The sequence below is a fragment of the Parafrankia irregularis genome (assembly GCF_001536285.1).
Lineage (GTDB): Bacteria > Actinomycetota > Actinomycetes > Frankiales > Frankiaceae > Parafrankia > Parafrankia irregularis.
The window spans coordinates 57,672-111,517 of the sequence record NZ_FAOZ01000005.1 but is presented as its reverse complement, the minus strand read 5'-3'; the positions used below and the strand labels follow the sequence as shown (position 1 = coordinate 111,517).

Annotated in this window: 44 protein-coding genes and 1 CRISPR repeat array (1 of these 45 only partly in view); of the genes, 15 read left to right on the top strand and 29 right to left on the bottom strand. The window is 71.0% G+C overall.

Annotation, left to right across the window (positions count from 1 at the left end):
* Positions 1–215: 215 nt before the first annotated feature.
* From cas2 to cas6, 8 genes are read right to left on the bottom strand one after another with little or no spacing between them, the layout of a single operon-like run.
* Positions 216–479 carry a CRISPR-associated endonuclease Cas2 gene (gene cas2 / locus AWX74_RS09685; protein WP_091273968.1) on the bottom strand — a complete coding sequence of 88 codons (264 nt, stop codon included), beginning with the start codon at positions 477–479 and terminating at the stop codon, positions 216–218.
* Between the two features lie 3 nt (positions 480–482).
* A complete protein-coding gene (gene cas1b / locus AWX74_RS09680; RefSeq protein WP_091273963.1) occupies positions 483–1,463 on the bottom strand; it encodes a type I-B CRISPR-associated endonuclease Cas1b in 981 nt (326 codons plus the stop codon).
* On the bottom strand, positions 1,460–2,017 hold the full coding sequence (locus AWX74_RS09675; protein WP_242666155.1) for a CRISPR-associated protein Cas4: 558 nt from the start codon (positions 2,015–2,017) through the stop codon (positions 1,460–1,462). Before AWX74_RS09675 ends, cas1b begins: the two co-directional genes overlap by 4 nt.
* Positions 2,014–4,584, bottom strand: a complete 2,571-nt coding sequence (locus AWX74_RS09670) for a CRISPR-associated helicase/endonuclease Cas3 (protein ID WP_091273961.1) — start codon at positions 4,582–4,584, stop codon at positions 2,014–2,016. The genes AWX74_RS09675 and AWX74_RS09670 overlap by 4 nt, the downstream gene beginning before the upstream one ends.
* Positions 4,584–5,330: a CRISPR-associated protein Cas5 gene (gene cas5 / locus AWX74_RS09665; RefSeq protein ID WP_091273957.1), complete on the bottom strand. Its 747-nt coding sequence runs from the start codon at positions 5,328–5,330 to the stop codon at positions 4,584–4,586. Before cas5 ends, AWX74_RS09670 begins: the two co-directional genes overlap by 1 nt.
* Positions 5,327–6,385 carry a type I-B CRISPR-associated protein Cas7/Cst2/DevR gene (cas7i, locus tag AWX74_RS09660; RefSeq protein WP_091273955.1) on the bottom strand — a complete coding sequence of 353 codons (1,059 nt, stop codon included), beginning with the start codon at positions 6,383–6,385 and terminating at the stop codon, positions 5,327–5,329. Before cas7i ends, cas5 begins: the two co-directional genes overlap by 4 nt.
* Positions 6,385–7,884: a hypothetical protein gene (locus AWX74_RS09655; RefSeq protein ID WP_242666154.1), complete on the bottom strand. Its 1,500-nt coding sequence runs from the start codon at positions 7,882–7,884 to the stop codon at positions 6,385–6,387. Before AWX74_RS09655 ends, cas7i begins: the two co-directional genes overlap by 1 nt.
* Positions 7,881–8,540, bottom strand: coding sequence for a CRISPR-associated endoribonuclease Cas6 (cas6, locus tag AWX74_RS09650; protein WP_242666153.1), 660 nt, complete (start codon positions 8,538–8,540; stop codon positions 7,881–7,883). Before cas6 ends, AWX74_RS09655 begins: the two co-directional genes overlap by 4 nt.
* Before the next feature lie 658 nt (positions 8,541–9,198).
* On the opposite strand from cas6, the gene AWX74_RS09645 reads away from it, so the two are divergent.
* A complete protein-coding gene (locus AWX74_RS09645; protein WP_091273951.1) occupies positions 9,199–10,422 on the top strand; it encodes an IS110 family RNA-guided transposase in 1,224 nt (407 codons plus the stop codon).
* A gap of 113 nt (positions 10,423–10,535) precedes the next feature.
* A CRISPR array of direct repeats spans positions 10,536–11,746; the repeat unit is 30 nt; unit sequence GTCGCTGATCATCCCTGGAGGGATCGCAAC.
* Between the two features lie 80 nt (positions 11,747–11,826).
* Here AWX74_RS09645 and AWX74_RS09640 read toward each other — a convergent pair.
* The 4 genes from AWX74_RS09640 to AWX74_RS09625 all read right to left on the bottom strand — a co-directional run bounded on the left by AWX74_RS09640 (position 11,827) and on the right by AWX74_RS09625 (position 15,799).
* On the bottom strand, positions 11,827–12,270 hold the full coding sequence (locus AWX74_RS09640; protein ID WP_091273944.1) for a Clp protease N-terminal domain-containing protein: 444 nt from the start codon (positions 12,268–12,270) through the stop codon (positions 11,827–11,829).
* 170 nt (positions 12,271–12,440) lie between these two features.
* Complete coding sequence (locus AWX74_RS09635; protein WP_091273941.1) at positions 12,441–12,836, bottom strand: NUDIX domain-containing protein; 396 nt, start codon at positions 12,834–12,836, stop codon at positions 12,441–12,443.
* A 48-nt stretch (positions 12,837–12,884) separates the two neighbouring features.
* Positions 12,885–13,514 (bottom strand): pyridoxamine 5'-phosphate oxidase family protein, encoded by a 630-nt coding sequence (locus AWX74_RS09630; protein WP_091273939.1) that lies wholly within the window; start codon positions 13,512–13,514, stop codon positions 12,885–12,887.
* A gap of 116 nt (positions 13,515–13,630) precedes the next feature.
* Entirely contained in the window at positions 13,631–15,799 is a 2,169-nt protein-coding gene (locus tag AWX74_RS09625; RefSeq protein WP_091273937.1) for a PKD domain-containing protein, read from the bottom strand.
* A gap of 180 nt (positions 15,800–15,979) precedes the next feature.
* On the opposite strand from AWX74_RS09625, the gene AWX74_RS09620 reads away from it, so the two are divergent.
* Positions 15,980–16,642 (top strand): TetR/AcrR family transcriptional regulator, encoded by a 663-nt coding sequence (locus AWX74_RS09620; protein WP_054565407.1) that lies wholly within the window; start codon positions 15,980–15,982, stop codon positions 16,640–16,642.
* Between the two features lie 92 nt (positions 16,643–16,734).
* Here AWX74_RS09620 and ddaH read toward each other — a convergent pair whose 3' ends face one another.
* Positions 16,735–17,550 carry a dimethylargininase gene (gene ddaH, locus AWX74_RS09615; protein WP_091273935.1) on the bottom strand — a complete coding sequence of 272 codons (816 nt, stop codon included), beginning with the start codon at positions 17,548–17,550 and terminating at the stop codon, positions 16,735–16,737.
* Between the two features lie 691 nt (positions 17,551–18,241).
* Entirely contained in the window at positions 18,242–18,691 is a 450-nt protein-coding gene (locus AWX74_RS09610) for a YdeI/OmpD-associated family protein (protein WP_091273932.1), read from the bottom strand.
* A 232-nt stretch (positions 18,692–18,923) separates the two neighbouring features.
* Between AWX74_RS09610 and AWX74_RS09605 the strand changes: the two genes are divergently transcribed.
* The gene (locus AWX74_RS09605) at positions 18,924–20,282 is read left to right on the top strand and encodes an MFS transporter (RefSeq protein ID WP_114476375.1); all 1,359 of its coding nucleotides are present in this window, start codon (positions 18,924–18,926) and stop codon (positions 20,280–20,282) included.
* 98 nt (positions 20,283–20,380) lie between these two features.
* On the top strand, positions 20,381–21,568 hold the full coding sequence (locus AWX74_RS09600; RefSeq protein ID WP_091273928.1) for a M14 family metallopeptidase: 1,188 nt from the start codon (positions 20,381–20,383) through the stop codon (positions 21,566–21,568).
* A gap of 10 nt (positions 21,569–21,578) precedes the next feature.
* Here AWX74_RS09600 and AWX74_RS09595 read toward each other — a convergent pair whose 3' ends face one another.
* Entirely contained in the window at positions 21,579–25,157 is a 3,579-nt protein-coding gene (locus tag AWX74_RS09595) for a DEAD/DEAH box helicase (protein ID WP_091273926.1), read from the bottom strand.
* 129 nt (positions 25,158–25,286) lie between these two features.
* Entirely contained in the window at positions 25,287–25,706 is a 420-nt protein-coding gene (locus AWX74_RS09590) for a DUF4279 domain-containing protein (RefSeq protein ID WP_165615548.1), read from the bottom strand.
* 331 nt (positions 25,707–26,037) lie between these two features.
* On the opposite strand from AWX74_RS09590, the gene AWX74_RS09585 reads away from it, so the two are divergent.
* Entirely contained in the window at positions 26,038–26,931 is an 894-nt protein-coding gene (locus AWX74_RS09585; RefSeq protein ID WP_091273921.1) for an SAM-dependent methyltransferase, read from the top strand.
* A 70-nt stretch (positions 26,932–27,001) separates the two neighbouring features.
* Here AWX74_RS09585 and AWX74_RS09580 read toward each other — a convergent pair whose 3' ends face one another.
* From AWX74_RS09580 to AWX74_RS09535, 10 genes are all read right to left on the bottom strand, one after another.
* Positions 27,002–28,213, bottom strand: coding sequence for an amino acid kinase family protein (locus AWX74_RS09580; protein ID WP_091273919.1), 1,212 nt, complete (start codon positions 28,211–28,213; stop codon positions 27,002–27,004).
* Positions 28,204–29,256, bottom strand: a complete 1,053-nt coding sequence (locus AWX74_RS09575; RefSeq protein WP_091273917.1) for an aspartate-semialdehyde dehydrogenase — start codon at positions 29,254–29,256, stop codon at positions 28,204–28,206. The genes AWX74_RS09580 and AWX74_RS09575 overlap by 10 nt, the downstream gene beginning before the upstream one ends.
* Before the next feature lie 15 nt (positions 29,257–29,271).
* A complete protein-coding gene (locus tag AWX74_RS09570) occupies positions 29,272–30,063 on the bottom strand; it encodes an SDR family NAD(P)-dependent oxidoreductase (RefSeq protein WP_091273915.1) in 792 nt (263 codons plus the stop codon).
* A gap of 12 nt (positions 30,064–30,075) precedes the next feature.
* Entirely contained in the window at positions 30,076–30,912 is an 837-nt protein-coding gene (locus AWX74_RS09565) for a hypothetical protein (RefSeq protein WP_131799438.1), read from the bottom strand.
* A gap of 48 nt (positions 30,913–30,960) precedes the next feature.
* Positions 30,961–31,848 carry a hypothetical protein gene (locus AWX74_RS09560; RefSeq protein ID WP_193209831.1) on the bottom strand — a complete coding sequence of 296 codons (888 nt, stop codon included), beginning with the start codon at positions 31,846–31,848 and terminating at the stop codon, positions 30,961–30,963.
* Positions 31,849–31,898: 50 nt separating this feature from the next.
* Positions 31,899–32,975 (bottom strand): M29 family metallopeptidase, encoded by a 1,077-nt coding sequence (locus tag AWX74_RS09555; protein ID WP_091273911.1) that lies wholly within the window; start codon positions 32,973–32,975, stop codon positions 31,899–31,901.
* Between the two features lie 270 nt (positions 32,976–33,245).
* Positions 33,246–34,334 (bottom strand): hypothetical protein, encoded by a 1,089-nt coding sequence (locus tag AWX74_RS09550; protein ID WP_091273909.1) that lies wholly within the window; start codon positions 34,332–34,334, stop codon positions 33,246–33,248.
* A 506-nt stretch (positions 34,335–34,840) separates the two neighbouring features.
* Positions 34,841–35,746, bottom strand: coding sequence for an ABC transporter ATP-binding protein (locus AWX74_RS09545; RefSeq protein WP_242666151.1), 906 nt, complete (start codon positions 35,744–35,746; stop codon positions 34,841–34,843).
* Positions 35,737–36,882: a FecCD family ABC transporter permease gene (locus tag AWX74_RS09540; RefSeq protein WP_226931280.1), complete on the bottom strand. Its 1,146-nt coding sequence runs from the start codon at positions 36,880–36,882 to the stop codon at positions 35,737–35,739. The genes AWX74_RS09545 and AWX74_RS09540 overlap by 10 nt, the downstream gene beginning before the upstream one ends.
* Positions 36,879–37,886, bottom strand: coding sequence for an LLM class flavin-dependent oxidoreductase (locus tag AWX74_RS09535; protein WP_165615547.1), 1,008 nt, complete (start codon positions 37,884–37,886; stop codon positions 36,879–36,881). The genes AWX74_RS09540 and AWX74_RS09535 overlap by 4 nt, the downstream gene beginning before the upstream one ends.
* Positions 37,887–38,535: 649 nt before the next feature.
* Between AWX74_RS09535 and AWX74_RS09530 the strand changes: the two genes are divergently transcribed.
* Positions 38,536–39,147 (top strand): molybdopterin-binding protein, encoded by a 612-nt coding sequence (locus AWX74_RS09530; protein ID WP_226931281.1) that lies wholly within the window; start codon positions 38,536–38,538, stop codon positions 39,145–39,147.
* A 404-nt stretch (positions 39,148–39,551) separates the two neighbouring features.
* Positions 39,552–39,974: a TOBE domain-containing protein gene (locus AWX74_RS09525; RefSeq protein ID WP_091273902.1), complete on the top strand. Its 423-nt coding sequence runs from the start codon at positions 39,552–39,554 to the stop codon at positions 39,972–39,974.
* A gap of 35 nt (positions 39,975–40,009) precedes the next feature.
* Here the strand turns inward: AWX74_RS09525 and AWX74_RS09520 are convergent, their stop codons facing one another.
* The 3 genes from AWX74_RS09520 to AWX74_RS09510 form a co-directional block, all read right to left on the bottom strand.
* Positions 40,010–40,462, bottom strand: coding sequence for a pyridoxamine 5'-phosphate oxidase family protein (locus AWX74_RS09520; protein WP_091273900.1), 453 nt, complete (start codon positions 40,460–40,462; stop codon positions 40,010–40,012).
* 207 nt (positions 40,463–40,669) lie between these two features.
* On the bottom strand, positions 40,670–41,041 hold the full coding sequence (crcB, locus tag AWX74_RS09515; RefSeq protein ID WP_091273898.1) for a fluoride efflux transporter CrcB: 372 nt from the start codon (positions 41,039–41,041) through the stop codon (positions 40,670–40,672).
* Positions 41,038–41,628, bottom strand: coding sequence for a fluoride efflux transporter FluC (locus AWX74_RS09510; protein WP_242666150.1), 591 nt, complete (start codon positions 41,626–41,628; stop codon positions 41,038–41,040). The genes crcB and AWX74_RS09510 overlap by 4 nt, the downstream gene beginning before the upstream one ends.
* 433 nt (positions 41,629–42,061) lie before the next feature.
* Between AWX74_RS09510 and AWX74_RS40685 the strand changes: the two genes are divergently transcribed.
* From AWX74_RS40685 to AWX74_RS09475, 8 genes are all read left to right on the top strand, one after another.
* The gene (locus AWX74_RS40685; RefSeq protein WP_193209832.1) at positions 42,062–42,232 is read left to right on the top strand and encodes a hypothetical protein; all 171 of its coding nucleotides are present in this window, start codon (positions 42,062–42,064) and stop codon (positions 42,230–42,232) included.
* A 76-nt stretch (positions 42,233–42,308) separates the two neighbouring features.
* The gene (locus tag AWX74_RS09505; protein ID WP_091273894.1) at positions 42,309–43,301 is read left to right on the top strand and encodes a (2Fe-2S)-binding protein; all 993 of its coding nucleotides are present in this window, start codon (positions 42,309–42,311) and stop codon (positions 43,299–43,301) included.
* A gap of 246 nt (positions 43,302–43,547) precedes the next feature.
* Positions 43,548–45,305, top strand: a complete 1,758-nt coding sequence (locus AWX74_RS09500) for a P-loop NTPase family protein (protein WP_091273892.1) — start codon at positions 43,548–43,550, stop codon at positions 45,303–45,305.
* 248 nt (positions 45,306–45,553) lie between these two features.
* A complete protein-coding gene (locus tag AWX74_RS09495) occupies positions 45,554–48,268 on the top strand; it encodes an O-antigen ligase family protein (RefSeq protein WP_242666149.1) in 2,715 nt (904 codons plus the stop codon).
* Positions 48,268–49,551: a glycosyltransferase gene (locus AWX74_RS09490; RefSeq protein WP_091273887.1), complete on the top strand. Its 1,284-nt coding sequence runs from the start codon at positions 48,268–48,270 to the stop codon at positions 49,549–49,551. The genes AWX74_RS09495 and AWX74_RS09490 overlap by 1 nt, the downstream gene beginning before the upstream one ends.
* Before the next feature lie 471 nt (positions 49,552–50,022).
* Positions 50,023–50,589, top strand: coding sequence for a hypothetical protein (locus tag AWX74_RS09485; protein WP_091273885.1), 567 nt, complete (start codon positions 50,023–50,025; stop codon positions 50,587–50,589).
* Between the two features lie 309 nt (positions 50,590–50,898).
* Positions 50,899–53,430, top strand: coding sequence for a LamG-like jellyroll fold domain-containing protein (locus AWX74_RS09480; RefSeq protein ID WP_091273883.1), 2,532 nt, complete (start codon positions 50,899–50,901; stop codon positions 53,428–53,430).
* A gap of 182 nt (positions 53,431–53,612) precedes the next feature.
* A protein-coding gene (locus AWX74_RS09475; protein WP_091273881.1) for a glycosyltransferase crosses the window boundary here: on the top strand, positions 53,613–53,846 show its start. The gene runs 1,101 nt beyond the window's last position; only the first 234 of its 1,335 coding nucleotides appear in the window; its start codon is at positions 53,613–53,615; its stop codon lies beyond the right edge, outside the window.

Here is a 53,846-nt window from a genome sequence, read left to right as displayed (position 1 = left end):
CGCGGTCGTTGCGATCCCTCCAGGGATGATCAGCGACGCGACCCAGTCCAGCGGCGGGCGGGTCGCACGTCCTTGTTGCGATCCCTCCAGGGATGATCAGCGACCCCAAGATGAACATGCAGGTCGGGATGCCTGTTGGCGGTGGTTGTGGGGGCGAAAGTGCGGCGGTCCGGCGGTAGTGTAACAGCGCAGGTCAGGGCCATGATCGGGAGTGGCTACAGGATGGAGTCCTGGTTGCCCATCTCCTGGCCGAGCCATTCGGTGTCGACGAGCTGCGGCGAGCGTGTGCGGTAGATGCGGATGCTGTCGTAGCCCATGTCGAGCTCGGTTCGCAGTGTTGTGGTGAGGGCTCGGTACTGGGCGGCGGAAAGCTCGCCTTCGAAGACGCTCCGTTGCACCCAGTGCAGATACTTCCGGCAGGTCCGCAGGACGAGTGGGTTCCGCTCGGCCGCGGTGTCGTAGACGAGGACGACGAACATGGTCTACCACCACGGCCGGAACGGCTTGTAGGGCTTGTCCTCGAGGCAGAGGCGAACGATTTTCAGTGCTTCCAGGTGAATCAGCTCCTCGTAGGAGACCTTCCGGCGCAGCGTGCGGTGGTACACGGTCGCCGCGAACTCCTCCCGAATCATCGCAGCCACCTTCTTTCGGCCGTCCTTGCTGAGGGAGGCGCTGCCGACATCGGCTTCGAAATCGGACTGCCGCAGCGTCTTCTGAGCGGCTGCCCGGCGCAGGAGCCGCTCGGCGAATATCGGTTTGAAGGGTTCGGCAAGGTCGAGGGCGAGGGTGTTGCGGCGCCGGTCCGTGTCGGCGTGGAGGAAGCCGAGCGCGGGGTGCAGCGGGGTGGTGCGCAGGGCGGTCAGCACCCGCGCGTAGATGATGCTGTTGATGTAGCTGATGAAGGCGTTGCCCGTGTTCGCGGGTGGGCGGCGTGAACGGCCGTCGAGTCGCAGCCAGGCGGGCAGGGTGACGTCGAGTGCGGCCCATGCGGTGCGGCGGAAGTTGCCTTCCGCACCCATGATCTTCTCGCTGCTGTCGGCTTCGGGTAGCTGGCCGGCGAGGGTGTCGAGCGCGGGGCCCAGCAGATCGGTGTCCAGAGCCCATCGGACGTTCGCCGCGGTGGCCTCGACCAGGGCACGGGCGACCGTGAGGCGGTGCTCCGGCTCGGCGGTGAGCGCGACCTGCCGGCGCAGGACGTGTGCGGACGAGGTGTCCTCGGCGCCGGCGACCATCCCGGCGTAGTTGCCGTAGTGGTCAAGAACGTGCAGGGTCACGCCATGCCGGCTGAGCAGGCTGACGGCTGCGGTGTTGATGTCGACGTTGTCGAAGGCGACGAGATCTCGGATGTCGGTGATGGGAATGCGTACCGGCGTGGCGTCGGCGCGTTCTATGGAGACGCTGTTGTCCTCGCGGCGGATCCGACAAGGTTCGGTGAGCCAGTAGGTACGGCCGGCGGCTGTCATGTCTGTTCCCAGCAGTAGTCGAGATAGGAGCAGCCGCGGCACCGCGGGCGTTCGAGCCGCGGCGGAGCGTCCTGTGCCTGGATCACCTCGGTGGCCTGACTTTCGGTCACGAGTGCCAGGGCGCGTGCCTGGTCATCCCAGGAGATGTCTACGGTGCGCCGGGTCAGCGGGTAGTGAATCGTTCCGCCGCGAACACTGACCCCGCGGCGTTCGAGCAGCAGGCAGTAATGACGAACCTGGGCCTCGTGGGCCGGTGACGGAGCCCGTGAGGATTTCGTCTCGTGGACGACGGCGCCGGTGGTGACCCAGTCGATTTTCGCCTCGCCGAGATCGATGTCGCGGCGGCGGGTGTATGTCGTCTCGTCGACGATCTCGCCGAAGGCGACGAGGTCGCTGTGCGCCTCGGGGCGGTAGCCACGCATGTAGAGCCAGAGCTGGCGGGGGCAGTGCAGGAGGTATTTGATGTGGACGCCTCCGACCCCGTCGTCGCGGTCGCGGTCCGCTGCCGTTCCAGCGCCTGCTTCTTTTCCTGGTTCTGTTTCTGGTCGAATCACAGGATGGTGTCGACTCCTCGGTCTTCGCGCTGTCGGCGTCCAGCTCCGGAATGGTCTGGGTCGGTGTCGCCGAGGTCGAGGCCGCTCACCGGGTCGTAGGGCGCGTCCACGATGGTGACCCGCAGCGAGCGGTCAAGGGCTGCGAGGCCGTCCCGACGCAGGCGTGCGAGCTGCCCGTATCGCAACGGGATGAGTAGTTCCTCGGCGAGCAGCAGGTCACCGTGTTCGGTGTCGGCGAGGGCCCGGTACTCGTCCACGTCGTCGCGGTGCAGGACCTGGACCGTGTCGAAGCTTTCGTCGAGACGTCCGGCGAATTCGGTGCGGTCGTCGAACGGCTGCTCGAAGGTCAGGAAGGACTCGGTGAACTCGTCGCGGGCCGCGCGTGCGGTGGCCGCCCACCGTTCGCCCCACGGCGTGGCGTACACGTGCTGCAGCCAGCTGTCGATGGTCTGCTCCGAGATCGCCGCCGTTGCGGTCCCGGCGGCAACCTCAGCATCGGCGGCGACCTCAGCCTCAGCATCGGTGGTAGCCGCGGTGGCGGTGGCTCGCATCGCGGCCCAGGCGGCGTCCAGGGCCTCGGGCTCGTAGGGCAGCGGTGATTCGCAGCGATGGACCCGGAACTCCACCGGGCCGTCGGGATGACGTCCGCGGCGGTTGACCCGGCCGGCCCGTTGCGCGACCGCCTCGACGGGCGCGAGCTCACTGGCGCCGCGGTCGAAGTCCAGGCACAACGAGACCTCCAGAACCTGGGTGGACACGACGAGGCCACCACGGCGGCGAGCAGGCTCACCGGCCGACCGCTCGGGATGACGTGCTGCGATGCGCCGCTCGATCCGGGCCCGGTCGCGGCCCCTGAAACGGGAGTGCAGCAGGACGGCGGCGTCCGGGTCGTCGGGCCAGGCCTCGTGGGCGGCGGAGAGAAGTGCTTCGAACAGCCGCCGGGCGACGCGCACCCTGTTGGCCACCAGCAACACGCTGTGGCCCTCGGACATCCACCGGGCGACCGTCAGCAGGCTGTCGGCCGCAGTGATCGGTTCCTCGGTGAGGGCCAGCCGGTGGCGATCCGGCGCGGTGCCTGCCGGCGCACGCACCACGTGGACCAGCCCGCCCGGCTTGCCCATCCCGCCCGGCTCGCCACCGAGGCTGTCCGTGACCAGGTCGATCATGGGCTGCGCGAGGGTGGCTGACAGCACCGCGATCCGACTGCCGAGCCTGGTCCACAGGCTGATCGCCGCGCAGATCCGTCCGAAGAGCTCCGGCGCGTAGGCATGCAGCTCGTCGAGCACGAACAGGGCGTTGGCCTGCTCGATCAGCACGGACGAATATCGAGGCCCGGCGATCGCCGCCTGCAGCAGCTGGTGTGGGGTGGCGACGCGGACCCGCTGGGCGGACAGCCGCATCGCCTGCGCCCGGGCGCGTGCCTTGCGGACGCTGCCGGCGCCCGGTGGGCAGTCGTCCTCGGCGGCGCGGGCCAGCAGAGTGCTGGCCGCGGTCGAGTGCAGCACCCCGATATCCGGGCTGGCCTGGGCGGGGGACGGGTCGAGATCCCGGGCGAACCGGTCGACCACGGCGTCGATCGAGGCCCGGTACGGCAGTACCCACACCAGTCTGGGTTCGCCGGGCATTCCCGCGAGCTGTGCCGAGGCCCAGGCCAGGCCGCCCTCGGTCTTGCCGCTCCCGGTCGGCGCAACCATGATCAGGTGCCCGTCGGTCGCGGCGGCGGACATCTGATGCGGGTACGGGCGGGCGAGCCGGCCCAGGAAGCCCCGCGGCAGTGGCATATGCCGCTGCAGCTCCACATGGGCGGACCCGGAATGGTCCGCCAGTGTCACCGCGCCCTGCAGCAGTACGGCGAGCAGCCCCCGCTCCGCCGGGACGGTTCCGATCCACGCGTCCCGGGTGGCGAGGAAGAGCTCCCGGGCGTGCTCCCACAGCCGGCGATCGTCCGGGGCCGCCGGCCCGCCACCGCCCAGCTCGGCCGCGAACCAGGCGAGGAGAGCACGATGTCGGACGGCAGTCACCTGCCCCCGTTCGCCTGGTGGTGCGGAGGGGTCGTAGCCGAAACGCCGGTCCCAGGCGCCGTCAGGCGGGTAGCTGGCTGCGAGGCCGGCGCCGCGCCCGCCGCTGATGGTCAGGGCACGGTGATGGAAGGCGACGCCGGTCGCGGTCATCAACCTGTCGCGCGCATCCTCATCGCCGGTCCCGTCGGCTCCGCCGACGAGCAGGTTCACATAGGCCAGCGACAGCACCTCGTGCCGCTCGCCCCACACGGTTCCGCGGGGCCGCACCTGCCGCTGGAAGCCTTCGGCGATCTTGCCCGCGTCGTGCAGCAGCGCGGCCTGCTCCACCCACCGCCAGAAGCGAGGCTCGGACGCGATCGGGCCGGCGGGGCCGATCCGTTCGGCGATGCGCCGGGCGGCGTCGCGCACCGCGGCGGAGTGCTCGGTGAGCAGCTCGGCCCGGCCCGTCGCGGACCGCCCCGCGGACTTCGCGAGCAGACCGGCCAGCTCCGAACCGGTGAGTTCTACGCCCGCCTGTTTCGGGCCGGGCGGGCCCGCGGAGTCCATCAGAGATCACCAGCGGCGTCGAAAAGCCATACCGCCTGTTCGTCGTCCCGGTAGGCGGATCCGCTCACCCGCTCGAGCCCGCCGGGCTCCCGGCACCACAGGTAGGAGCCATAGCTGGTGCGCAGCCGATCGGAGCTCACGGTCTCGGCGAGCCGCAGGGTGACGGCCTGCCTCGCACAGTGCCCGTCGGGCGGCGCGAGGGCGTGACCGACCCGCGCGACGCCGTCCATCGGCGCGACGCCCTCAGCCGGGTTACCGGCGGTGCCGGCGGGATGCAGCTCCGTCCAGCACGGAACCCCGTCCAGGTGGACGACATCCTGGGAACGCCCCAGGCGTAGGCCCCAGACCGGGCGGCGCAGCGCGGGTTCGAGGCGACGGCCGTCGGCCTCCGGAATCCACAGTGTCAGCCGGACGTCGGTGAGGAACGGCCGCTCCCGGACGGTGGCTCCGCCTTTGACGGTCCGAACCCGACCAGCTATCGCAGGGTTCGAGCCGTCCGCCGCGATCGGATGGTAGGTCTCCAGATCGACACCGTGCCCGGACGAACTGGCGGCCATCCCGAACACCGCCAGCTCCCGGGTGTTGCCCGACGCGGCGGCCAGCATCCCGCGCACCGTCGACGGCGGCGGGACGGGCAGGCAACGGGTCACTCTCGGGAACATCGGGTCGCGGAACGACGCGACCGGCGCGTACAGCTCGACGCGAAGTGCCTGGACGGACCGTCCGCCCGCGGTGCCGGTGCTCATCGGGTGGGGTCGTCGAACCAGCCGTCGTGGCGCCCGTCGCGCACCCGCCGCGCGAGATCGAGCAGGATGGTCCGCGGGTGCCCGAGAAGCACCGAACCGTCGGCGATCTCGTCCGCCATGTCCTCCTCGAACTGCTTGCGCAGGTCGTCACGGAAACCGGGGCGCCACCCGATCAGCACCGGCGGCTCCCACTCGCCCTCCCACGCGGCGAGCTCCGCCCGCAGCACGTCCCCGCTGACCCGCAGACCCGAGCCGTCGCTCTCACCGCTGATCGCGAAGCCCAGCGGGTTCACCCCGCCGCTCATCGGCACGAGGGCGAGGACGGCGGCGCCGCGGTCGCCGTAGTGCAGTGCCTTCTTGGCTCCGCCGGCGAGCTCGGCCAAGGCGTCGAGCAGGATCGCGACCCGCTCCCTGCGGTCCGCCAGTGGCAGCCGCACGGCGCCGACACCACGGAACATTCCCGCGGTGGCACCGGCCTGCACCGCCTCGGCCATGCGCAGGGCGTCCTGTTCGGTGAGGTAGTTCGGCCGGCCGGCGCCACCGTCACCGGGCAGGGTGAACGTCCCGATCCGCGGGACGTCGAGCAGGAACGGTGCGGCCAGATCGGCGCTGTAGAACTCGTGCGCGTGCAGAACCGGCTCGGCGACCCCGCGCGACATGACGCCGAAATCCTCGGTCAGCCACACCTTCTCGACCGACATCAGGGTGCCGACCATCAGCGGGGAATCCCGCACGGTGGTGGGGGAGTCCTCCTTCGCGCCCGCCTTCATGTAGCCGAAGATGTCGTCGTCGGCGTACCGGATCGGGTCCGCGGCGGTGGTGGCCTTCTGCGCCTTGTTCTGCGCCTTGCCGACCCTTACCGTCGGCGACGGGACCGTGCCCGAGGCGACCATGGTTTCCCGGATCCACCGGCGGAACGCCTGCGCCGAGACGTACGGGTACGTCCCGCCCCGAATCCGGGTCTTCTTGACCCGCCCGACGGTCGCCTCGCCGCGGCCGTTGTTCGGCGCGCCGGCCTCGACCGGAATCACGATCTTCCCAGCCAGGAAAGCCATCAGACGTACTCCTCCTCGTTCTGGTCGGTCCCGTCCAGCTCGACGTCGACACCGATCAGCGGTGCGTCGCCGCCCGCCTCGTTCTCGTTCTCGTTATCGGAGTTCTCGAAGCTCTCGGGGTTCTCGCCGCCGGCCTTCTTCGCACCGATCTCCACACCGCGTGCCACCAGCTCGGCGACCACCTCGAAGAACAGCTGCCCGCGGAGCCTGGTGCCCTCTCCACCCGCGGCCAGCAGGCCCTTCGTCACCCGGGTGACGTCCGGCGGGTTCCGGCCGTCGAGGTACAGCCGCGCGGATGCCTCCATCATCAGCACCTGCAGGCCGAAACCGCGGCCCGCGACCTTCCGGTACTCGTTGAAACGGCCGCGCGGATTCCTCTCGGCGGATATCCAGTCGGCCAGCAGCGTGGTGGCCGGCGCCAGCAGGTTCCGATCCATGCCGTACATCTCCCTCAGATACAGCGCGTGCAGCGCCCGCCAGTCCCGAAGATTCTGCGCGCTCACTTCTTCCAGGTCGCCGAGCTGGCGGACCAGCTCGCGGCACAGCTGGTCCGGTGGCCGGTCGGCGGTTTCGAACAGGGCCCGGGCGACGACATCCCGCCCATGCCGGACGACGACGCCTTTCTTGTCCTTCTGATGGCAGGCGCGCTGCAGGGAACGCCATCCCCGGTACGCCGCCGGATCCGTAGGCAGCGCACGCAGGAAACCCACCACGGCGACCCGGGTCTCGCTCACCCGCAGCCACGGGTCCTGATTGTCGTTCTTGAAGGTCCACAACGTGACCGACGAAGGCCGGTCGTACTGGGCGTGATCTCGCAACGCCCACAGGGTGACCGCCTCCGGTGAGGCGTCCGAAGGCAGCGATGAGAATCCGGCCGCCCGGATCCGGGCCGTCCGCCTGCATCCCGCGGCGACGAACGCACGTTCCACCGTACTCTCCGGGCACGACAACACCGTGGCTGATCCGGCCGTGACCCCGGCGCCGTACGGCATCGCCCACAACGAGATTCGGCACGGCCGGCAGACGGGCCATCCGGCTGTTTCCGGCGGCAAGGTGTTCAGCGCCTTGGGAGAATCGAACAGCGGCAGCATCATCTTCGACCACAGTGTTCCCGCCGCCGCTCCGCAGAAGCAGCAGGGGCGGACTGGAGCGTCGGCGTCGGGGTGGAAGAACCGGGCCACCGCCGGGGCGAGTACGCCCCGATCCCGCGACCGCTTGGCGTGGGTCGGCTCGGAGTTGGGAAACAGCGCGAACAGGACCTTCCACCAGTCGTACGCCGCCGCGTCCTTGGCCGCGAGGGCGGCTCGGACCACGTCAGCAGTGATCTGGTCGGCGACGGCGGCGAGATCGTCGGTCGTGATCTCGGCTGGATCCTCTCGCCCGGCGAGGATCGTCACCGCCCAGGCCCCGGCCCGTTGGAACGGGTGCGGAGCCAACCGCAGCAACGGCGGCGACTCGTCCGGGGGTGCCGCTGACCGCGTTCGCGCGATGGTGATCACCGGATCCACCCGAATCCCTGGTTCGTGTTGAGGCCGAGCCCCCAGTCGTACAGAGCGTCGAGAAGAGCGGGCGCCGCCCGGACCCTCGTCCGAACAAGGCACCCGTGCCGAGGCGTGTTCTGCGACAGGAACTTGCGTGGCCTGCCTGCCGAGAGAACCTCGATGTCGACCTGGTTCGGGAGCTCCAGCAGATCGGCCTTGTGACGCAGGTTGTGTTCCAGCATCCCGATGAATTCGGGATCGCCGGGAAATATATAGCGGCTGCTGTGACGCACCAGGACCGGGGTGGACGTATCGAAGACTGCCTCGCCGGCGGAGTGGTCGGGGGGCGGCACCAGCTGAATACCGTGTACGTCGAGCTCGACGCTGCCCCATTGCAACTGGCGCTGGCCGGCCAGGCCTGCGAGTATCGCCGCAGCGATCCGTGGCACCGGCGAACCAAACCAGAGCGAGCCATCCCCCGACGCACGGTAGACGTTGTGGCCGCGACTTGTCCCGCGGAAACTCGGCGGGGACAACCCCAGTGGGCGCAGGCTGCTGCCCGCATAACCCTGATCGTGAAGCTCGGTGGCGAGATCCGAGTCCTTTCGGTTGATCAGATGATAGGCAACCGCCCTGGCCGGGCCGAACACGTCCCGCCAGGGAATGGTGGGCACGCTGGCACCCACATCAACTCTGAACCGCATGCATACCCCCCGGTAGCGTGGCGCCCATCGGTCATGACGAGCATCCTGCCGGACGAACAATACCCATCGCCCATACCTGACGGACAACGCCCCACCCCCGCCAGTACGAACGCCGCCGCCGGCACCACCACGCTCTCCGGGCGGACGCGGCGCTATACAGGGTTCCCGCCATCCGGTAATTCCCATGCCGGCGGAACAGCTACGATCGGCTGGCGGACGCGTGCCGGACGACCTGGGTAATCCGATGGAGGTGAGCGCTTGTTGCCATCGGAGCGCGGTTTGTCTGAGCGGGCGAGCTGGGCGCGTCGGCCGGAGCCGCGGTGCCCGCCCCGAGGTCGGAGCGAGCCCCGACATCGACGAACGCGACATGCATCTTGCTCAAGCTTCTAATGGGACGTACCGGGTCGCTCTAGGGCAGGCTCGGTGCCGGTAGCCGCTGGCAGGTGAGCACTCAGCGCTTCTGGACCGAAGTCGAGTCCTAAGGTCAGACCGTGCCCCTGCCGGTGGTCGGGAGAGCTGACTGCTGATGGGATGTCGTGGCCGTCGAGCTGGCGTGACCACTTGACCATTAGGGCGTGGTGGATCTCCCGTGGCTGCCGGAAATGCTGCCGGTGCGGAGGAGGCCTGAGTGCTGTTCGTCGGGGACGACTGGGCGGAGGACCACCATGATGTGGAGGTGCAGGACGACGCCGGCCGGCGGCTGACGAAGGCCAGGGTGCCGGAGGGCGCGGCGGGCATCGCCCGGCTGCACGCCATGGTCGGACAGCATCTGCCCGAGGACGCCGACCCTGGGCAGGTTGTGGTCGGGATCGAGACGGACCGTGGTCCGTGGGTATCCGCGCTGGTCGCCGCCGGCTACCGAGTGATCGCGGTGAACCCGCTGCAGGCCGCTCGTTACCGGGAGCGGTACTCGACGTCCGGGGCCAAAAGCGACGCCGGTGACGCGCACGCCCTGGCGGACATGGTCCGTACCGACCGCCACCAGCTGCGCCAGGTCGCCGGGGACAGCGACCTGGCCGACGCGGTGAAGCTCGTCGCCCGGGCTCATCAGAGCCTGGTCTGGGACCGGACCCGGCAGGTCCAGCGGTTGCGTTCCGCGCTGCTGGAGTCGTTCCCGGCTGCCCTCGTCGCGTTCGACGACCTCGACGCCCCCGACACGCTGGAACTTCTCGCGAAGGCGCCCTCTGCGGCCGAGGCCGCCCGGCTGACCGTCGCGCAGATCAGCGCCGTGTTGAAGCGGGCCCGCCGGCGGAAGATCCCCGAGAGAGCGGCCGCGATCCGGGCCGCGCTGCGGGCCGAGCAGCTGCCCGTAGGCCCGGCCTCGACGCTGGCCTACGCCGTGGTCGTGCGCGCCCAGGCTGGGCTGCTGACCGCGCTCAACGCTGAGGTCGCCCGCCTCGAGGAGCAGGTCGAAGCCCATTTTGGCGAGCACCCGGACGCTGAGGTCCTGCTGTCCCAGCCCGGCCTGGGCACGGTCCTCGCTGCCCGGGTGCTCGCCGAGTTCGGGGACGACCCGAAGCGCTACACCGACGCCAAGGCCCGCCGCGACTACGCCGGCACCAGCCCGATCACCCGCGCCTCAGGCCGCAAGACCGTGGTCATGGCCCGCTACGCCCGCAACAACCGGCTTGCCGATGCCCTGCACCAGCAGGCCTTCTGCGCCCTGAACGCCTCGCCCGGCGCCCGCGCCTACTACGACGCCATCCGCGGCCGCGGCAAGTCCCACCACGCCGCCCTCCGCCAGCTCGGTAACCGCCTGGTCGGCATCCTGCATGGCTGCCTCAAGACCCGCACCCCCTACGACGAGGCAACCGCCTGGCCGCGGAACGTCACACTCACACCCGCCGCTTGACATCCAAAAGCATGGGATGTCTGACCTGCGATGATGCATCACCGGCGGATCGCCGCAAATCCCGTCGCGCCAAGGCCCGCCGCAACCACGCTGACCTGCTTGTTTACCCTGGGGTCGCTGATCATCCCTGGAGGGATCGCAACGGTCGAGCTGAACGGCGAGGATTTTCTCGGCGACGCGTCGCTGATCATCCCTGGAGGGATCGCAACCTGTCCGGCGCCGGCGCGGGCGCCCTGCTGGCCATGTCGCTGATCATCCCTGGAGGGATCGCAACGTAGTTTGGATACCACGGGTGACGAGAAGTGGCAGGTCGCTGATCATCCCTGGAGGGATCGCAACTCGAGCCCTACCTCGACAGCCTCCACCGGTTCGTGTCGCTGATCATCCCTGGAGGGATCGCAACCCTTCCCACAGGATCACCGCAGGCGCGGGCTCGCCCGTCGCTGATCATCCCTGGAGGGATCGCAACCGGTGACGTTGATCTCGCCTTCCCACAGGATCACCGCGTCGCTGATCATCCCTGGAGGGATCGCAACGCCCGGCGACCCGCTGCGGCGCCGTCGTGGTAGCCGGTCGCTGATCATCCCTGGAGGGATCGCAACACTGGACCGACGTGGGCCAGCCGATCGGGGAGCGCAGTCGCTGATCATCCCTGGAGGGATCGCAACGGCCGACGTGCCCACGGATGACATGGACGTCCAAGTCGCTGATCATCCCTGGAGGGATCGCAACGCTACACCGGCGGCGACGACACCCGCGTCGCCCCGTTGTCGCTGATCATCCCTGGAGGGATCGCAACGCTTCCGGTTGGGCTTCCGCGACGTGCTCGTCGGGTCGCTGATCATCCCTGGAGGGATCGCAACCTCAGGCGAGACCGTCTGATGCCGCGGACACACGGGTCGCTGATCATCCCTGGAGGGATCGCAACGTCAGGTTGCGGCTCTTGAGGCTCGTGCCGGAGCGGTCGCTGATCATCCCTGGAGGGATCGCAACTCCGGTGCTTGCGCCCACGTGGCCATCAGGCGCACAGGTCGCTGATCATCCCTGGAGGGATCGCAACGAGTCGGCACCGGGGGGAGGGAGTGCCTTGCCGCGGGTCGCTGATCATCCCTGGAGGGATCGCAACGGTGATGCCGGCGGTGGTCAGCGCCAGTACCTGGCGTCGCTGATCATCCCTGGAGGGATCGCAACGGGTCCAGCGGGCCGGCGCGGTGCCCGTGCCGCTGCGTCGCTGATCATTCCTTGAGGGATCGCAACCGCCGCAGGCGCCCCGCCAGCCCGGCCGCCGCTTCCAGTCGCTGATCATCCCTGGAGGGACTGCAGCAGGTAGCCGGATACCTCGTGCTCGCTGGGGCCGAAACCGCTGATTTGGTGGTGTCCGGCGGGTCGCTCTCGCCGCTGAGATCAGGCCGGGGTCTGTGAGAGGGCTTCCTCGACCTGGCTCCGTATCTGCGACGGGTCGACGCCGAGTTGGGTGAGCAGCTGGTGCCCGCCGCGGACGTCCTCGCCGAACAGCGCGAGCAGCAGATGTTCCGCGTCGATGCGTTCATGTCGACGGGCGGTCATCTCCTGAAGCGATCGACCCAGGACGTTCTTCGTGCGTGGGGTGAAAGGCAGATGAGGCCCCGGCGTGCCCTCGTCCGTGCTGCCGAGTTCCCGGGCGAGGCGGCGGGCGTTGTCGACCGTCAAGCCAACGGAGCGCAGCAACGTGCCTGCCCGCCCCGAGTCCTCATGGAGCAGGGCGAGCAGGAGATGCTCCGTCCGGATAGCGCCGTGACCGAGCTGGAGCGCCTCCTCCTGGGAGATCTCGATGACGCGGCGGGCGCACTGGGTGAACCGGGCAGGCATTGATGCTCACGTTCCCCTCGACGACACGAACTGCAGCCATCGGACTGCATTGACCGGACTGGACTGCATTGACCGGATCACGCAGCCGGGGAAACGGCTGTGACGGGCCATCAGTTCCCGCGGGCACGGATTGTCGCTGGGGGAATGCGGCGTTGGTCGTTCCCGCGCGGTCAGAGCAGGTCCGGGAGAACCTGTGTGAAGAACGGATGATCGCCGCGGAAGGTGGGTTCCAGATCGAGGAACTCGGCCGGGGTCACCCAGCGGGCGGCGCTTACCTCGTCCGGGTCCAGCAGGAGGTCGCCGGTCTCGGCGGGCGCCGTCCACCAGTGGAGCCGGAAGGTGCCGTCGTCGGTGTCGCACTCCCAGACCTTGGCGCTGGGGGTCACGGTGAGCCCGACCTCTTCTTTGACCTCCCGGACCAGGGCCTCCTCCTGGCTTTCACCGGGTTCGATACGCCCGCTCGGCGGCGCCCAGTAGCCGGATCGCTCCGTCCGCGGCCCCCGCTCGATGACGAGGACCCGCCCGGCTCTGGTCAGCACGGCCACCACTGCCTGTCTTTGCGCCACGGCTTTGATGCTGCCAGAGCGTTCGGCGGGTTGGCCCCCCGAACCAGGTCAGCGCAGCGAGGGGGCCAGGCCGGAGGGTGTGGGCAGGTCGCAGGCCGGTTCCGCGGAACCGGCGGTGAGGCGGACCGGGATCACGCCGGCCCAGTAGCCCGAGTCGAGGTCGGCCTCGTCGTCGTTCGGTGGCCCGGTGCGGGCCTTGAGCGCGACGTCCGTCGACTCGGCGTCCAGGTCGAGGGCGAGCACGGCGGTCGCCGCCAGCTCCTTCGAGGTGGGCGGGCGGCACTGCGTCGAGCGATCTATGCCAACCCGGTCGACGAGTGCGGCCAAGGCCCGTCCCTTCGCCGCGGAGTCGAGAACGTACTCGGCGTTCCCGTGGATGATGACGGAACGGTAGTTGAGCGAATGGTGGAAGGCCGACCTCGCGAGGACGAGGCCGTCGAGCAGCGAGACCGTCACGCACACAGGCAGCGGTTCCGGCCGCGCCGCGGTGAGCAGGCGGGCCGCGGTCGAACCGTGGACGTACAGCGTCTCGCCGATCCGCGCGTGGAGGGTGGGCAGCACGTGCGGTCGGCCCTCGGCGGCGAAGCCGACGTGGCAGGTCAGCGCCTCGTCGAGCACGGCGTGCACAGCGGCGCGGTCCGTGGTCACCCGTTGGACGGCCCGTGAGGGTGTCAGCATGGGGGGAATTCTGTCCCGCCATCCAGGCCTGTGACGACTGCTTTTCCTGCCGGCCGCACCGACGCCGCTGTGCTGCGACGTCGGTGCGGCGCTGAACCTGCCTCGGTGGTCCTGGGCTATTTGACGACGACCCGGGCGCGGGCGATGTTCTGGACGAGTGTGTAGGGCGCCTCCGCGTCGCCGTTGCGTTCGGAGGTCACCCGCACGACCGCAAAATACGTCCCGGGCCTGGTGAAGGTGTGCGTGGTCGACGTCTGGACGGAACTATCAGGCTTGTCGATTTCGGACTTGTTTGGGTACCTGCCTGTGCCGTCGAAGTCCCATTCGACACTGACGATTCTGCCGCTGCCGGGTGGTGCCTGGGCGGAGACGGCGAGCGTGACGGCCTCGTCCGGCTTCGCGTCGGCGCGCACCGCTGCCGGCCGGACGTCCCGGGTGCCGACCTTGCTGATGGTCAGGTTGACGGCGGGCTGTACTCCCTTCCGCTGCTCGGCGGTGGATGCGAGGTTCACCTGCGAGTCGCTGCCGACGGTGTACGAGCTGCTGGCGGGCGGTGCGGTTCCCTGGGTGACCCAGGCGTCCAGGTCGAGCAGGGCCTGCTGGGCCTCGCCGCCGTAGCTGACGACGTGCGTCTCGGCGGCGTCGTCGCGCGGTGAGCTGTGCACCGCGTTGTCCATGTACCACAGGCGGTAGCTGTCGTTCAGCTCTGAACCGAGGGTGGTCTGTGCCTGGGTGCGGTACCAGTCCGCGGGCCAGGGGAACGCCTCGACGTCCAGCAGTGAGGCGAGCATGATCATTTTTCCGTGGAACTTTCCGGTCGGGACGGCTCCGCTCGCCGCCTGGGCGAAGGTCGGCCCGGCGAGGACCGGCCGCTGCGGGTACAGCGGCGCGCCGTCCGCGCCGCGGAACTGGTTCCAGCCGTACATGTCCGCCGAGGGGACCTGATAGCGCTGGTAGTACTGCAGCGCGAGCAGCCACGAGTTGTCGAGGCGCACGTGGTCGCCGGGGCGGATCGTGCCGATCGCGGCAGTCGTGGCGGCGTCCGCATCCTTGCGGAAGGTGACCTCGGTGCCTTTCGAGCCCGCGGCGATGACGGACTTGCCGGCCGCGGCGCCGCTGGTGACGACGATGTCCGCGCCGGTCAGGTCGCCGGCCGGCACCCCGGACAGCCGCAGCCCCGTCGGCGGGCTCCCGACCAGCTCCGTCACCTCGGCGTCGTACTGGATGCGGGCGGCGGCGGCCGAGGACGCCGGATCGGTGCCCGCGTAGCCGGGCTTGCTCCAGAAGTCGTCGACGTAGGTCGGGTCGAGGATGCGGACGCCACCGGCCACCGCGTAGAAGGCGCCGCCGTCCATCTCGGCGTAGTCCCACCAGCCGCGCGGGGAGAACCCGAGGCGGGTGGCCTCCCTGAGCACCGCCTGCTGTTCGGTGTTCAGCCCGGCGTAGGGATCGCCGCTGCCGCCGGGCTCCATCGCGTCCACGATCTGGGGGAACTTGTCACGAAGCACCCGCAGCGCGAGCAGCTGCGTGGTCATGCTGCTCGGAATCGCGTTCGGGGTGCCGGGGACGATGGGCACGCCGCCGTCCCACACGCCTTCGGTGTTCTCCAGGGCGCCGATGGTCTGGTAGGCGCCGCCGCTGGCCCCGTAGATGTAGCCGCGGGGCTTGGCGGAGTCGGCGTACACCTGGGCGGCGACGGTGCGCGAGAGGTTCGCCGCGGCCGCGTTCGCGCGGTAGCCGCCCAGCTCGCCGGCCTTCGGCAGGCCGCCGGCGTTGTTGGTGCGGACCAGGTAGGCGCCGTTCGAGAGGGCGAAGGCGATCGTGGCCGGCCCGGCGTCGTCGGTGGTCAGGGTCGGGTAGGTGTACTGGAAGAACCGCCCCGCATACCGGTCCGGGAAGTAGAAGGCGAACGTCGCCTCGGTCCCGCTGAAGCCTCCGTGCACGTAGCGGAAGTCGACCTTGACCTTGGTCTCCGGGTCGGTGACCGTGCGGCGTTCGTCCTTGTCGACGTAGGGCTGGTTCAGCTTCGGGTCGACGCAGGAGCCGGTGACCACGGGTGTCCCGTCATCCCTGGTCCGGCACGGCTGGCCGGGCAGCGGCGTCGAGATCTGTAAGGGACGCCCGACGTTGCTCTTCCACGACGCGGTCGCGGCCGGTGTGCCGTTGGTGTCGGCGTCGGGTTTTCCGTCCGATGTGCAGGCGGCTGTGAGCAGGCCCGCGGCGAGCGCGCCCGCGACGAGCCGGATCGCCCGGCCGCGAGGCGTGGGCTTTCTGAATGACCTCATCACAGGCTTCCTTCGTCTCCTCGCCACTGATCGTCGATCATGATCGTCATGAAAACTGAGCGAACCATAAAGATGTGTTCACAACAAGCGGAAGTTAAGGTATAAAACAGACTTTTCGGGCATGAGTTGGCCCTGGGACCTTCATGTCAGATCAGAGTCCGGATGGGCGATGCTCGGTACATGGCATCGACGGCCAGCCGCTCGCGCGGCCGCTACGCCCGGACGGCCGGGCGCCGACGAGAGATCGCTCAGACGGTCCTCGATCTCGTCATGGAGAAAGGTCACGCGCAGGTGACGATCGCCGAGGTCGCCAGGCGGGTCGCGACCAGCGAGGCCACCGTCCTCTACCACTACCCGAGCAAAGATCATCTGCTCGTGGCCGCGCTGGAGCGGGACGACGAGCTGGCGGTGGATCGGGCCGAGCGCGACGGTGTGCCGCCCAGCGCCGGCCTGCCCGGCCTTGACCTGGACGCCCTCGGTGCGTACGCGGGTGGCGAGGGCGTCCGCGAGGCGGTTATGCGGCTGCGTGTCGTTCTCGCCGGTCAGGCCGCGATCCCCGGCCACCCCGCCGAGGAGTACGTCGCCCAGCACCACCGAGCCGCGGTCGAGACCTACGCCCGGCTGGTCGCCGATCGCCAACGTGACGGGAAGGCGCATCCGAGCCTGGACCCGGTCGAGGTCGCACGGCAGTTCATCGCCCTGTGGGGCGGCCTGCAGGCCCAGTGGCTCGTAGCCCGTGACTTCGATCTCGGGGCGACCCTGGTCAGCGCCTTTCGCCGGCTCTCCGGCCAGAACTGGATGGAGGCGACCCGCGCCGTGCTGGAGCCGCCGAGCGGCATCTGAACGACGCGGCGGCCGGGCTGGGTCGGATCACGGCTGGGCCGGATCACGGCTGGGCCGGATCAGGGCTGGGTCGGATCAAGGGCTGGGTCGGATCAGGCGGCGCCGCGCAGCTCCAGGGTGCAGCATTTCGGGCCGCCCCCGGCCTTCTGCAGCTCGGACATGTCCACGCCGATCGGTTCGAAGCCGCGTTCGCGCAGCTGCGCGATCACCCCGGTGGCGCCGTGGGGGAGCACGACGTGACGACCGTCCGAGACGGCGTTGAGGCCGAACGCCTCGGCGTCGTCGGCGGAGGCGGTGATGGCGTCCGGGTAGAGCTCCTGCAGCCGGCGGACGCTGTCGGCACTGAAGGCCTGCGGGCTGTACATGATCAGGTCGTCGTCGAGGACGGCGAGGGCGGTGTCCAGGTGGTAGTAGCGCGGGTCGGTCAGCGTGAGGGTGACCGTCGGCAGGCCGAGGAACTCCTGGATCTCCGTGTGGGCTTCGGGGGTCGTCCGGAAGCCGGAGCCGGCGAGGATGCGGGCCCCGGCGGTCAGGCAGTCGCCCTCGCCCTCGTTCGTCCACTGTGCCTGGCGGACCACGCTGAACCCGTGGTCGGTGAACCAGCCGCGGAACACGTCGGATTCGGGGCGCCGCTGCGGATGGCGGAACCGCGCGACGAGGACCCGCCCGTCGACGACGGTCGCACCGTTGGCGGAGAACACCATGTCGGGCAGGCCGGGGCGGGGTTCGAGGACGTCCACCCGGTGCCCGAGCTCGAGATACAGGTCGCGCAGCGCGGACCACTGCTCGAGCGCGACCTTGGGGTAGGTCGGCAGCTCCGGGTGCATCCAGGGGTTGATCGAGTACTCGACGTCGAAGTACGTCGGCTCGACCATGAGGTAGTGGCGGCTGGTGGCGGTCCGCTGCATAGGCCCTCCGAGTGCCTCGGGTGCGCGTGTCCCTGTCCCTGTCCATTCTTACGGGCATGGCACGTGCTCCCTGGTGCGAACCACCGCGAGTCGGGTGACGGGTCGCATTTCGCGCCCCGGTCGGCGCGCTCGCGCTCGCGCCGCGCTCGCGCTCGCGCCGCGCTCGCCGACGCGGGCGCGGGTCTCCCTGGGCGCAGGCGGGGGAGAAGTGACACCAGCGTCTGAAACGGGGCCTGAGCGCCGACGGGGCCGGCTCGCCGGGAGCGCGGTCACCGCCACGGATCGCTCTACCGGCGTCCGTCACCCCGTCCCGCCGGTGCCGGGTCTGATCCGTGTCCGATCGGCGCTGCGCCTGGTGGGCGCCGACGGTGCGGGGCGAGGGCGCCGCGCGGTTGCCCTCGTGGGTTTCCTGGCCTCTGCCAGGCCTTTCAGGACGTCGACCGGCTATCGGGGCGGTAGTTCGCTGCCTGCTTCGCCGCGGGGGGCGCACAGCGGTGGCGGCGACTAAAGGCGTCCTTGTGGTCTCTTGTCTTCAGGGCCTTGCGGGACCCGTACCTGCGGCGGAGTCAACGGGCCTTCTGTGGAAGGCCACAATGAGCCCTGTAGGACCGTGAACGCGACAGCCGAACCTGCCGCGAAAACCAGCCATCGGTGTCAGATTTCCAGAGGGGCCCGGGGCCGCGCCCGGGCGTCATCCGGGGGAGTCGACGGGCGCCCGGCGGTGGCGCCAAAGGACCGGCGCGGCGGCCCCGACGGCGGTGAAGGCGGATGTCCAGGCGAGGTGGCGCAGGTCCACCCAGGTGAACCGATCCGAGAGCAGCTTCGCCAGCAGCAGCTCGACGGCGCCGACCGCGAGGGTGGCGATCATCCACCACAGGACCGCCGCACCGATCTCGCGGGAGACGCTGCGTTCCCGGGCTGGCTGCACCGATCGGATGAGAACGCCGCGGGCGGCGTATTCCGCTGTCCGGCGGGCCCGCCGCCGGCGTACGGGCCGTCCGTGCCCACCGGCCACCCACTGGATGTAGGTCTGGCGCAGCTCGTCGCTCTGCTGTGACCACTGTTCCCGGGCGCCGGGGGCGCGCCGCAGCGCGTCGGCAAGCTCGACCGGGAGCTCTGGGCCCGCTTCGTCTCCAGCCATCCGGGCATTGTCGTGGTGTTCGGGTGTCCCGGATGGCTGAATGCGTGAAGGACCGCATACCGGACGTACGTGGGCATCGCGCCTGACACGAACAGTCTGGAAGTCTGTTCCGTAGATACGGTGGAAGAGCTACAGTTGATCCGCAAACAAGGATCATAGGCTTCCGTGTTGCCGTGTCTGCGGCTCCATCAGGTGGGAGTGGAGGGTCGACACCATCACGACCGCCCAGACCGTGTCGGGCAGGCAGCGGCGATCGCCGGCCGAGAAGGCTGTTCTCGGCCTGCTGATCGGGTGCGTCCTGTTCGCGTCCTCCGCGTTCGGGGTCCTGCTGCTCATCGGGCCCTTCGTGAAATCGCTCGGCGAAAGCGAGGCGACCTACGGGGCACTCTGCGCCGCGGCGGCCCCGACAACCGCGATCGCGCTGCTGCTGTTGCTGCGGCACCCGCGCAAGGTCGCACCTCACCGGCTGCTGGCCGTGGCCTGTGTGCTGTACGCGGCCGCCGCGCTGCTCGCCGCCGCCACCGACTCGGTCGGCGCGTGGCTCGTGGTGGCCTGTGTCGTGCTCGGCACGGCCTGGTCGGTGACCTACACGGCCGCACCGATGATCGCCTCCGATCTGGCGACGGACGCCGACCGAGCCACCCTCATCGGCTACGCGACGGGGACGATCCAGGTCGGTTTCGGGATCGGGCCGGTGCTCGGCAACGCGCTGCGCCGGGCCGGGCTGTCCTACCAGGAGGTCTTCGTCGCCGGGGCCGGGCTTGCCGTGGCCGCGGCCTGCCTGGTGGTTCCGCTGGCGATCTTCCTGGGGCGCCTTCGCGCCGGCGCCTCTCCCGCCGAGGCCGCGGTTCGCGATGCTGCGGCTGATGCCCCGGCCCCGGCCCCGGCCCCGGCCCCGGCCCCGACCTCGACCTCGACCTCGACCTCGACCCCGGCCCCGGCCCCGGCGTCGGCCCCTGCGGCCTCGCGCAGTGTGCTCCGGTCGCCCAGCATCGTGCCGCTGGCGATGGTCCTGCTGTGCGCCTGCGTCTTCACGACGATGAACAGCTTCCAGACGACCTTCGCCGACAGCCGCGACCTCGACTTCGACATCTTCTACGTGACGTACACGATCGCGGTGATCGCCGTCCGGCTGGGGCTGTCGCGCTTCCTGCCGGACAGCGCCTCGGACCGGGTGGTGGCCGTGACGACGATCGGCATGATCGGGTCGGTCACCGCGTTCGTCTTCGTCGGTTCGAGTCCGGTGCTCTACTGTGTAGCCTCTCTCGCGCTGGGCTGCACCTACGGCCTGGGCCTGCCGGCCTTCCAGGCACGGGCGGTGAACCTCGCCGGCCCCGCCGAACGGGCCCGGATGCTGCCGATGGCGGGCCTGCTGTTCGAGGTGGCGATCCTGGTCTTCCCGCTGGTCGCCGGCGCCGTCGTCGGTGCGAGCGGCTACCGCGGACTGTTCGCGCTGCTCATCGGCATCACGGCAGCCGTCACCGCGCTCGGCCAGATCCGCGGCCGCCGCCCAGAACCCGTGGCGGCGCCGCCGCCGCAGTCCGTCCCGGCTGCCGCGATGGCGGATGGCGGTTCCGCGGAACCGGCCTGAACACCGCGGTTCCGCGCAACCGCCCGGAACCGGACCCGGAACCCGGACCCGGACCCGAACCCGCACGAGCTGCGCTCCGCGATCGTCTGGAGGGCTGGATGTACTTCTCCACCACCTACGCCGAGGCCCGCGGCCGTCTGCTCGCCGCCGCGGCCGACCGGGGCGGGCGGATCACGTCGCTGCGCAACGACACGGCGAGGGGGGTCGGCGGCGAGGAGCTGTTCACCGACGTAGTCCAGCTCGGCCCGCTCCCCGGCCCCGGCCCCGGCCCCGGCCCCGGCCTCGGCAGCGGCCCCGGCCCCGGTGGCGGTGGCGCGGCGCTGGTGCTGGTCAGCGGCACGCACGGGACGGAGGGCTTCGCCGGCTCCGCCTGCCAGCTCCGGTTCCTCACCGAGTTCGACCCGGCCACCGCCCTCGGGATGTCGGTCGTGCTGGTGCATGCGCTGAACCCGTTCGGCTTCTCCCACCGGCGCCGGGTCAACGAGGACAACATCGACATCAACCGGAACTTCGTCGATCATGACCGGCGCCCGGTGAACGAGGGGTACGCGGCGCTGCACCGGTGGCTGCTGCCGGCCGACTGGGAGGGCCCCGCACACGCCGCCGCCGACGAGCAGATCTTCGCGCACCTCGCCGCGGCGGGGGAGCGTGCCACCCAGCTCGCGATCACCGCCGGTCAGTACCACCACCCCGACGGCCTGTTCTACGGCGGCGCCGAGCCCTGCTGGTCGAACACGACCTGGCGCTCGATCATCCGTGAGCATCTGACGGGCTACGACCGGATCGCCTACATCGACCTGCACACCGGCCTGGGCGCGCGCGGCGCCGCGGAACCGATCTTCCGCGGCGGCGAGGACGCGGGCGCGTTCGACCGGGCCCGAGCCTGGTACGGCCCGGCGCTTACGGACTCCGACGACGGGACGTCCAGCTCGACGCGCATCGGCGGGAACTCCGCGCGGGCACTGATGGACGAGCTGCCCGACACCGAGCTGACCGCGATCACCCTGGAGTTCGGCACCCAGGACGCGATCACGGTGCTGCGGGCGCTGCAGGCCGACAACTGGCTCTGGCTGCACCGCGCCGCGGCGGGCCGCGAGACGGCCAAGGAGGCCGGCGAGGCCGGCGAGGTGCCCGAGGAACAGGCCGCGCGCATCGCCGGGCTCGTCCGCGCGGCGTTCGACCCTCCGGACGAGGCCTGGCGCACCGAGATCCTCGACCGCGGCCTGGCCGTGATCGCCGCAGCCGTGACCGGCCTGACCGGCATGCCCGGCCTGACCGCGAGCTAGGCGCCGGAGGTCAGGAAAGCAGCTGGCGGATGTCGTCGGCGTCCAGGGCCGTGTCGACGAACTCACCACTGTCCATAACGCCGGAGAACAGCTCGGCCTTGCGTGCCTTCAGGGCCATTACCTTCTCCTCGATGGTGTCCCTGGCGACGAGCCGGTACACCATGACATTGCGGGACTGGCCGATGCGGTGTGTACGGTCCACCGCCTGCGCCTCGGTCGCCGGGTTCCACCAGGGGTCGAGCAGGAAGCAGTAGTCCGCCTCGGTCAGGTTCAGTCCGGATCCGCCGGCCTTGAGACTGATGAGGAAGACCGGCGCGGAACCTTCCTTGAACCGTCGCAGGACCTCGGGGCGGTCGCGGGTCGAGCCGTCGAGATAGCAGTGTTCGATGCCGGCGGCGGTGAGTGTTTCCCGGACCCGGCCGAGGAACCGGGTGAACTGGCTGAAGACGAGGGCCCGGTGCCCGCCGTCGGCGACGTCCCGCAGCTGCTCGAGCAGGACGTCGATCTTCGCGCTGGGCGTGTCGTCGTGCTCGTCGTCGACGAGGCCGGCGTGCAGGCTGAGCTGCCGCAGCGCCGTGAGCGACCGCAGGATGGTGAACCGGTTGCGGTTCAGATCGCCGATGAGGCCCAGGATCTTCTGCCGTTCACGCTGCAGGTGGGTCTGGTAGATCCGCCGGTGCCGTGTGTGCAGCTCGACCTCCAGGATCTGCTCCTGTTTGGCGGGAAGCTCCGGCGCGACCTGTTCCTTGGTGCGCCGCAGCATCAGCGGCCGGATCCGGCGCCGCAGCTGCGCCAGGCGCTCGGCGTCACCCTGCTTCTCGATCCGGCGGGCGTAGTAGGCGTCGAACCGGCCGCGGTTCGGGAAAAGCCCCGGAGCGGTGATCGACAGCAGTGACCACAGCTCCATCACGTTGTTCTCCAGCGGCGTTCCGGTGACCGCCAGCTTGAACGGCGCGGGCAGCAGCCGGGCACACTGGTACGCCTTCGACTGGTGGTTCTTGACGGTCTGCGCCTCGTCGAGAACCAGGCCGGCCCAGGAGACGGCGGAATACGCCTCGTTGTCGAGGCGGAAAAGCGTGTAGGACGTCACGACCACATCGGCGCCCGCGATGATCTCGGGGAGGGATCCGCCGCGGCGGCGCAGTGTGTCGGTGATGGCGGCCACCCGCAGCGACGGCGCGAACCGGGCGGCCTCCGCGGCCCAGTTCGCCACCACGCTCGTCGGCGCGACGATGAGGAACGGCGGCTGCCCCGGGTCGGTCTCGCGGGCGTGGCAGATCAGCGCCAGTGACTGCACCGTCTTGCCGAGCCCCATGTCGTCGGCGAGGATGCCGCCGAGCTGGCATCCCCACAGGAAGGTCAGCCAGCGGAACCCGTCCGCCTGGTAGGGCCGCAGCGTGGCCTGGAGGGTGTCCGGCGGCTCCTTGGCGCCGGCGGCGTCGAGGGCCAGCAGGCCCGACACCTGGCGGCGCCACGCCTCCGCCTGGCGTACGACCACGCCGATGCCGGTGAGCTCCTCCCACAGCCCGGCCTGGAAGCGGCTGATGCGCAGCTCCCCGTCCGAGCCGGAGCCGGCGCCCGGGGCGTCCCGCAGCGCCTTCGCCTCCTCGACCAGGGTGCGCAGCGCCCGCAGGTCCGGCCGGTCCAGGCTGAGGTAGGCCCCGTCGTCGAGCAGCAGGTAGGACTCCTGCCGGCTCAGTGCCGCCAGCAGCGCCGCGAACGGGATCTCGCGCCCGGCCAGTGTGACGGCGACACCGAGATCGAACCAGTCCGTCTCACCCGGGACGTCGTCCGTCGACACCTCGATCCGCAGCAACTCCCCGGCCTCGCGGTAGTCCGCGGGACGTCCACCGACCTCGACGGTGAGACCGTCGACCCCGGTCAGCTGCGGGAGCAGCCCGGTGGCGAACCGCATCGTCTCGACACCGGCGAGGCGTACCGGATCGGCCGAGACGTACTCGTCGCCCGGCGACCGGGGCATATAGCCACCGCCGCCTGGCGCCAGCAGCGCGGTGGACCCCGGTGGCAGCCGCAGCCCGGCGAGGATCTCGGCCTCGGCCACCTCGTCACGGAACCCGCCCGCCACCGCGCTGTCGCTGGCCAGCGGCGTGCGCTGCCGGGTGCCGCCGACCGTGTAGGCCCATTCCCAGGCGATCTCGACGGCATGGCTCGGGCCGAAATCCGCCCGCAGCACCAGCTCCGGCGGTGTGATCACCGGCGGCTCGAACGAACCGTCACTGGAGATGATCCGGGCCACCCGGCGCAGCCGCGGGTAGAACTCTTCGACGAATCGCGGCTGCTCAGCGGCCGGAATCCGCAGGACCTCGGTCTCCATCGTCATCTGGATCAGCGCGGCGGAGGCCGGCACGCTCAGCCGGACGAGTCGCAGGTTCCAGTCCTCAGGACGATCCGACGCCGCGATCTCCGCCCCGTCGATACCCACGACGCCGTGATCGCCGATGAACGCGATCGTCGCCACCGCGAACGCCGCATCCGCATCCGCATCGACGTCCCCGCCGAGGTCCGCGTCGACGTCGGTCAGGAACAGCAGGGGAGCGACGGTGAGCTCCGCGGCACCGGCTTCGATATCGCCTTCGCCTTCAGCATCGGCATCGGATGAGGTCACGTCCAGGCACAGCTCCACGGAACCGTACCGTTCGATGTCGCCGAGCCGCCGGTTTCCGTGCACCAGCCGGACCCCGGCCGCGGCGGCCTCGTCGAGCAGCGGCCACAGCCGCGGACTCGTGAAGGCGCCGAGGTCGAGGTATTTCACGTCGCCGTACACGTAGGCGCCGTAACCCGTCTCCTCCTGGCCGGAAAGGTAGACGGCGTACATCTCCCGCAGAATTCGCAGGTGCGCCGGGAGATAGTCGTCGCGCTGAGCGCCGTACGGAGAGTTCAGCCTCGACCAGGGGAGCGCGTTGATCCAGCCGGTCTTCCCCGCCTTCACCAGCCGTGCCCGCACACCCACTGACAGCCCGTCGCCGTGACCGGCCCCGTGACCTGCGCCGCCCCTTCCGCCACTGCGCCGACGGCCCCTCCCGCCACGGCTCGACCGCGCCGCCGGCACTCCGGCGGGCTCGGCGGATAGCGTCAGCTCGATGGCGAGCGGCGTCGTGCCGTGCGGCTCGTTCGTGGCCGACCGCTCGCCGATCAGGGCCGACAGCGACGACGCCCAGTCCCGTGGATCGGTGGCGCCAGCCCGGCGCGCAGGGGCTCCGTTGGCACCGCCCGAACCGGCGCCGCCCGAGTCGGCACGGGCCTCGGCACCGGCATCGCCGGCGCGGGTGGCCGCCGCCAGCACCAGCGCGACGGCGTGCTTGCAGTCGAGGCCGACCGGGCAGGTGCACCGCCCGCCCTCGAACCACCACTGCTCACCGGAGCCGACGCCGGTGAACTGCACGGTGGTCAGGTACCGCTCTGCGTGGCTTCCCGCGACCACACCGGCCAGGGTGTTCCCCGCCGGGCGCCACGACACCTGGAGGACGGCTCCCTCCTGGGCGTACCCAAGCCCACGCCGGTAGGTGGTGTCACCCACAGCGACCCGCAGATGGCCCCGATCGACGTCGCGCAACTCGGCGGGCAGCATGCGTACGACGCTAAACCCGGCCCATCCCGACCCATGCACCCCTACCTGCGGAGACCACGCGGGGGTCGACGCCGGGAGGCCCGCGACGCCCGCGTTGGCCTGGAAGGCAGCCCGCCGCTGGACCTGGCGTCACCGCCCGTATTCGTCGGCCTGGATGTCCGCGCCCATCGTCGCGAGAAGACTGATCTGCTCACGCGTCAGCCACCAGCCCATGGCGCCTTCGCCGCCGTCTCCGTCGTCGAGGTAACGGACCATCATGAGGCCGGCCTGGACGTCGCCGCGGTCAACCAGTTGCCGCACGTTGCCGGCAACCGGCGCGATCCGTCGTAGGATCTCACTCGCCTGTTCGTCGATGCGGCCGTGCTGATCGCACCGAATCTGCCAGCTGTGCTGGACGGGAACCGGGCGTGGGGTTGTCTGCCTGCTACCCCTCACGGATACGCGATCCGGCGTCAGGCCGAGAGCCTCGGTGACCTCCGCGGCCGAAACGACCTCGCTGGAGATCCAGAAATAACAGTACTGCCGCACCCGCCAGGGGACGTCCTTCACGCGGGCAACGTAGTGACCTGGGCACCAGCAGGGCCACAGGATTTCCCGGGGAGCACGCGGGGAGGTCCCCGGTCAGCCCGGAGGGCTATGAGGCCGCCGGCGGGTGTCTCGTCGAGGCAGCGGACGGCCTGTCTCGATGCGGACCACGGGCGGGTGGGTATCGCTGAGGATCCGGACCCGCTCGCCGCGGTGGACGCATTTCCGCAGGTCAAAGGGTCCGTTCGGAGAACGGCACTGTGAGCTTGCCTCGGATCGGTGTTCCGGCCGAACTCCGACAGCCTTTTTCGCGACCCTTCCGAGTTCCCCCAATGGGGTTATGGGAAGGTTTGACATGACTTATGGGCCTGTGCGGGGGCCGGAGACAGGGGGATCTGTGACTGCAAGTGACGAGGGGTGGAACTCCGGCTCAGCTGCGCCGGACTGGGTCCCGGCGGGCGTGGATCTGAGGACTGACGTTCCGCACTCGGCCCGGGTTTACGACTACATCCTGGGCGGCAAGGACAACTTTCCAGCGGACCGTGCCGCTGCCGAAGATATTGTCAAGGACTGGCCGCATCTCCCGGTATCCATGCGGTCGAACCGGAGTTTCATGGCCAGGGTCGCCCGAGTCCTGGCCGAAGAACACGGCTTCCGCCAGTTCCTGGACATCGGAACCGGCCTGCCGACCCCGCCCAACCTGCACGAGGTCGTCCAGGAGGCCGCGCCCGAAGCGCGGATCCTCTACGTCGACAACGACCCCATCGTGCTGGTGCACGCGCGTGCCCTGCTCACCAGCTCGGCGGAAGGGCGGACGTCCTATCTCGATGCGGACTTCGGTGACCCGGCGGCGATTCTGGGCTCCGTGCAGCTTCAGGAGACCATCGACCTCTCCCAGCCGGTGGCGGTCAGCCTGATCGCGATCGTCCACTTCATCGTCGACGACGATGTCGTCCGGTCCCTCATCGAGCAGCTCATGGCGCCGCTGGCGCCCGGGAGCATTCTGGCGCTGTCCACCTGCACGGCCGACAGCGCGCCGGAGGAGGTGCGGGTGGGCGTGGCCGCCTACAACGCCAACGGCATCCCGCTGGTGGCGCGGGACAAGGCCCGGGCGGAAAGCCTGTTCGCCGGCCTTGAGCTCATCGATCCCGGCGTTGTTCTCGTCAACCACTGGCATCCCGACTCCGCGGCGGCCGCCACGGACGACGCGCACGTCCACATGTACGGCGGGATCGCCCGGAAGTCCTGAGGACTCTCGCGCGGGGCTCACCACAGCCCCGCGCGGGCCCGGCGCCGCTGGTGGTCAGCGACAGGTCTGGTCAGGCGCTGACGACGAGGCCGTGCTGGGCTCGGGCCACTGAGGTGACCTCGGCCGCCGGGACCAGCCGCAGGTCCAGTCGGCCGTCGGGGAACATGGTCGTGACCAGGCGCAGGTCGGTGCGTCGCAGGGAGAGGCCGGTCAGGTCCCGCAGGGTGTCGGCGACGACGAGGTGGGCCACCGCGGAGCCGGCGGCCGGGGGGACAACGACGACGTCACCGTCGGAGCGGCCCACCCCGTTCACCCACTTCACCGCCGAACGGATCTGCTTTGCGGCTCCCTCCCACACCACCCCGGTGCGGTGCACGACGACGGCGCCGCCGCGAGCCGACGTCGGCGCCTGCGCTGGCGCCTGGGCCGCGGTTTCGCGCTGGTGCGGTTCCGCGGAACCGCCCACCACCGAGTGCAGCTGCCCGTCGGGCAGCAGTGAACGGCACCGGATGTCCACGCCGTGGTCGCGGGCCCAGGCGACGGCCGAGTGGTGCAGGACCTTCGCCCCGTGCCGCGACATGGTGATCATCATGTCGTAGGGCAGGTGCGCCAGCGTGCGGGCGTCCGGCACCAGGTGCGGGTCGGCGGTGCAGATGCCGCGGGAGTCGGAGAAGATCTCGCAGGCCGGCGCTCCGAGCGCGGCCGCGGCGGCGATCGCGGAGAGGTCGGAGCTGTTGCGGCCGAGCATGACCGGGTGCCCGTCCGGCCCGACGGCCTGGCCGCCGGGGATGACCAGCACCTGGCCCGGTTCGGCGAGCTTCGTCAGCATGGCCGGATCGATCTCGGCGAGGTCGGCGTGGTGCGGCTCGCCGGTTCCGCGGAACCCGGTGTCGGCGGCGGTCAGCGCGAGGGCGGGCAGGCCGGCGTCGCGCAGCGCGGCGGTCATGAGCGCGACGTTGACGGTCTCCCCGGTCATCAGCGCGGTGCCGAGCAGGTCCCGGTCGGGGTCGGCCGAGACGGAGCGGACCAGCGCGGACAGCCGGTCCGTCTCGCCGGCCACCGCGCTGACCACGACCACCGCCCGCGCGCGGCCTCCGGCCCCGGTACCGCCTCCGGCCCCGGCCCCGGTACCGCCTCCGGCCCCGGTACCGGTGCCGCCGCCCGTGAGGCGGTCCGCGACGTACCGGGCGATGAGCCGGTGCGAGCTGGGGGCGGCGAACGACGCGCCCCCGAACTTCAGGACGATGGCGGGTGCAGGCGCGGGCTCGGTCGTCACATCCATGTGGACTCGGTGGCGAGCCGGGCGATCTCCACGGCGGTCAGCGCGGCGCCGACCATGAGGTTGTCGGCGACGACCCACAGCAGCAGCGAGCACGGGTCGTCCAGGTCGGCGCGGATCCGTCCGACGTGCACCAGCGAGCTGGACTCCACCGAGGAGCACACCTGCCGCGGCCGCGGGTATCCCTCGTCCTCGCCGTAGGCCCGCACGCCGGGGGCGGCGCGCAGCGCGTCGAGCGCGTCGGCGGCGGTGACGGGCCGGTCGAAGGTGATGTGCACCGCCTCGGAGTGCCCGTTGACCACCGGCACGCGTACCGCCGTCGCGGCGACCCGCAGCGCCGGCAGGTCGAGGATCTTGCGGGGCTCGCGGCGCAGCTTGTGCTCCTCGTGGGAGATCCCGGCGTCGTCGCGCAGGCCGATCTCGGGCACCAGGTTGAACGCGAGCGTGCGCCCGAACCTGCTCGGCGTCTCCGCAGGCTCCCCGCCGTCGAGGACCTCGCGGGACGTCGAAGCCAGCTCCTCCAGGCCGCGCAGCCCACCACCGGACGCCGCCTGGTAGCTCGCCACGACGAGCCGTTCCAGGTTGCCGAGCGCTCGCAGCGGGTGCAGCGCCCGGACCAGCTGGATCGTCGAGCAGTTCGGGACGGAGGCGATCCCGCGCGCCGGGCGGGTCGCCATCGTGTGCGGGTTGACCTGCGGGACGACCAGCGGGACGTCGTCCTCCATCCGGAACGCCGAGCTGTTGTCGACGACCAGCGCGCCGGCGGCGGCGACCTTCGGGCCCAGCTCCAGGCTGATCGGCGCGCCCGCGCTGAAGATCGCCAGGTCGAGCCCGGCGAGATCGGCCGCGGCCGGGTCGAAGTCCGCCAGCGCCACGACCGGCTCGACCTTCAGGTCCAGCCCGTACTCGGCGGTGAGGTCGCGGCCGGCGGAACGGCCCGACGCGACCGGGATCACCCGCTCGACGCCGGGCAGCGCCCCGGCGTCCAACAGCTGCAGGCACTGCTTGCCGACGACGCCGGTCGCGCCGATGACGGCGATGTTCACTGTCCTCGTCCTCCCTCAGTCGGTGGCGACGGCGTCCTGGTCGGCGAACTGGGCGTCGAGGTCCACCCAGCCGCCGTCGACGAACATCAGCTCACCGGTCACATAGGTCGCGGCGTCGGAGGCGAGGAACACCGCCGGGCCGGCGATCTCGCTGGGGCGGGCCCACCGGCCGAGCGCGACCTTCTCCGCGTAGGCGCCGGCCCAGGCGCTGCTGGCCCGGATCGGCTCGGTCAGCGCCGTCTCGACCGGGCCGGGGGCGATCGCGTTGACCCGCACGCCGGCGCGGCCCAGCTCGGCCGCGAACACGCGGACCATCTGGGCGAGCGCCGCCTTCGTCCCGGCGTAGATCACCTGGCCGGGCTCGACGACGCGGCTGCTGATCGAGGAGATCACGATCATGCTGCCGCTGCCCTGCGGGGCCATGATCCGTCCCGCGCCGCGCAGGACGTTGAAGCTGCCGCGCAGGTTGACGTCGGTGACGGCGTCGTACTCGGCGTCGGTGTACTCGATCAGTGGCTTGCGGATGTTGATCCCGGGGGTGCAGACCGCGACGTCGAGCCGGCCGTGCTCGGCGACGACCCGGCCGAGCCAGCTGTCGACCTCGGCGGAGCTGCGCACGTCGACGATGCTGGCGTCGGTCTGCCCGCCGACCGCCTCGATGGCGGCGGTGGTGGCTTTCAGCCCGTCACCGTCGACGTCGGAGCAGGCCACGACGGCGCCCTGCTTGGCGAACGCGACCGCGATGGCCTGGCCGATTCCCGACGCCGCCCCGATGACGGCGGTGATCTTGCCCTCGAGTCCCAACATGCGCGCTCCCGTTCAGATGACCGACGTGACCGACGTGCTTGTAAACGGATCCCCGGAGCCGCGGGAACGGTCGGCCGCGGCGAGCCGGCGGTTGAACCCGTCGAGGATCGCCGTGGCGGTCTCCGAGGACCGGATGTGAACCATGCAGAGGATCCGGTCACCGGGACGGGTGTGGCGCCGGAAGTAGTCGTTGACCGCCGGGTCGTCGCAGGTGGGCCTGGCCCGGTAGAGGTCCGTCGGCACACCGATGCCGCTGATCCGTCCGCTGCGGCGGTCGAAGGGCGCGTCCGGCGCGACCGCGGCGGCGACCCGGGAGGCGAGCTCACCGAGCCTGGCGTCACGCTGGTCGCGGCGCGGGTCGGGGTAGAGCACCGCCCCGGGCAGCTGGCCGTAGGCGCGCATCGCGCAGTAGGCGACCGGGTTGTAGGTGCGAAGCACGTTGATCCGCGGGAACTCGGCGGTGGCGACGACCTGCGTGAGCAGGGCCAGCCAGCTGGAGCTGAACGCGGAACCGCCGCGCAGGTCGCGGTCGACGAACTGGATGCCGATGTGCAGGACCCGCTCGGCGGCGGCGGTCGACGCCCAGCTCGCGCCGAGCGCGGCGACGGGACGTCCGTCCGCGCGGGTGCAGACGACGAGGTGCTCGGTGGAGCGGAACAGGTCGGGCCGGGCCTCGAACAGCGCCGGCATGCGCAGGTCGGGCAGCGCGGCCGCGAGGCCGTCCTTGAGCCACCGGTCCGTCTCGGTGTCGATCGGGTTGTCGTCGGCGTGGAAGCGCAGCAGGTCCAGGCCCGTCCCGGCCGGCACGGAAGGAGTCGTGCCGGCCGGGACGGCGGGCGCGTCGGCCACCGCCGAACCGGCTGGTGGAGCCGACGGCACCTGGGCGGCCACCATGGCTCAGACGAGCCCGGCGGCGAGTGCCTTGCCGGCGGCGAACGGGTCGGCGTCCGCACCCGTACCCGCTGCCGCCTCGGTGGCCGCTGCCGTGCTGGTGGCCGCGGCCTCGGCCGGGCCGGTGTCCGCTCCGGCGTCGGCCGTCCCGCTCGCGACGACGTGCTGGTAGAGCTCGAGGAAGTAGGCGACCCAGAGGTTCGCGACGACCTCCATGTGCTCGATCACCCGGGCCTCCTCGGCCGGCGACCCGACCAGGGAGACGAGGACGTCCCAGACGAACGTCGCGTGCTCGTCCTCGATGTCGGTGCCGACATGGCGGCGGGCCCCGGCGAGCTTCTCCCGGCCCAGCGCCTGCTCCAGGTTGCGAACCCAGGAAGGCTGCGTCTTCGTCGTCACGTACTCGACGAAGTAGACGCTGCACAGCAGCGCCAGCGGCGTTCCCTCGAACTCCATGCCGTACTGCAGGTAGCCGGTCAGCAGCTTGGTCGAGGCGAACGGCTCGGTGGAGTAGATTTCGTCCTTGCTGACACCGATCTTCGCCAGGTCGCCGGCGAACCACTCGTCGTGGAGCATCTCGTCCTCGACGTAGTGCGCCCACTTCGCGCCCCGGACCGGGTCGCGCTTCGAGAAGTAGCCGATCGCCAGCGCGTCGATGGTCCGCTTACGCCGCAGCCGCAGGATCGTCTCGATGTTGTGCCGCTTGTAGTACTCGATGTTGATTTCCTTGCCGGACATCTGGTGGTCCGCGTACGGGATGTCGGCGTAGAACTTCGCGATCCGGGCGTCGAGCGTGTCGTCGATCTGCTGGCGCAGACCGGGCGAGACCTGGCCGGCCCGGGCCTTCGCCGCGGCACGCGGCTCGCCGTACCAGTCACGCGGGTTGTCGTCCATGGTGGGCTCCTTTCGGGGGAGCTTTCGGCTTCAGGGGAATGTCGTGCTGCTCAGCAGCCGCAGTCCGGGGTGCGCCGCCGCACCAGCCGCCGCGGTGGGACCGGGCCGGCGATGGTGGTCCCGGCCTCGTCGGTCATCACCGTGTCGGCGCAGGTGAACGTGAGGGCGTAGCGGGTGGTGGGGGTCAGGCCGAAGCCGAGGTGCACCACGCCGTTGTTCGCGCCGAACATCTCGTTCAGCCCGCAGTTGCCGGGCTGCTGGCGTAGCACCGGGTTCAGGCCGATTCCGAACTCCCACAACACCCGGTAGGCCTCGTCGGCCGCGTACAGGTCGGTCAGCGCCGCCACCACGCCCTTGCCAGCCGGGTCGGTCGGACGGACGTCCGTCACCAGGCCGTTCGTGAAGGTCATGATCACCGGGTTCTCGCGCAGCGCGTCCAGGTCCTTGAACAGCGTGGCCTGCTCCTCGACACAGTCCGGGTCGTCACCGCGGTGCACGATCGGGGCGCCGAGCAGGGTGATGGTCCCGTTCACGTCGAGGCGCTGGGACGTGTCGAACCGGTACAGGCCGGTCGGGGCGGCGCTGGCCTCACCCGACGGCGCGATCTGCTGCTCACCGGGGCCCAGCGTGCCGGCCTGCTGGTTCCACTCGTAGTCGCCCGAGATGGCGAAGGTCGCCGACGTCGCCTCGCGGGGCGCGGTCAGCCAGACGTACGGGGTCTCGCTCAGCGCGCCGAAAAGCCGGTCCGCCCGCGCCTCCAGTGTCACCGGGTCGGTGCTCTCGACGACGGTGAGGAAGTAGGCCACCTGGGCGTCGGTCACCGGCGTCGACCCGCAGGGCATGGCGACCAGGCGCCGCCCGGGCCCGAGGGAGGCCGGTTCGGGTGAGGTCACGAACCGGTCCGGGCAGACCACGAAGATGTCGGCGCTGGCCGGGCAGCGGTCGGAGCGCAGGACGTCGTCGAGCGACTCGTCGGCCTCGATCGTGCCGATGGCGGCTCGGCTGTACCGGGTGCTCGGGGCGAGGCTGAAGTCCGCTACGCGGTCGGCCTGGGTGAGGAGGAGGAACGTCTCACTGGGATTCCCGAAGACGTGATGCCGGTCGGGATGGACGACGAACTGTGCCATTGAGTCCTCCCGATTTCGGGAATTCCGGCGTGCCTGGGCCGGCAGGGAAGTCATGAAACGACGTTCTGTTTACGGTGCGGAACCTCGATCTGGGGCGGGTCGGCCCGGTCATAGCCGACCCGCCCCAGTCGACGGCATCAGCCGAGGAGGGTGCCCAGGTAGCGGTCGTTCTTCTTGACCTGGATCTTCTTCTGCTCCATGCTGCACCTCCTTCGCGGGTCTACGCGGTGGGCGGGAAATCGGCGAGGGTGGTGCGTCTCGCCGCGCCGGTCAGCTGGCCAGGCCTACCGGAGTCTGGGGCGGCGTCCGGATGCTTTCGTCTTCCAGGACGCCGAGCAGGACGTCGCCGCGGTCGTTCGTGACGACGGTGCCGGGGGCGATGATGTCGAGGTGGTACTGGGTGAAGGGCGTGAGTCCGATTCCCCAGTGCAGGCAGCCCTGGGTGGCGCCGTACACCTCGTTCATCGCGTGGTTTCCGGGCAGTAGTTCGAGGGTCGTGTTCACCGCGTGGCCGATTTCCCATACCAGGCGGTAGCGTGAGTCGACCTTGAAGAGTGCCTCCAGCATGTCGACCACCGGCTGGCCGGCCGGGTCGATTGCCTGGAGTGCCGTTATCCTACCGTTCTCCACGGTGGCCCGTACCGGGTTTTCGCACATTGGCCACAGTTCGCTGTGGACGCGCTTCTGGTCGAGCCGGGAGAAGGACGGGGTGCCCGAGTGGAGAATCGGGAGGCCCGCAATGACTATCTCGCCGTCGAGAGGCAGAGACAAGTGCTCCTCGAATTCGACGATTTCGATCGGCAGCACGCTGATCTCGCCGGCCGGCACGATCTGCTGCTCGCCCCAGTCCACGCGGCCGGCCTGCTGGTTCCACACCAGCTCGCGGTCCCACAGGCGCATCCGGGCCACCGTTCCGTACTGTTCGTTCCGGTATTCGAGCACGTCACCGCGCTCGGCCAGCTCGAAGAAGCGGTCGGAGAACGCCTCCTGGGCATCGGGGTCGGTGGCCTCGACGCAGCGCAGGAAGTGGGCCAGGACGGGGAGGTCCGTCGGGGTGGAGTTGCAGGCCATGCCAAGCAGCTTGCGGCGCGGGCCGAGCACGTCCGGCGGTGGCGACTGGAAAAAACATTCCGGCGACATGACCAGGACGTGTGCCTGTTCGGGAACCTCTTCCCGCATGATACGAGCGAACTCCTCGGTCCCGCCGGTGAACACGATTATTCGTGTTCCGGCGTATCCCTCGGTGTTGACGACCTGCACCTTGTCCAGCAGGGAGGTGTTCGTCACCAGACAGAACTCGGTGTCGGTCGGATCGCCGAACTGGCGAATTCTGGTCGGATCGACGACGAGTTCCGTCATGAGATCTCCTCCGGGACGAGGATGACTGAATTGGCTTCGCGATGGGAACCGCGGCGTTTCCGTCGTTCCTGGCTGAACGACAAGGAAGGTGCGGTGCGATGATGGCGGCGGCAGGGCGCATCCCGTGCCCGCCGTGCCACCTCGGTGTGGCAATCGGTGCTGAACCGGGGAAACTGATCGCGCCGGGTGTTCTTTCCACCAGGTCGGGCCTGCGTCATTGGCGGCCCTGGATCATCGGATAACATCCGGCCGGTGGTGGCGTGACCGCGACGACTTCGTGCCGGCGGGAACTTCCTCCGCTCTCCACATTCCGTGGGGAGAATCTGTCGGAATGTGTCGATCCGCTGACCGGGCGGATCTGTTGAATCGGATTCTAGCGTGTTCTGGAATGGGCTGGAAGGGGTTTGCGGTGAAAACTTCATGTTTCGCGGCTGCTGTTGGGTCGGATGGTTTCCCGGTCTCCTCCGATCCCCCATCGATGGATCGGGAAACCATCCGACCGGCCCTCACCCCCGTGGTCCCGAGACGAGTCGGGTCGGGATCGGGACGCAGGTGCGTACCTCGTGTGTTCCGTTCCCGGCGGGCAGCTCGATTCCGGTCACATGGACGTCCACGCCGTACAGCCGGGTCAGGCTCTCGCCGGTGACGACGTCCGCCGGCCGGCCGTCGGCGACGACCTGGCCGTCGGCCATCAGAACCGCCCGATCGGAGTACGTCAGAGCATGCGACGGCTGATGCGACGTCATGACCACGGAATGGCCGTCGCGGGCCAGCTCCTCCACCACCCGCAGGATCCGCACCTCGTTGCCGTAGTCCAATGCGGCGGTCGGCTCGTCCAGCACGAGCACCGGTGCCTGCTGCACCAGGGCCCGCGCGAGCAGGACGAGCTGTCGTTCACCTCCCGACAGATGCGGGAAGGGGCGGTCGGCCAGGCGGGAGATCCCGAGGCGGTCGAGCTGCTCACGGGCGCGCCGGCGGTCCGCCTCGCTCGGCGCGGACAGCGGCGGGAGATGCGGCGTGCGGCCCATCACCGCGATGTCCAGGGCGGTGAAGGGGAACGGTGTCGACGCGGTCTGCGGCACATAGGCCACCCGCCGGGCCAGGTCACGGGCCGACATCGAGCCGACGTCCTGCCCGTCGATGCGGACGGTGCCCCGATGTGGCCGGAGCAGGCCGAGCAGACAGCGCAGCAGCGTCGTCTTCCCCGCGCCGTTCGGCCCCAGCAGGCAGCAGACCTCGGCCTCGGCCAGGGTCAGGCTGACCCCGGTCAGCCGATGGCCGCCCCGGGGATAGCTGAACGTCAGATCATCCATCCGCACTCGCGGCGCCGCGGCCGTGCGCGCGGCCGCGGCGCCGCCCGGGGAATCCCCGGTCTGTGGTGTCTCCGGCCCGGCGGTCTCGATCACAGCCACTGTCGACCCGCCCTGGCCAGGAGCGCGACGAAGAACGGCGCGCCGATGAGTGCGGTCAGGATGCCCAGCGGCAGGTCGAGCTCGGTCGCGGTGCGGGCGACGTCGTCGACGGCCAGCAGATACCCCGCCCCGAGCAGCGTCGTCACCGGAAGCATGCGGTTGAACGACGGGCCCGCGGCGAAGCGGGCCAGGTGCGGGACGACGAGCCCGACCCAGCCGATGATGCCGGCCACGCTCACCGCCGTCGCGGTCATCAGTGTTGACGCCGTGATCGTCACAGCCCAGATCCGCGTGCGGTTCACGCCGAGCGAGCGCGCCTCGTCGTCACCGGTGGCGAGCACGGTCAGCGGCCAGCGCACCGTGTAGAGCACGACCAGGCACACCCCGATGATGATCGACGGCACGAGGAGGCTGTGCATGCTGGCCCGGCCCAGGTTGCCGAAGAGCCAGAAGGTGATCTCCGGCAGGGTCGTCTCCGGGTTGGCGAAGTACTGCGCGCTGGAGATCAGCGCGTTGAACATGGCGCCGATGATGACCCCGCCGAGCACCAGGATGATCAGCGAGCCGCGGCCCACGAGCCGCGCGATGCTCACCGCGAGGACGGCCGCGAGCAGCCCGCAGCCGAAGGAGATCGTCTGCAGCGCCGCGGTGGGCAGGCCGATGAGGATCGAAACCGAGGCTCCGAAGCCCGCGCCCGCGGCCACCCCGAGAACCTCCGGGGACACCAGCGGATTACGGAACATCGTCTGGTAGGCGGCTCCGGACGATGCCAGCGCCGCACCCACCAGCAGCGCCGCGAGGATCCGCGGCAGCCGGATGTTCATCACGACGGCCCGCTCCTGCCCGCCGATCTTCGGGCCGATGGCCGCGATCTCATGGGCGAGGATCTTCACGACGGTCTCCGGGCTCAGCGAGAAACGCCCCAGCCCGAAGGAGACCACGACGAGGACCGCGAGCAGCACCGCGAGCAACCCGACGCGGCCGCCGCTCACCAGCAGCGCCACGACCCTGCCGCGCGCGGCCCGGGGTTCGGAAGTCGTCCCAGGCCCGTCGGGCACCTTCGCCGAACCGTCGGCCACCGCGCCGTCGGCGGTGGAGGCGTTCGCGAGCTCGCCTGGCATCGATGGGGCGCTCATCGGCGGGCCGCCACGCTCGCCGGCAGGTTCTCCAGCCGGGGGACGACCTCGCCCGCGAAGAGCCGGACCGTGTTCTGCTGGATCCGCAGCGGGACGGAGGCGCTGAACGAGGGGCGGAGGCTGACCCGTTCGATGCCGAGCGAGTCCCGCAGCTCCGCCATCCGCCGCGCCACCGTCTCGGGACCGCCGACGATCGCGGTCTCGTGCAGGAACCGGGCAGGGTCCAGGTCCGGCTCGCCGCCGGTCAGGTGCCCGTGCTCGTGGACGCCGTGGGCGGCCAGCCGCGCGGTGAGCTTCTCGACGAGCGGGCGGGCGATCGCAACGGCCTCGCTGTCAGTGCGAGCGACCAGGCAGAACCGTTCGATCCGCAGATCGGAGGCCCGACCGCCATGGGAGGTGAACACCGCGACCCGGCTGGCGAGTGACGGCCCCGACTCGACCGCGGCGAGGATCAGGCCGTGGCCCCGGCTCGCCGCCCACGCGACCGACTCGTCGGAATGCGCCGCGACCTCGACGGTGGGATGCGGGTGCTGCGCAGGCGTCGGCCCGACCCGGTACTGCGCGCCGTCGGCGACGACCGGATGCCCGCGCCAGTACCGCAGCACCGTGTCGAGCGCCTCGGGCAGATCCACACCGTTGCCATCCGGGGCCCGTGCGACCCGCGCGTATTCGGGGATGGGCCAGCCGACACCGAGAATCACCCGGCCGCCCGAAATCCGGTCGAGCGTCGCGAGGTCGGCGGCGAGCCGGATCGGGTCGTAAAGCGCCAGGTGCAGCGCGGTGAACCCGATCCGGATCCGGCTGGTGGTGGCCGCGACGGCCGCCGCCATCGGAATGGGCGCCGGCCGCGCCCGCAGCGTGCGTGAGCCCACCGAGGTCAGATGGCCGTCGCTGAACCAGAGGCTGTCGAAGCCGAGGTCCTCCGCGACGCGCCCCAGCTCCGTCAGGGAGTCGGGTCGCGTCGTGTCGAGGTCGCCCCGGCCACCGGGAAGGCCGAACTTCATGATCGTCGTCGCAGGCTGGGTACCTGTCTGCGTCGCAGACTGCGAAACTGGCGTGTACTCAAGCGTTTCCCCCCGACCAGCCATGCCCTGACGGCGTTTGGTGATCAAACAGTTGCTGAAGGTGTACCGCGGGGGAGTGCGTCCCTAGGGCGGCGGTGCGCAGGGGGTGGCGTCGGGCTCTCGTTGCCCGTTACTCCTCAGATGCGGAACGAATCGAGAGTAGCTCACATATCTGCGGATGTCATGGCCGTCATTGCCCTAATCCACGGATCCGCTGGCGTGGCTGGATGTCCAGGTAACGGCCGAGTATTGCGGAAGTACTCGCCTTGTAACGCGGCTGGCGAGCGGCGTCGCAAAGGAGTGAGAGGCTGTCCGATACGTCACGGTACGTCCGATTTTCCGGCGGGGCACCGTCGGATGCGACCGGATGGTCACGTGACGTCTTCGTATCCGCAGATGCGGGTATCTGTGGTTGCTTGCTCCTTAGATGCGGAGATTCGCTAGGGTGCGGGAAGCAAGCACGGTAGGAGCCTCTTGCGCCTCGTCCCTTGCCTGACCCTGCTCGGGGCGGCAGGCGCTCTCGCACTGCCATCGCATCGAGCCCGCTGCGCTCGATTCACTTCCCCGGCACACACAGAGAGACGGTCAGATGTCGCCGCACCCCATCCGCAGGGTCCTGTTCCGGCGGTTCACCGCCATGCTCGCCGTTCCCGCCCTCCTCATCGCGGCCTTCGTCGCGTTCGTTCCGGGCGTGGCGGCCCAGGCCTCCGGCGGCTCCTCGTCGCACGGCAGTGCGCCCGCGCACCCCTCGAAGCCGAAGCCGTCGCCCAAGCCCGGCTCCTTCGTCGTCAGGGGCGAGGTCGAGAAGACCCTGCGCCTCACCGTCGCCGACCTGGCGAACTACCCTCAGTACACCCAGACGGTCTCGTTTGTCAGCAGCGCCGGCACGCAGACGCACACCTACACCGGTGCGAAGCTCGTCGACCTGATCACCGCGGCCGTGCCCAAGTTCCGCACCGAGGTCAAGAACGACCTGCTGCGCTACGCGGTGCTGGTCAAGGCCAGTGACGGCTACGAGTCGGTCCTGTCCTGGCCCGAGATCACCGCCGGCTTCGGTGGTGTCCAGGCCCTCGTCGCCTCGACCGAGGACGGCGTCTCCCTCGCCGACGTCGGCCCGCGGCTGACCGTTCCGTCCGACACCAAGGGCGGCCGGTACGTCTCGTGGATCACCTCGATCACCCTGGTGCGCGTGGGTTCCTGACCCCCTCCCGCACGCCAGGTCCGCGCGCGGACTCGGGCCGGGCCTGGTGCCGGAACCGGGCCCGGCCCGGAGGCGAGCTGGGCGATTCCCGGGCCGGAACAGCGCGGAAATCCTCGGGGGACTCAGGGGAGCTCCGAGGATCCGCGAATTCCCGAACCCGGCGTCCACCACCTCCGGAATCGGCAATTCCGGTTTCCGGCCCATGGAAGCCGGACCCGGAAACCGGTTCGGGATATGCACGCGGCCACGCCGGTCGGACCACCGGCCGGTCGTGCGGGTGGGGCGGACGACGACGTCCCCCACCCGCACGATGGTGTCGATCCGCCCAGCCCAGGTGACACCGGCCACGGCACTTCCGCGCGGACGCAACCGGGCCGCAACAGGACCTCGTTACTGTCCCAGACATGACCTTGAGCATCCGTAACCGGCTGACCGGGACCGTGTCCGACATAACCAGCGGCACGGTGATGGGTACCGTTCGCATTGAGCTCCCGAACGGTGAAATCGTCACCTCCGCGGTCACCATGGACGCCATCAAGGAGGTCGGCGTCGGAATCGGCTCCGCCGTCGAGGTGCTCGTGAAGGCGACGGACGTCTCCCTCGCCACCGGCGAGACGTCCGGGCTGACCATCCGCAACCAGCTCAGTGGCACCCTGGTCGGCCTCGACACCGGCGGCGCGATGGCCCTCGCCCGCATCGCCCTTTCGTCCGACGTCGAGCTGACCGCGGCCATCACCCGCGCCTCCGCCGACGACCTGGGCCTCGCCCCGGGCACGCCGGTGACCGCCCTGATCAAGTCGACGGAGGTCGCCTTCTCCGCGCTGTAGAGCCGAGGGGCACAACCGGCCGCGAGGCGCGGTGCTCACATCTTGCGGAAGTCCCAGCTGGTGATCTTCTCCGGGGTGACCCGCAGCCACGCGTGCCGGCCGTCGTAGTGCATCCTGTCGCCGCCGGTGTACTTGCGGGCGTACAGCAGCTCCGGGGTTTCCAGGTCGGGGTCGGGGGCACCGCTGCGCGGGACGTCCCCGACGCTCTCCACCCGTCCGCGGATCTCCACCCCGCGCAGCTCGGTGAACGCGTCACCGGTGTCGACGACCACCGCCACCCGCGGATCCCGCTCAAGGTCCGTCCAGCGCTGGCTCTTCACGACCGAGTTCAGCCACAGCGACGTACCGTCCCAGGCGAACCACAGCGGTGTCAGATGAGGACCACTCGGGCTTGAGGTCGCCACCCGGCAGGTCCGCTGCTCGGCGAGGAAGCCGTCGATCTCGGCCTGGCTCATGGCGATCTTGCGGCCTCGGCGCTGCTCTCTCATCGTTGTCCCTTCGTGGGCTGGGTGCCCGCCGTGCGCGACGGTGCCGAACGAACGTATGGCTGGCAGCGCGCCCGGCGCATCGCCTTCGCCGGGGATTCGCGCTGGGATTCGCGCGGCGAACCCGCATCGCCCGGCCGGAGGGTCGGCCCGGTTCCGCGGTGCCGCGGCAGCCTGCGCGGTGCGGCGGTTCTGCGGAACCGTGGTGGCCTACGTGGTGGGCCCGCCGACCGCGTGGCCGAGCGCCACGCCGAGGAACGCGGCGCCGAGACCTGCACCGACGCTCAGCGTGACATTCAGGACGGCCTGGCGGCGGTCACCGTCCCGCGCCAGCCGCACGGTCTCGTACCCGAACGTGGAGTACGTGGTCAGCGCGCCGCACAGCCCCGTGCCGGCAGCGGCCCGGACCGCCGCGGATGCCGGCAGCCCGACCAGGAACCCCAGCAGCAGCGACCCGGCGACATTGACGGTCAAGGTGCCCCAGGGCATGACCGAACGGTGCCAGGACTGGACCGCCCGGTCGGTGAGGTACCGCAGCGGCGCGCCGAGCGCCGCCCCCAGCGCGACCCACAGAACGGTCACCGCGCACCACCTCCGCTCCCGCACCCGCCTCCGTCGCATTCTCGAGCGACGCCGCCGACGTCGGCGTGGGTGTCGGCGCTGAGACCAGGGCCGAGGTCGGGGTTGGCGACGGTCGGAGCCTGCCGGCGCAGGGCACGCTCCGCCAGGGCGGAACCCGTCGCGACGGCGGCGAGTGCGGCGATGACGGACACGGCGAGGAACACCAGCGCCGTGTCGACCGCGCCCGCGTCGACCGACTGCTGCACGTCGATGACGTAGGTGGAGAACGTCGTGTAGCCGCCGAGCACACCGACGCCGAGAAATGGCCGGACCAGCCGCCGCCCCGCCCAGACGGTCGCGACCAGTTCCATCAGCACACCGATGAGAAAGCAGCCGGAGGTGTTGATCGCCAGGGTCGCGCCGTCGAAGCCGCCCGGCTCGTGTGGGAAGGCCACCGCCAGCCCACGGCGGGCGAGTGCCCCCAGCGCACCACCGACGGCGATGGCCCCGAGCACCGGCCAGGGGGCGGGCCGCAGCTCGACCTGTTCGCCAGGATCGGACAGGTCGACATCGGGGTCGACCGGGCGGGGGTGCGACGGCGACGGCACTGACCACTCCGATCCCACTGAAGACACAGCTCAGACGCAGTTTCGCACCGCGTGGCCACTCACATCGTCGCCTGGTAAGCCCGGCCCGCCAGGCACAGGACGCCCCGTCACGGTCAGGCATCATCGATCCGCTCACGAGAAAATTCCGATCCGTGCACTCGGTGTGTGTAGTCAGTGATCCCGAGCCCCGGGCTGCCGCGGCGCCGCTTCCGAGTAAGAACTGAGGATTCTGGCTGCTGCAACAACCGAAATGCTCAATTCTTGCGGATCGTCAACCGGCTCCGTGGCTCCGTTTGCACCTATTGGTGTGAATTGCTGGCGCTGTGCGGGGCGGGGGACCCCGATGGGACGCCGTGCGGCGGGTGGTGCAGAGGGGTCTGGAGCGCCAGGTCGACATCGGGGGTGGCATCCGCCGCTTCTCGGGATTTTGCACGTGCTCTGGAACGATGAAAATCCGCGGATCTTCGAGTCGTGGCACACAGCTGCTGATTCGGCTGCCGTTGCCGCTCGGCAAGAATTAGAGATTCTTGTCGCTGGAACGACAAAAATCCTCAGTTCTTCGGGCTGTGGCCTGGGGCTGTCGCTGCTGCCGGGCGAGATCTGAGGATATGGTCGCCAGGGAGTGTGCACCGCCCGGTGCGGACGTCTGCGGGCGTCGTGCAGACCGACAGGAGGCGCGGTTGAGTCCTGCCTGGGTACCGGTCGACGGTTCGCGGGCGCGCTCGGCGCTGGCGAGCCTCGCCGCCATCAGCCCGTACTTCGAGGCCGACGTTCTGGACGCCATCGAACGCCCCGCGCCCACGGCCTCCGCCAGCGACGTCGAACATGGTCGGTTCGAGCCCGTCGCGGTCGCGGAGCTCAACAGCGGGGGCGCCGCGCTCGCCGCGGCCGTCGACGGGGTCAACGAGCGGCTGGGCGGCGTCGAACGGCGGGTGGCAGCGTCGACGCTCGCGCTCGGCCATGCCGCCCGGTTGTGGTCGGTGGCGCTGGGCACCTGGGCGACCTCGGGCATCGTCCCCGACCTCGACCCGGCGGTGCTGCGGGTGCAGCCGCGGCTGACAGCCCCGCTCCGGCTGATCGTCGACCGGCCCGCCGGCTGGCGACCCGCACCGGCAACGCCGGCCGCACCGGCGACGCCGGCCGCACCGGCAACGCCGACCGCACCGGCGACACCGACCGCACCGGCGACACCGACCATGGCCGCACCGACGTTGGCCACACCGACCTCGCCGGCGGTGCAGGCCGATGACCACCTGGAAGCGGCGGACCTGATCCGCGAGGTGATCGTCGAGCGGAACCTGCGGCCGTACTTCGCGGCCGTGCGGGCCGAGACCGGGCTCGCGCTCGGCCTGCTGTGGGGGAACGCGGCCTCCGCGCTGGTCGGCGCCACGGGGATGCTGATCCGGTTCCTCCGCACTCAGCCGAACAAGGCCGGCGCGGCTCCGGCCACGGCCGCGCGTCCGGATCCGGCCCCCGCCGAGGCCTCGGCCGTGGGCATTGGCCGGCTGACCGCGCGGCTGCTCGCGACGCCGCCACTGGCCGGCACAACCGTCCACAGCCTGACCCCGGACGGTCAGCTGGTGGTCCCGTCCGTCGTGCGGCGCAGCTGTTGCCTGTTCTACCGGGTGCCCGGTGGCGGCACCTGCGGAGACTGCCCGCTGGATCGGCCCTGAGAAACGGGTGGCGTGACACGCCCGGCCTGCCCGGCGGGGCGCGGGCGTGCGGGCGCCCCGCGGTGAATCCTGCGTCATTATTCAGTGCACGGCAATAAACGAGGGGACCGATTTGTCGATGGTTCATCGCGGCGGTTGATTTTTGCTCGTCAAGCCGTGATCGGAACCGGCCTGGTCAATTCTTGCTCCTGATTCCCGTCCGATTGTCGGGTTCGTGTTAGCGTTACCGACTCCCAGGGGGGTGTGATGCAGGTCTCCGACCATGACCCGGACTACGACGTCGGCCCCGGGCCGCTGGCGTCGCTCTGGCGTTACCGGCTCGCCTCATCCGTGGTCATAGTTCTGGCCGTACTCGCCGGCGTGATTCATGGTGTGCTGGCCGCGCCGCCCACGAAAGCCCTCGCCCGGATCGGCCTGGCGAATCCCCGCGGTCTCACGGTGATTCTGGGTGGCAGCGCGTCCGGTGCGGATCTCGGCCGGTACGCGAGTGCCCGGGCCCGGTTCGCCGAGAGCACCGACGTGCTGGCGACGGCGGCGCGGTCGCTGAAGGACGGGACGTCGCTGGCGACACTGCAGACGGCCGTCGAGGTCACCGCCACCGCGGATGCGGACGTTCTGATCGTGACGGCCACCGGCTCGGGTGGCGAGCAGGCGGAACGCCGGGCGGATGCCGTCGTCGCGGCGTTCCGCGAGCTGACGCTGCAGTCCACCAATGACACGGTGAACAGCCAGCTCGCGGCGGTGGCACGGGCGCAGGCCCAGCTCGACCAGCTGTTCACGCCTGGCCCCGGCGACAGCGCGCGGGCCGCCGCGGCGGCCACCGCGCTCGGCGAGCTTCAGCAGACCGCCGCCCGGGCCCAGACGGAGGCGGCGCTGTTCGGCTCGGGAACAGTGTTCGTCGAGAACGCGACGGTGCCGCATCCGTCCAGTGGCGCGGCCCGGGCGGAGCGGGGCGGCCTGCTCGGGCTGCTGCTGGGGGTGCTGCTCGCGGGCACGGTGGCCTGGCTCCGGGCCGGCCGGCGGCGCGAGGTCGGTGACGGCGAGGCGGCCGCCCGGTTGTTGGGCACCCGGCTGCTGGGCGAGATCCCCACCACCGGGGAACGCGGCCGTTCCGCTGAGCGTGGCGATGCAAGGGAGCGTCGCGGTGTCAGGGAGCGCGGCGGTATCAGGGGACGCGGCCGTTCCGTTGAGCGTGGCCGCGCCGACGAGGCTGACGGGCCGCGGAGCTCTCCGCAGCCTGGCCACCACGCCGCCGCCGGCGTGCTCACCGCTGTCGGCGGGCGCGGGCTGTACGTCCTGGCCAGCCCCGGACGCCAGGACGGGCGGACGGCGACAGCCCTGGGCCTCGCGACGGCGCTGGCGGCCGGCGGCTGCCGGGTGGCGCTGGTGGACGGTGACCTGCGCACCGGCCGGCTCACCGCCAGGTTCGGGCTCCCCGCGGCCGCGGTGGGGCTCGCCCAGCTCGCGCGGGGAACCACCGACCTCGCCACCGCCATCCGGACGTATTCGACCGCGGAGGGCGGCGAGCTCGCCTTCGTTCCCCGCGGCCAGCTGGCCACCGACCCGGCCGGGCTGCTGGGCAGGGCGGAGCTCACCGAGACGATGAGCCGGCTCAAGAAGCTCTTCGACATCGTCCTCGTCGACACACCGGCGACCGGTCCGACCGCCGACGCGTTCCTGCTCGCCGCGACCGCGACCGGGATCATCGCGGTGGCTCGTTGGCGCACCCCGGGCGGTCCGCTGCGGCGGCTGCGCGCGCAGGCCGACGCCACAGCCGTTCCCCTGGTCGGAGTGGTGCTCACCCACGGCCCCCGGGTGCGTGGGGGCTACCAGGACGCCTACGGCGACCAGATCGCCTTCGACGTCGAGCGGACCCAGACGCTGCGGCCGCGGACGTCCGAGGACCGGCCTGACCGAACCCCGCCGCACGAAGCCGCCGCCCTGCACAAGTCACCCGTGCACCAGCCGTCGGTGCACAAGCCGTCCGTCGCCGCCCGGCTCTGATGCCCCACAGCGACGGGCCGCCAGAGCCGCCACAGCCGCCACAGCGGCCAGAGCCGCCAGGGCCGCCATGGCCGCCAGAGCGGCCAGAGCCGCCAGTGCGGACAGTGCGGCCACGGCGGTCGCGGCCGGTCGGTGGACGGCCCGGTGGACCGCCCGGCCGATCCGTCGGCCGACGGATCGGTGGGCGGATCGGTGGACGGGCCGGTGGTGCGGTCGCCGCACAGGCCATCAACGCCGGCGGAAGTCTGGTGGTGCAGCTCGCCGCCGCCCGTGCCCTCGGCGCCGATCGGTTCGGCGCGCTCGTCCTGCTCGTCTCCTGCCTGGTCCTGTGCACGGCGCTCTACACCGCGTTCGTCGGTGACGCGCTGACCGTGCTCGGCCGGGACGATCCGGCGGTGCGCGGCGCCGTGCTGGTCGCGCACGGGGTCCTGGTGACGTCCGCCGCGGGGGTCGGTTTCGGGGTGGCGGTCGGGCTCGCCGGTCTCGGGCCGGGTGTCGGGGCCGCCTACGCCGGGCTGATCGTGCTCTGGCTGCACGAGGAGCTCGGGCGCCGGGCGTTGATGGCCGGGCTGTCGTTCTGGAAGCTGGCGGCGAACGACGCCGGCTACGTCGCGGTCACGCTCCTGACGCTCACCGCCGCCGGCGCGGCCGGGATGACGGTCAGCCTGCTCATGGTGATCCTCGCGATGGGCGCGGGGGCCGCCGTCGCCGTCGGGCTCGCGCTCGGGCAGCTCCCGCTCGCCCAGCTGCGTCCCGCCCGGCCCACGGCGGGCCTGGTGCGTGATGTCGCCGGTTTCGCGGTGTGGCGTTCGCTGCAGGCCGGGCTCACCCCGGCTCTGCTGTTCACGGCGCGGGTGCTGATCAGCGCCGTCGCCGGGCGTGGCGTGCTCGGCCAGGTCGAGGCGGCTCGGCTGATGGTCGCGCCGGCCCAGACGGTGGTCGCGGCGGCGGGAAACGTCCTGCTGCCGGCGTTCGCGGCGGATGGTACGACGTCCGCCCGGCGGGCCCGTCGCGCGAGCGCGGCGCTGATCGGGGCGACGGTGCTGGTGGGCGCGGCCGCCCTGCTCCTCGTCGGCCCGTTCGCGGATCTGGTCGTCGGGCCGGGGGTCGAGGTGCCTCGCACCGCCGTGCTCGCCTGGTCGGCCTACTGCTGCGCACTCGCGGCCGGCCTGCCCGCCGCGACCGCGCTGGTCGCGCGCCGGCGCACCAGGACGGTGTTCCTCGCCTGGCTCGGCGACGCGCTGGTCGGGGTCACGCTGGTGGTCGTCATCCTGGCCGCCGGGCATCCGGTCGCGGTCCCGGTGGGCCTGGCGGTCGCCCGGCTGGGGAGCGCGCTGTGCCTGCACGTCCTGGCCAGCCGCGCGGATGAGCAGTGCCGCTCCCGCTCCCGGCACCGGCACCGGCACCCGGGCTGGACCCGCTCCCGGACCGGGGCCCGAAGCCTTCGGCCGCCGGGCACGGTCGCGGGTGCGGGTGCGGGTGCGGGTGCGGGTGCGAGTGCGGGTGCGGGTGCGCGGCGGCTGCCCCGGCTCCTTCCCAGCCCGAACCGGTGGGCGTTGGCCGCCGTCGTACTCCCGCTCATGCTCGCCAGCGACTACAAGGTCCGGCTGCGTGGCAAGGAGGCGACGACGTCCGGGCAGGCTGACCTGTTCATCCTGGCGGAGATGGCCGTGTACGCGACGGTCGGCGTGGTGCTGCTGCTGACCGTGGCGCGGGCGCCCGCCCAGCGGCGCAACGCCACCGTCGTCGTCCTGGCCTGGGTCTTCGGGTCCTACTGTGCGCTTTCCGTGGTCTGGTCCCCGTACGGCAGCCTGGCGGTGGTGCGTGCGGCGCAGCTGCTGCTCACGGTGGCCGTGGCGCAGACCGCGGCGCGGTACGCCAGCCGCGCCCAGCTGCACGGCCTGGCCCACGCCTTCGCCGCGACCGTCGCCGGCTCGGTGCTGTTCGGCGCGCTGCACCGGTTCCCGCCGGTGAGCGGCGAGACGGCCGGACGCTTCACCTGGCTGTACGTCCACCCGGTCGTCGCCGGGATCTACCTGGGCGCCGCGACGGTGATCCTGACCGTCTACCTGACCCGCCCGGGCCGGGAGCACCGCATCTGGCCGACCTGGACGTACCAGGTGCTGCTGGTCGTCGTCGGATCCGGGCTGCTCGCCTCGCGGACCAGGGGCGCCCTCGGCGGGGCGGTCGTCGCCGCGCTGCTGGCGATGGTCTGCGGCGCCCGCGGTGCGCGCCGGCTCGACCTGCTGGCCACGATCGGTGTCTTCACCGCGATCGCGGCGGTCACCTCCTTGGACGTCGTGCTGTCCTACCTCAGCCGGGGCGAGTCCGCCGAGAAGCTGGCCACGCTCAACGAGCGCACCAACCTGTGGTCGCTCGCCCTCGACGCGTTCGAGCAGAAACCGATGACCGGCTGGGGGCTGACCGCCTCCCGCGGGATCTTCCTCGACGCGATCGGTCTCGGCGGTGGGCACAACGCGTTCGTCAACGTCCTGGTCGACGGAGGTGCGATCGGTGCGCTGCTCTGGCTGGCGCTGCTGGGTGGGATCGTGGTCGCGCTGCGCGGGCTGTGGCGCCGGATCCGGCCGGACGAGCGGGCGGACCTGACGTTGCTGACCGCGCTGCTGCTGTTCCTCCTCTTCGACGGCCTGACCGCCGAGCACATGGCGGCACCCGCCAACGTCGCGAACATCCTGCTGGCGGTGATCGTCGGCTGGACCGGCGCGTTGACCCGCCGACGGGCCGGTTCCGCGGGGCCGGCACCCGAACGAGGTCCGGTGACAGCGGGACGTCCGGCGCCCGAGCGAGGTCCGGTGCCTCCGGGACGTCCGGTGGCACCGGGGCATCCGGCGCCCGAGCGAGGTCCGGCGTCGGCGGGACGTCCCGGAGGTTCGGGCGGTTCGGTGCCGGCGCGCCCGACGGTCCGGCCGGCGCCGGAGCGGATCCCGGCCGGGGCCGGCTGATGGCCCGCCGGACGGTCCTGTTCGCGCACCCCTCCGCCGAGCTGTACGGCGCGGACCGGATGCTGCTCGACTCGGTGCGCGGGGTCGTCGCCGCCGGCGCACGCGCGATCGTGGTCCTGCCGGAGCGGGGGCCGCTGTGGCCGCTGCTGGAACAGGCCGGGGCCGAGGTCCGGGCCGGTGACGTCCCCGTCCTGCGCAAGCGATACCTGCGCCCGCACCGGGCCTTCGGTCTCGTGGCGCGGATGGTGACCGCGGTCGCGCGGCTGGTCCGGCTGATCCGGCTGGTCCGGCCGGACGTCCTCTACGTGAACACGATCACGATCCCGGTCTGGCTGGTGGCCGCGCGGCTGTGCCGGCTGCCGAGCCTGGTCCACGTGCACGAGGCGGAGCGCACCGGCCGGCTCGTCGGCGTCGCGCTCACCGCCCCGCTGCTGCTGGCCCGGACGATCGTGGTCAACAGCTCCGCCGCGGCGGCCACCCTCGCCGCGGCCGTGCCGGCGCTGGCCGGACGGACCGAGCTCGTCTACAACGGGGTCGCCCGCGCCGGCGGCCCAGCCCCGCCGCCCCCGCCGTCATCGCCCGCCCCGCCGTCGCCCGCCCCGCCGTCGCCCGAGTCGCAGCCACGCCGGCTGGCATCGTCCGCGCTGCCGCTGCCGCTGCCGCTGCCGGTGCCGGTGCCGGTGCCGGTGCTGCCGGTGCGGCCGGGCACTCCGGCGCGGCTGGTTCTCGTCGGCCGGCTCTCCCCGCGCAAGGGCACCGACGTCGCCCTCGACGCGCTGCTCAGGCTCCGGGACGCCGGCCGCGACGTAGAGCTCGACCTCGTCGGCAGCACATTCGAGGGCTACGAGTGGTACGAGCGGCAGCTGCGGGACGTCGCCGCCGACCCTCGGCTGGCCGACCGGGTGCGCTTCCACGGCTTCCAGCCCGACATCGAGCCCTTCCTCCGCGCGGCGGACGTCGTCCTGGTCCCGTCCCGGGCCGAACCGTTCGGGAACGTCGCGGTCGAGGCCCTGCTCGCCGGACGTCCGCTGGTCGCGAGCGCCACCCAGGGGCTCGAGGAGATCGTCATCGCGGACCGCACCGGCCTGCTGGTCCCCCCGGACGACCCCGCGGCCCTGGCGGCGGCGGTCAGCGCCCTGCTCGACGACTGGCCGTTCGCCGCCCGGCTGGCGGCGGCGGGGCGCGCCGACGCCGTCGAACGGTTCGGCCTGGAGCGCTACCACGACCACATCAACGCCCTGATCGGCACGCTGGCTGCGGCCCGCCCCGAAGACCCGAGCTGACCGCCGCCGGAACCAGCAGGGCTCCGGCGCGTCTCATCCCAAAAAGGGCAAAAGGATCATATAGCCACTTGGTAATCCGCAAGAAGTGAGGATTTGGGTTGCTGCAGCAGCCAGAAGCCTCCCTTCTTGCTCGGCAGCAACAGTGGCAGCAACAGTGGCGGCAACAGTGGCAGCAGCAGCGGCGGCGGCAGCGGCAGCAGCGGCGGCAGCGGCTGACCGAGGCTCGGGAGCCTGCGACGGGCTTCGGAAGGAGGTCACGGGTATTCCGCGGTCTCATCGGAAGTCTGTGGGAAAGGTGGCACGGAAGTGCCGGTCGACCCGGCGGCCGGAAATTCGGTGCACCATATCGGAGCGCTGGGTATCGGTATCTCGTCCGTGGTCTGATGAAAAGGTTGCAGGAATCGATGGAATCTGGCGGTGCCGCGGGCGGGAACTGGCTGATGAAGCGCGGTGGGTCGTAGGGTTCCCGGCGTGAGATCGTTATCCGTCCTTGGGTCCGGGGTGCTGGCCGGGGTTGTCGCGGCCGTGGTCGCGCTTGCCGGCTGTGGAGGTGGCGACGACGGGGCGGGGGACGACCCCTACCGAAAGCAGGGCCCCTTCCCGACCGCGCTCGCCGCCGTGCCGAGCGCGCCGGCACCGACCGCCGGCCCGGCTCCGTTCTCGGCGCCGGCGTCCGGAGCGGGCAAGGTCGTTGTCTCGGTGGCCGACATCAGCCCGGTGCGCTCGACCGGCGAGGGGCCGGGGCAGTTCGTCGGCCGGCCCGCCGTCGCCTTCACGTTCACCCTGCGCAACGACTCCGGGCAGGTCGTCGACCTGAACGGGGCCAACATCACCGTGTCCTACGGCGCGGACGACACGCCGGCGCAGCCCGATGACGGCGGCACGGTGCGTCCCCTGGCAGGAACACTGCAGCCGGGGCGCACCGTCGACGGTGTCTACGTCTTCCTCATCCCCGAGGACCAGCGCGCCAGGGTCACAGCTGTCGTCAGCTACGACCCGGCGAAACCCGCGGTCGTCTTCTCCGGTCCGATCGGCTGACATCCCGGTCGGCTGACGGGCGGTCCGCTGGCGCGCGGGTTGGCGCACACCCACCGCGGGCACCGGCTTCAAAAGGCGGCCTGATCTGTTTATCGGGTCGACGAAATTCCGGTCGGGACCGTTGATTCTCCGTTGACTTTTCTTGGTTTCCGTGGCGCGTCGCCGCGTGGGGGCTAATTCGTCGCAATGCTGAACGGTTGAGATGGCGCGGATCGCTGTGTAAGGTTCCCCGAAAACCGGCACAGCTGTGAATTAATGCTGGGTAATGGTGGGCGTGCTTCCGGTCGCGCTCGGCGTAGGAAGAGCGTGATGCGGGTGACGCGGGTGACGCGGGTGACGCGGCGAAAGTCAGGGCGAGGCGGGGATTTACCTGCCGGCAGGCTTGTCCGGCCGGCCGGCGGCGCGGGCCAGCCCGCCGGGCGTGGCGGGTTCGCCGGGCGCGGCACGGTCGCCGGGCATCGCGGGTTCGTCGGGCGTGGCGGGTTCGCCAGGCGCCTGGTCGGTGTGGCCACGGTCGCCGCCCTGGCCGTCGTCGGCACCGGCGCGTCGGTCCTGCTGACGGCACCGGGCGCCGCGGCGGACACCGCGCCACCCGATCCGTCGACACCGGCGACGGTCAGCGTGGACGCCCTGCCGACCGTCCAGGTGAACGGCGTCGTGTGGGCGCAGGCGACCGTCGGCAACACGGTCTTCGTGACGGGCAGCTTCACCGCGGCCCGGCCCGCCGGCGCCGCCGCCGGCGTGAACGAGACCCCGCGGGGCAACCTGCTCGCCTACGACATCACGACCGGCAACCTGATCGCGGGCTTCAACCACACGCTCAACGCCCAGGGCCGGGCGATCACCGCCTCACCCGACGGCCGCAGGATCTACGTCGGCGGTGACTTCACCGCCGTCGACGGGCAGACCCGCAACCGGATCGCCGCGTTCAGCACCGTCGACGGCTCCCTCGTCAGCGGCTGGACGGGCGGCGCCGCCGCGTCGGTACGCGCCCTGACCGCCTCCGACTCGACCCTCTACGCCGGCGGGGTCTTCGCTTCGGCGATGGGAAACACCCGCTCCCGCCTGGCCGCCTACTCGACGTCCACCGGGGCTTTGCTGAACTGGGCGCCGGCGGCCGCGAACGGCCAGGTCAACGCGATGGTCCTGACCCCTGACCGGTCCCGGGTCATCGTCGGCGGCCAGTTCAACTCCCTCAACGGCGTGTCCGCGACCGGGCTCGGCGCCGTCGACGCCACCACCGGCGCGACCCTGCCGTGGGCGGCGAACCGGATCGTGCGCAACTCCGGCGACAAGGCGAGCATCGACAGCCTGCGCACCGACGGCACGAACATCTACGGGTCGGGCTGGGTGTCCGGGGCGACGAGCGGCAACCTCGAGGGCAGCTTCGCCGCGAACCCCACCACCGGTGACCTGATCTGGCTCGAGGACTGCCACGGCGACACCTACGACAACTTCGCCGTCGGCGGCGTCCTGTACAACGTGGGGCACGCGCACTTCTGCGGCAACATCGGAGCCTTCCCGCAGACCGATCCGATGTCGTACTACCGGGCGCTGGCCTTTACCACCAGGGCAACCGGTACCGTCGGGCGCAACACGCTGATCGGCTACGCCGACTTCTCCGGCAACCCGGCCCCGACCCAGCTCAACTGGTACCCGAAGCTCGCCGCCGGCACGTTCACCGGCCAGGGCCAGGCCGCCTGGTCGATCACCGGGAACAGCAGCTACCTGTCGCTGGGCGGTGAGTTCCCGTCCGTGAACGGGACGCCTCAGCAGGGCCTGGTCCGCTTCGCGATCCGCGCGGTGGCGCCGAACCGGGTAGGCCCGGTCTACTCCGCCGCGGCTCTGACCCCGACCGTCCAGGCAGTGGGCGCGGGCTCGGCGCGGGTCAGCTGGACGACGACCTACGACAACGACAACGAGGCCCTCACCTACCGGATCGTCCGGGACGGCAACACCGCGAGCCCCGTCCACACCACGACGATCAACGGGCGGTTCTGGAAACCGCAGCCGGCCACGTTCGTCGACACCGGCCTGAGCGCCGGCACCCACACCTACCGCGTCTACGTGTCCGACCCGCTCGGCAACGTCACGCCGGGCCCGACCAGCGCACCGGTGACGGTGACGGGCGCGGGCCCCGCTCCGACCAGCGCCTACGCCCGGACGGTCCTGGCCGACGGGCCGGCCAACTACTGGCGTCTCGGCGAGACGGCCGGCACCACGACCTCCCGTGACCTGGCCGGCGGCGCGGACCTGCGCCTGGGGAGCACCGTGACCCGTGGCACCCCGGGCGCGATCGCCGGTGACGCGGACACCGCCTCGACCTTCAGCGGCACCTCCACCGGCTTCGGCGCCACGCCGACGGCGGTGACCGCGCCGGCCACGTTCAGCGCCGAGGCCTGGTTCAACACCACCTCGACCCGCGGCGGGAAGCTCCTCGGCTTCGGCGGCAGCAACACCGGGACGTCCTTCAGCTACGACCGGCACGTCTACCTGACCAACGCGGGCCGGGTCACGTTCGGCGTGAACCCCGGCGGCTTCCGGACGATCACCAGCGCCGGCGCCTACAACGACGGGCGGTGGCATCACGTGGTGGCCACCCTGTCCGGCGCCGGGATGTCGCTCTACGTCGACGGTGCCCAGGTCGGCCAGGATCCGGCGACGACGTCCGCCCAGGCGTTCAGCGGCTACTGGCGGGTCGGCGGGGACGCCCTGGGATTCTGGCCGGACCGGCCGACCAGCAACTTCCTCGCCGGCGCGATCGACGAGGTGGCGATCTACCCGACCGCGCTGACGCCGGCCCAGATCCAACGGCACAACCAGGCCGGCAGAACAAATTAGGAGACTTTTTCTCGGCCTTTCCTGGAATGCTGGCACCAGTTTTCCAGAAATTGAACAAGAGGTGCCGCTCCGTGTACCATTAATTTTCCAGAAAATGACGATCCCTGCCATCTGCGGATAAGGGTGACGGCTACGTTCGCGTTGCGGGGCACGCACGGAATCTGAACGTGGGGTGGGGCGAAATGCGAATAGCCATGCTCGGTACCCGTGGTGTGCCGGCGAACTACGGCGGCTTCGAGACGGCGGTGGAGGAGGTCGGCCGCCGGCTCGTCGAGCTGGGCCATGACGTCACCGTCTACTGCCGCGGCAAAGGCCCGGACGAATTCCTGGGAATGCGCCGAGTCGAGCTGCCGGCCCTGCGCCGCCGATCGCTGGAGACAATCAGCCACACCACGGTGAGCGTCGCGCACGCCCTG

Excerpts from the sequence above, each read along its gene's own strand:
- AWX74_RS09625 (WP_091273937.1), bottom strand. The coding sequence starts at position 15,799 with ATGAGGTCATTCAGAAAGCCCACGCCTCGCGGCCGGGCGATCCGGCTC.
- AWX74_RS09610 (WP_091273932.1), bottom strand. The coding sequence starts at position 18,691 with ATGGCTGGAGACGAAGCGGGCCCAGAGCTCCCGGTCGAGCTTGCCGAC.
- AWX74_RS09555 (WP_091273911.1), bottom strand. The coding sequence starts at position 32,975 with ATGGCACAGTTCGTCGTCCATCCCGACCGGCATCACGTCTTCGGGAAT.
- AWX74_RS09600 (WP_091273928.1), top strand. The coding sequence starts at position 20,381 with ATGTACTTCTCCACCACCTACGCCGAGGCCCGCGGCCGTCTGCTCGCC.
- AWX74_RS09480 (WP_091273883.1), top strand. The coding sequence starts at position 50,899 with ATGCGGGTGACGCGGGTGACGCGGGTGACGCGGCGAAAGTCAGGGCGA.
- AWX74_RS09640 (WP_091273944.1), bottom strand. The coding sequence starts at position 12,270 with ATGCCTGCCCGGTTCACCCAGTGCGCCCGCCGCGTCATCGAGATCTCC.
- AWX74_RS09630 (WP_091273939.1), bottom strand. The coding sequence starts at position 13,514 with ATGCTGACACCCTCACGGGCCGTCCAACGGGTGACCACGGACCGCGCC.
- AWX74_RS09550 (WP_091273909.1), bottom strand. The coding sequence starts at position 34,334 with ATGACGGAACTCGTCGTCGATCCGACCAGAATTCGCCAGTTCGGCGAT.
- cas5 (WP_091273957.1), bottom strand. The coding sequence starts at position 5,330 with ATGAGCACCGGCACCGCGGGCGGACGGTCCGTCCAGGCACTTCGCGTC.
- AWX74_RS09560 (WP_193209831.1), bottom strand. The coding sequence starts at position 31,848 with ATGGACGACAACCCGCGTGACTGGTACGGCGAGCCGCGTGCCGCGGCG.
- AWX74_RS09520 (WP_091273900.1), bottom strand. The coding sequence starts at position 40,462 with ATGAGAGAGCAGCGCCGAGGCCGCAAGATCGCCATGAGCCAGGCCGAG.
- cas2 (WP_091273968.1), bottom strand. The coding sequence starts at position 479 with ATGTTCGTCGTCCTCGTCTACGACACCGCGGCCGAGCGGAACCCACTC.
- AWX74_RS09540 (WP_226931280.1), bottom strand. The coding sequence starts at position 36,882 with ATGAGCGCCCCATCGATGCCAGGCGAGCTCGCGAACGCCTCCACCGCC.
- AWX74_RS09570 (WP_091273915.1), bottom strand. The coding sequence starts at position 30,063 with ATGTTGGGACTCGAGGGCAAGATCACCGCCGTCATCGGGGCGGCGTCG.
- cas7i (WP_091273955.1), bottom strand. The coding sequence starts at position 6,385 with ATGGCTTTCCTGGCTGGGAAGATCGTGATTCCGGTCGAGGCCGGCGCG.
- AWX74_RS09585 (WP_091273921.1), top strand. The coding sequence starts at position 26,038 with ATGACTTATGGGCCTGTGCGGGGGCCGGAGACAGGGGGATCTGTGACT.
- AWX74_RS09490 (WP_091273887.1), top strand. The coding sequence starts at position 48,268 with ATGGCCCGCCGGACGGTCCTGTTCGCGCACCCCTCCGCCGAGCTGTAC.
- AWX74_RS09620 (WP_054565407.1), top strand. The coding sequence starts at position 15,980 with ATGGCATCGACGGCCAGCCGCTCGCGCGGCCGCTACGCCCGGACGGCC.
- cas1b (WP_091273963.1), bottom strand. The coding sequence starts at position 1,463 with ATGACAGCCGCCGGCCGTACCTACTGGCTCACCGAACCTTGTCGGATC.
- AWX74_RS09530 (WP_226931281.1), top strand. The coding sequence starts at position 38,536 with ATGTCGCCGCACCCCATCCGCAGGGTCCTGTTCCGGCGGTTCACCGCC.
- AWX74_RS09535 (WP_165615547.1), bottom strand. The coding sequence starts at position 37,886 with ATGAAGTTCGGCCTTCCCGGTGGCCGGGGCGACCTCGACACGACGCGA.
- AWX74_RS09670 (WP_091273961.1), bottom strand. The coding sequence starts at position 4,584 with ATGGACTCCGCGGGCCCGCCCGGCCCGAAACAGGCGGGCGTAGAACTC.
- ddaH (WP_091273935.1), bottom strand. The coding sequence starts at position 17,550 with ATGCAGCGGACCGCCACCAGCCGCCACTACCTCATGGTCGAGCCGACG.
- AWX74_RS09580 (WP_091273919.1), bottom strand. The coding sequence starts at position 28,213 with ATGGATGTGACGACCGAGCCCGCGCCTGCACCCGCCATCGTCCTGAAG.
- AWX74_RS09525 (WP_091273902.1), top strand. The coding sequence starts at position 39,552 with ATGACCTTGAGCATCCGTAACCGGCTGACCGGGACCGTGTCCGACATA.
- AWX74_RS09500 (WP_091273892.1), top strand. The coding sequence starts at position 43,548 with ATGCAGGTCTCCGACCATGACCCGGACTACGACGTCGGCCCCGGGCCG.
- AWX74_RS09595 (WP_091273926.1), bottom strand. The coding sequence starts at position 25,157 with ATGCTGCCCGCCGAGTTGCGCGACGTCGATCGGGGCCATCTGCGGGTC.